Below are 44,349 nucleotides of genomic sequence, written 5' to 3'. Positions count from 1 at the left end.
CAGGCAAAAAAAAGCCCCGCATTCAGCGAGGCTCTTTTCCGGTGCATCAGCAATCAGCTGCCTTTGACAGCCTTACCGTCAACGGTGCCATCCTGCAGCATGATGTTGTATTCCTTGCCGTCAGTCTCGACCTGACGCAGGGCAACCAGGATGCCGCCCTGGTCCTTGGCAAACCACATCTGTGTGATGCGCTTGCTCTGCGACGGGTCGCGCACGCGCTCGACCTTGATCGCGTCGATCGAACCGACCTTGGTCTGGACCTTTTCCGAGCCGATCACGCGGAAGTCGTAGGTATCGGTATCAGTACCCTCAACCACGCGGTAGCTCATGCTCTTCTTGCCGGCGGCAACATCGCGTTGCAGAGCAAGCTGGTAGGTGGACTTGTCGAGCATGCCGCTTTCGAGAGTGACATTGACCGGGTCTTTGTTTTCAAAGCCGGTGACTTTTTTAGCGCTCTGGTCGAAGTCCAGGTTGATCTTCTTCGCCTTGCCCAGGCCGCCGCGTTCGAAGCTGTAGCTCTTGGGTTGCAGGGTGTCCTTGTCGAACAGGATCACGCTGGTTTCGGTCAAGCTGGCAATCATCATCGAGGCCTTGAAATTCAAGGTCCAGGTACCGTCGCCATTCTTGCTCAGGCTGCGTTCAGCCGAACCGCTCATGGGCAGTTGTTTCCAGTCGGCGGTGTAGCTGACGGAGAAGGGGTGAAGGTCTGCCGCTTGTACGGCAGGCAAAGCGAACAGCGCAAAAGCGAAAAGCAGGGCGCGACGCATAAAATCTCCTAGGTTCGAATCAAGTGGCCGCTGGCCGCGAGTAACTGGCCGTCCAATAATGCACCCTGGTCGCCAAGAATCAACCGTCCTTCGGCAAACCAGCGAACAGCCAGCGGGTAAATCCTGTGTTCCTGGGTATGAACCCGTTGCGCAAGCGTCTGCGCCGAGTCGCCTGACTCTACCGGAACCACTGCCTGTACGACCAGAGGCCCGCCATCGAGTTCCTCGGTCACAAAATGCACGCTGCAGCCATGCTCACTGTCGCCGGCGTCGAGGGCGCGCTGGTGGGTGTGCATGCCTTTGTACTTGGGCAGCAGGGAAGGGTGGATATTGAGCAGGCGCCCTTCGTAGTGCCGGACGAAATCTGCGCTGAGGATGCGCATGAAACCGGCAAGGACCACGAGTTTGGGGTTGAAGGCGTCGATCAGTTCGATCAAGGCGCTGTCGAAGGCCTCGCGACCGTCGAACGCCTTGTGATCCAGGGAGCGAGTATCGATACCCGCGTCACGGGCGCGTTGCAGACCGTAGGCGTCGCTGCGGTTGGAAATCACCGCAGCGATGCGCACCGGGCTGTCGCCGGTGCGCGTGCTGTCGATCAGGGCCTGCAAGTTACTGCCGGTGCCGGAAAGCAGCACCACGACATCACAGGTCTGGGGCATCAGTGAGCCTTGAGGTTCTTCAGTTCAACCTGGGCTGCGCCTTCGGCAGCAGTGGCGATCTGGCCAATCACCCAAGGTTGCTCGCCGGCTTCACGCAGCACGTTCAGTGCGGTTTCAACGTGTTCCTGCGCAACGCAGATCACCATGCCCACGCCGCAGTTGAGCACGCGGTGCATTTCGGTTTCGTTGACGTTGCCTTTTTCCTGCAGCCAATCGAAGACAGCCGGGCGCTGCCAGCTGGCCACGTCGACAATCGCCTGGGCGCCTTTTGGCAGTACGCGCGGGATGTTGTCCAGCAGGCCGCCACCGGTAATGTGGGCCATGGCCTTGACGGCGCCGGTGTCCTTGATCAGCTTGAGCAGTGGCTTGACGTAGATGCGGGTCGGCGCCATCAGCAGGTCGGTCAGTGGCTTGCCGTCGAGCTGGATGTTCTCGATGTCGGCGCCGGACACTTCGATGATCTTGCGGATCAGCGAGTAGCCGTTGGAGTGCGGGCCGGACGATGGCAGGGCGAGCAGGGCGTCACCAGCAGCTACTTTGGAGCCGTCGATGATCTCGGCTTTTTCCACCACACCGACACAGAAGCCGGCCAGGTCGTAGTCTTCGCCTTCGTACATGCCTGGCATTTCAGCGGTTTCACCGCCGACCAGGGAGCAACCCGACAGTTCGCAGCCAGCACCGATGCCGGTTACGACCTGGGTCGCGGTCTCGACATTGAGCTTGCCGGTGGCGTAGTAGTCGAGAAAGAACAGCGGCTCGGCGCCGCACACCACCAGGTCGTTGACGCACATGGCGACCAGATCGATGCCGATGCTGTCGTGCTTGTTCAGGTTCAGGGCCAGACGCAGCTTGGTGCCCACGCCGTCGGTGCCGGACACCAGTACAGGCTGCTTGTAGCCGGCCGGGATTTCGCAGAGGGCGCCAAAACCGCCCAGGCCACCCATGACTTCAGGGCGCGCAGTGCGCTTGGCGACGCTCTTGATGCGTTCGACCAATGCTTCACCGGCGTCGATGTCTACACCGGCGTCCTTGTAGCTCAGGGAGGGTTGCTTGCTCATGATCCAGGCCTTTAGGGGGGATTTCTGGGTAACGACCGGGCGGGCGGGGGCTTTTGGAAAGGGCCCTGCCGTTGACGGTCTGCGAAGGCGCGCGATTTTATCAGGCTTGAGGGGCAGCGGCCATCCTCGGGCCGACGGGCAGGGCATATGAGTTCAAAAAAATGCAAATCGGGCCGGTAATCGTGCGTATTAAGGTATAGCCTTGAGCTCGCTAGCGTTATGACAGTATGAAAACTTACCGGGACCTTGTGAATGTTTTACCGGTCGCTGTGTCACAGCCTTGCCAAACCGAGATCACGCGGTCTGTTCCAACCGCTAAATTTGTCGTTCGGGAATCTTCCATGCGTCTGTGTAAATTCTTCTTTGTAGGCTGCTTGTCGTTGGTCAGCCTGGCGAGTCATGCCGAAACCCTCAATGGCCTCTATCAAGTACTTGAACCGGTCAGCAGCCAGTCGCCCCAAGAGCGCGACCAGGCCACCCAGCGTGCCGTGCAGACCCTCGTGATCCGCCTGACCGGCGACGCCAAGGCCGCCGATGGCCCTGGCCTGGCAGCGATCCGCAAAGACCCGCAACAAATCATCAGCCAGTACGGCTACGACGCCGGCCCGCCGGAAAGCCTGCAAGTGGACTTCGACCCGGTCAGCACCGATCGCGCCTTGCGGGATGCGGGCCTGTCGATCTGGGGCAGCAACCGGCCGTCGATCCTGGGTTGGTGGCTGAACGATTCAACTGAAGGCAGCAGCCTGGTCGGCGATGGCCAGGCCGTTGCCCAGGCCCTGCGCCGAGCCGCGCAACACAGGGGTCTGCCGCTGCGCTTGCCGCTGGGAGACCTGGATGAACAGGTAGTCGCCACCGCGCCGAATCTTGAAAGCCCGGACGCCACGCCTTTGCGCGCAGCCTCCGAGCGTTACGGTGCCGATGCGTTGCTGGCAGTGCATGCGCGTCAGGAGGGTAGTCAGTGGCAGGCAAAATGGCGCTTGTGGCTGGGCGACAAGGCTGAGGAGGGTACCGCTCAAGGCGCTGACACTGCCGCGCTTGCCGACGCGGTATTGCTGGCGGTCAGCCAAAAGCTGGCGCCGCGCTTTGCGGTCAAGCCAGGGGTGAGCAGTGAGCAACTGCTTGAAGTGCAAGGCATGAACCTGGAGCGCTACGCCGCCCTGGGTCGTTTGCTGGAGCCCTTTGGCGGCCAGCCGCAGTGGGTGGATGGCAACCGGATTGTGTATCGCGTCAATGGCAGCGCCGAACAACTGCGCACCCAATTGAGCCTGGCCAAGCTGCAGGAAATTCCTGCTGGCGAAGCCCCGGCCCAGCCAGCCGTGATCGATGGCACGCAACCGGCTGTTGCACCTGAGCCCCAGGCGCAATTGCGTTTTCGTTGGTAAATAGTGTTCCTCCTTCTATATAGAAGAAGGGCGTAAAAAACAGATGGAGTGGTTTATGGCGGATACGCGTCGTTGGGTGTGGCTTGGCGGGATTGTCCTGCTGTGCGGTTTTGTGTTCTTGCTGCATTCGATCCTGACGCCGTTCCTGGTGGCGCTACTGCTCGCCTATCTGTTCGATCCCGTAGTGGATCGCCTGGAAAAAGTCGGCATGTCGCGCACCTGGGGCGTGATCACGGTGTTTGCGCTGTTCACGTTGATCATCACGGCGCTGGTGTTGATATTGGTGCCGATGTTGGCCAAGCAGCTGTTTCGCCTCTATGAGCTGGCGCCGCAGATGCTCGACTGGTTGCAGCACACGGCAATGCCGTGGGCCCAGTCCAAGTTCGGGCTGGCCGATGGCTTCTGGAAGTTCGACAAGGTCAAGGCAGCTATCAGCGAGCATATGGACAAGACCACCGATATCGTCACGGTGGTGCTCAGCCAGGCGACTGCGTCGAGCCTGGCGCTGATCGGCTGGTTGACCAACCTGGTGCTGATCCCGGTGGTGGCGTTCTACCTGCTGCGAGACTGGGACATCATGATGGCCAAGATCCGCAGTCTGCTGCCTCGTGACCGCGAAGAGCGTGTTGTTTCCCTGGCAGCGGAGTGTCATGAGGTATTGGGTGCGTTCGTGCGTGGCCAGTTGCTGGTGATGCTGGCCCTGGGGGTGATTTACGCTGCTGGCCTGATGGCGATCGGCCTGGAGCTGGGGCTGTTGATCGGCTTGATCGCGGGCCTGGCTGCCATCGTGCCGTACATGGGCTTTGTGATCGGCATCGGTGCGGCGCTGGTGGCCGGGCTGTTCCAGTTCGGCGGCGACCTGTACCCGATGCTGGGGATTGTCGCAGTGTTCATGGTGGGCCAGGCCTTGGAAGGCATGGTGCTGACGCCACTGCTGGTGGGCGATCGGATCGGCCTGCACCCGGTGGCAGTGATCTTTGCGATTTTGGCGGGTGGCGAGCTGTTCGGCTTTACCGGCATCCTGTTGGCGCTGCCGGTGGCGGCGGTGATCATGGTGTTGGTGCGCCATGTGCACGACCTGTACAAGGATTCGGACGTGTATACCGGGGTGGATGAGCCCGAGTTGTAATCGCGGTGTCACAAACCCGGCCCTGGCCGGGTTTGTTGTTTCTGGCGCCGGGGTGCGTCAAATAAACTGCGTAAAACCCCCGGGTTAACGCAAACCTTTGATTTTGCTTGTGGTCTGCTGCATTGTGCGCCCGGCGCCACGGGTATAAACTTTGCAAACTTTACATAGAGGCCACTAACGGTTCGATGGGAGCCGTTCAGTCAGCATGAAACCGATTCAGCTGCCCCTAGGTGTGCGTCTGCGTGATGACGCTACCTTTATCAATTACTACCCAGGCGCCAATGCCGCTGCACTCGGCTATGTGGAGCGGCTTTGCGAAGCCGACGCCGGGTGGACTGAAAGCCTGATCTATCTGTGGGGCAAGCATGGCGTGGGGCGTACCCACCTGCTGCAGGCCGCATGCCTGCGTTTCGAGCAGACGGGCGAGCCGGCGGTCTACCTGCCCTTGGCCGAATTGATGGACCGCGGGATCGGCATCTTCGATAACCTTGAGCAATATGAACTGGTGTGTCTCGACGACCTGCAGGCAGTGGCCGGCAAGCCGGAGTGGGAAGAGGCGCTGTTTCATCTGTTCAACCGCCTGCGCGACAGCGGCCGGCGTTTGCTGATCGCCGCGTCCACCTCACCGCGTGAACTGCCGGTGAAGCTGGCTGACCTCAAGTCGCGCCTGACCCTGGCGTTGATCTTCCAGATGCGCCCATTATCCGATGAGGACAAGCTGCGTGCGCTGCAACTGCGCGCTTCCCGTCGTGGCCTGCACCTGACCGACGAAGTCGGGCACTTTATCCTCACCCGTGGCACCCGCAGCATGAGCGCGCTGTTCGATTTGCTTGAGCAACTCGACCAGGCTTCCTTGCAGGCACAAAGAAAATTGACGATCCCTTTCCTGAAAGAAACCTTGGGCTGGTAAGGTCTTGATTTTCCGTGTAACGGCATTTTCAAGGCGTCAGAAAACCTGCGTTTGAGCCCGAAGGGCTACGCAACTCAAGCGAGAAATGGAATCACGGCTTAGATGGCATAGTCGAAACGATAAGTCACATAGATCGCGATTGAATTTGCAAATCGATGTGATAGAGGGCATAGTCTCGGCTTCTTTACACATCAGCCACGGTCGTGCCCATGCTAAATCGCTTCGCACCCCTCGTGCCTCTCGCACTCGTTACCCTGTTGTTTGGTTGCGCCTCCCACCCTCAGCAGGTGGCAGAACAGCAAAAACCACAGGTTCAAAATCAGGCAAAGTTCGTTGCTGCACAGTCTGCTTCTGTTTATGAAGAAGAGGTGGCAACCGAAAAAGAACTCGCCGAGTTCTCTGACAGCAAGCCTTACCAACTGCCTCTTCTGGCCGACAGCATCCTTGAGCGCGGCATGTCCTTGATCGGTACCCGTTACCGTTTCGGCGGCACCTCGGAAGCCGGTTTTGATTGCAGTGGGTTCATTGGCTACCTGTTTCGTGAAGAAGCTGGCATGAATCTGCCGCGCTCTACGCGCGAGATGATCAACGTGAATGCACCGTTGGTCGCGCGAAACAACCTCAAGCCCGGTGATCTGCTTTTCTTTAGTACCAGTGGTCGCGGTCGTGTCAGCCACGCCGGTATCTACCTGGGCGATAACCAGTTTATTCACTCCAGCAGCCGCCGCAGTGGTGGTGTTCGGGTCGATAACCTCGGTGACAGCTACTGGAGCAAAACCTTCATCGAAGCCAAACGTGCACTCGCCATGGCTCCGACTACGGTTACCGCTAGTAAGTAAAGTTAAAGTGATACTTGAAGTTTGACGTGTAAGCGCTAGAATCCCTGGACATTGTTGTCATCCGTTCGCGCGAGCTTTGCTTGCGCGTTCTGGTTTTCAACGTTCGGCAGCGAAAGCCGCATCCAGACCAGGATTGTTCTGCACATGTCGACCTCGGCCCGCCTGATGCTTATTGTTTGCGCCGCGCTGCTCAGCGCCTGCGCCAGTCGTACACCGCCGCCCGCGCCCGTCGCGGTCAAGCCTAAGCCGGTGTTCAACTATGCCACCCAAAATTTCTCGCCTGCTGCCGAAGACGTGCTCTTTCGTGCGCTGGGCCTGGTCGGCACGCCATATCGCTGGGGCGGCAACACACCGGACTCGGGGTTCGATTGCAGTGGCTTGATCGGCTTTGTATTTCGCGACGCTGCCGGCATCTCATTGCCGCGCACCACCCGTGAATTGATCGTGATGCGTGCCCAGGACGTCAGCGAACAAAACCTGCAAACCGGCGATCTGCTGTTCTTCGCCACCGGTGGCGGTTCGCGGGTCAGCCATGCGGGCATCTATGTGGGCGAAGGGCGCTTCGTGCATGCACCGCAGACCGGCGGTACGGTGAAGCTGGATACGCTATCCAAAGCGTATTGGCAGAATGCCTACCTGAGTGCCAAGCGCGTGTTGCCAGGGAATCTGGCGCGTAACCCCTGAATCAATAAAACTCCAAAATATGGGAGCGGGCTTGCCCGCGAATGCAGTGTGTCAGTCAACGGCTTAGTTGGCTGGGCCACCGTAATCGCGGGCAAGCCCGCTCCCACATGGGTATGTGGTTATTTACTTAACAGCCGACACCCGCCAAACCTTATTGCCCACATCATCGGCCACCAGCAAATCACCCTGCTGATCTATCACCACGCCGCCCGGCCGGCCCATGGCTTTCTCATCGCTATCAAGAAACCCCGTCAGCACATCCACCGGTTGCCCTTTCGGCTGGCCCCCTTCGAAGGGGACGAAAATCACCTTATAGCCACTGTGCGGCTTGCGGTTCCAGGAACCATGCTGGCCGATAAATGCGCCATTACTGAAGGGGGCCGGCAGTTTGCTGCCCTCGGCGAAGGTCAACCCCAGCGAGGCAGTATGGGGGCCTACCGCATAGTCGGGAGCGATGGCCTTGGCGACCATGTCCAGGTTCTGCGGGGTCACACGCACATCTACATGCTGGCCGTAATAACTGAAAGGCCAGCCGTAGAAGCCGCCATCCTTGACCGAGGTGATGTAATCCGGCACCAGGTCACTGCCGATTTCATCGCGCTCGTTGACTGCCGTCCACAGCTTGCCGCTCTGGGGTTCCCAGGCCATGCCGTTGGGGTTGCGCAGGCCGGAGGCAAAAATGCGGTGTTGGCCGCTGGCGCGGTCGACTTCCCAAATGGCGGCGCGGCCCTGTTCGGCTTCCAGGCCGTTTTCGCCGACGTTGCTGTTGGAGCCGACGCTCACGTACAGCTTGCTGCCGTCCTGGCTGGCCACCACATTTTTGGTCCAGTGGTGGTTCAAGGGGCCACCGGGTAAATCCACCACCTTGGTGCCTGGGGAGGTGATTGCGGTTTCACCCGGCTGATAGGGGAAGCGCAGCAACTTATCCGAATCGGCCACATACAGGTCGTTGCCCACCAAGGTCATGCCAAACGGCGAATTGAGGTTCTCCAGGAACACCGTGCGAGTTTCTGCCACACCGTCATGGTCGGCATCGCGCAGCAAGGTAATACGGTTCGGGCTCGGCACGCCGGCGCCAGCGCGGTCCATGACTTTTTCCATCACCCAGCCGCGCACGCCTTTGGCATCGTCCGGCTTGGGCGGTGCATTGGTCTCGGCCACCAGCACGTCGCCGTTGGGCAGCACGTAGAGCCAGCGCGGGTGGTCCAGGCCTTCGGCGAATGCGGCCACTTGGGTGCCTGCGGCCGCGATTGGCTTGGCGCCTTCGGGCCAGCCGATGGCCGGGGCGATATTGACGGTGGGGATCAACGTCTTGTTCGGCTCCGGCAGCCGGGGCGAGGGCCCGGTGCCGTCGGCGACCTGCAGGGTCGAGCTTTCGCCGCACGCAGCGAGGCTACCGGCGAACATGATCAGTAGGGCAAGTCGGGTTTTAGGCATGGTTTTCTCCTTGATACCTGTAGGGGTAGAGAAGCACGAACGGCGGATGGTTCAAGTACAAGGCCAGCTTTAATTGACGCTCCACCCCCAACCCACTAACCTTCGCGGCTTGTTCCAGGTGCTCTGTGGCGCGCGCGTCGACAGAGTGAAACAGGGAAGCCGGTGAGTGAGCGCACTTGTACACAGTGCTGCCGCGATTCCGGCGCTGCCCCCGCAACGGTAAATGAGTCAAGACGGTGCTGTTTGCCACTGTGTCGCGTGCGATATGGGAAGGCGCGCCCTCGGCTGCTTGCTATCAAAAGCGCCACTCATGAGCCCGGAGACCGGCCTGAATCATCCAACAGCATCACGGTGGGCGATGCTTGGCTGTCTGTTGTTTCTTTTTCCTGCCCGCCGTTTTTGTCCAGCCCCAACGGAGAGCTGCCATGACTGATTCCCACGATCGCGACGAACGCCACCTGGCGCGCATGCTGCGCAAAAAAGCCGTGATTGACGAGCGCATCGCCAATTCCCCCAACGAGTGCGGCCTGCTGCTGGTGCTGACCGGCAACGGCAAAGGCAAGAGCAGTTCGGCGTTCGGCATGTTGGCCCGGGCCATGGGCCATGGCATGCAGTGCGGTGTGGTGCAGTTCATCAAGGGGCGTAACAGCACCGGCGAAGAATTGTTTTTTCGCCGCTTCCCCGAGCAGGTGCGCTTTCACGTGATGGGCGAAGGTTTCACCTGGGAAACCCAGGATCGCCAGCGCGATATCGCCGCTGCCGAAGCGGCTTGGGCAGTGTCCCGGGCCATGTTGAATGACCCTTCCATCGGCTTGGTGGTGCTGGATGAACTGAACATCGCCCTCAAGCACGGTTATCTTGACCTGGACCAGGTACTCAGCGACCTGCAAGCCCGCCCGCCCATGCAGCATGTGGTGGTCACCGGCCGTGGCGCCAAGCCTGAGCTGATCGAAATGGGCGACACCGTCACCGAAATGGGCATGCTCAAGCACGCGTTCCAGGCCGGTATCAAGGCACAGAAAGGCGTCGAACTTTGAATCAGCCCCGTCATTGCCCGGCCGTACTGATCGCCGCTCCGGCGTCCGGCCAGGGCAAAACCACGGTCACCGCCGCGTTGGCGCGTTTGCACCGCAACCTGGGGCGCAAGGTGCGCGTGTTCAAATGCGGGCCGGACTTTCTCGACCCGATGATCCACGAGCGTGCCAGTGGCGCGCCGGTGTACCAGTTGGACATGTGGATGGTGGGCGAGCAGGAAAGCCGCCGCCTGCTCTGGGAGGCCGCGGGGGAGGCCGACCTGATCCTCATCGAAGGCGTGATGGGCCTGTTCGACGGCACGCCTTCCAGCGCTGACTTGGCGCGGCACTTCGGTGTACCGGTGCTGGGCGTGATCGATGGCACGGCTATGGCCCAGACGTTCGGCGCCCTGGCCCTGGGGCTGGCGCGCTATCAGCCCGACCTGCCATTCGCCGGCGTGCTGGCCAATCGCGTCGGCACCCTGCGCCATGCGCAATTGCTTGAAGGCAGCCTCACTGAGGGCTTGCGTTGGTACGGTGCATTGTCCCGCGAGACCGGCATCGAACTGCCCAGCCGCCACCTGGGCCTGGTGCAAGCCAGCGAACTGAATGACCTTGATATACGCCTGGATGCCGCCGCCCAGGCGTTGGGCAGCAGTTGCGAAGTGGCCCTGCCGCCGCCGGTGACCTTTGCCGCGCCGCACGTGATCGAAACCGAACCCTTGCTGGCCGGTGTGCGGATTGCCGTGGCCCGTGACGAAGCCTTTGCTTTTACTTACGGCGCCAGCCTGGATCTGTTGCGGGCAATGGGCGCGGAGCTGAAGTTCTTCTCACCGATCCATGATCGCCAATTGCCTGAAGCGGACAGCCTCTATTTGCCCGGCGGGTATCCGGAACTGCACCACCAGGCATTGTCGGCCAATACCTCGATGCTGGACGCCATTCGTGCTCATCACGCCGCTGGCAAACCGCTGCTCGCCGAATGCGGTGGCATGCTCTATCTGCTCGACTCGTTGACCAATGTGGAGGGTGAGCGCGCCGAACTGGTTGGCTTGTTGCAAGGCGATGCGGTGATGCAGAAGAAACTCGCGGCCCTGGCGCTGCAAAGCGTCGAGCTGCCGGAGGGGACCTTGCGTGGGCATACCTATCACCATTCCCTGACCAGTACCGAATGGGCGCCGATTGCCCGTGGCCTGAGCCCTAACGGCGGGCGCGGTGCCGAAGCGGTTTACCGACAGGGTCGTTTGACCGCCTCCTATGTGCACTTTTATTTTCCGTCGAATCCTGGCGCGGTGGCCGCGTTGTTTGCGCCCGACCTTGAGACCGCTATCGCAGGCAAGCCAGCTCCCACAGTTGACCCAGTTGCAAACCAATCCAATGTGGGAGCGGGCTTGCTCGCGAAGAGGCCATGACTGACAACGCATTCCCCCAAGCCGACCGCGAAGCCGTCTACCGCGCCATCGCCGAACGCCGCGACATGCGCCACTTCCGCGGTGGCAGCGTCGCGCCTGAACTGCTGCAGCGCCTGCTCCACGCTGCGCACCAGGCGCCCAGCGTCGGCCTGATGCAGCCGTGGCGTTTTATCCGCATCAGCGATCGCTCGTTGCGCAGCCAGATTCAACAGTTGGTAGAAGAAGAGCGCGTACGCACCGCCGAAGCATTGGGCGAGCGCTCCGATGCGTTCATGAAGCTCAAGGTCGAAGGCATCAACGATTGTGCGGAGGTATTGGTCGCTGCCTTGATGGACGATCGCGAGCGCCACATCTTCGGGCGCCGCACCCTGCCGGAAATGGACATGGCCTCGCTCTCCTGCGCCATCCAGAACCTGTGGCTGGCGGCGCGCGTGGAAGGGTTGGGCATGGGCTGGGTTTCGCTGTTCGACCCCCAGGCCCTGGCCGAGTTGCTGGGTTTGCCACCCGGCGCAAAACCCCTTGCAGTGTTGTGCCTGGGGCCGGTGGCCGAGTTTTACCCGGCACCGATGTTGCAGCTTGAAGGCTGGGCCGATCCGCGACCGCTGAGTGACATGCTGTATGAAAACACGTGGGGAGTGAGTCAATGAGTGTGGCCTTGCTGTGTGTGGCTGCGGTGGCGCTGGATGCGCTGCTCGGTGAGCCCAGGCGCTGGCATCCGCTGGTGGCGTTTGGCAATTTCGCCGGGCGCATCGAGCAACGTTTCAATACTGGCGGGCGTGGCTGGCGCAGCCATGGTGTGACCGCGTGGTTTATTGCGGTGGTGCCGCTGACCCTGCTGGCCACGGCGTTGTCGTGGGCGCCTTATATCGGCTGGCTGCTGGAGATCCTGGCGTTGTACTGCGCCCTGGGCATGCGCAGCCTGGGCGAGCACGTGATACCAGTGGCCCAGGCCCTGCGCCGTGATGACCTGGACGAGGCGCGTACACGTGTGAGTTACCTAGTCAGCCGTCAGACCAGTGAACTGGACCGTACTGAAGTGGCCCGCGCAGCCACCGAATCGGTGCTGGAGAACGGCAGCGATGCGGTATTCGCCGCGTTGTTCTGGTTTGTGGTGGCCGGTGTGCCGGGCGTGGTGCTCTATCGTCTGAGCAACACCCTGGACGCCATGTGGGGCTATCGCAATGAGCGCTTTGAGCGCTTCGGTTGGGCAGCCGCCAGGATCGATGATGTGCTCAACTATATTCCTGCGCGCTTGGTGGCTTTAACCTACGCGTTATTGGGTAAAACCCGCCTGGCGCTCAAATGCTGGCGCACTCAGGGCCCGACTTGGGACAGCCCCAACGCCGGCCCGGTGATGGCGGCAGGGGCCGGTGCCTTGGGTGTGGAGCTCGGCGGCGCGGCGATTTATCACGGCGAGGTGCATCAGCGCCCGCCATTGGGCGAAGGCCCGCCGGCCGACGCCGATTCCATTGATCGCGGCTGGCAACTGGTGCAGCGCGGCGTATGGCTGTGGCTGCTGGTCCTGTGCGTGGGGGCGCAAATCTATGCTTGAACATGGTGGTCGGCTGCGTAAGGCCGCGATTGAGTACGGCATTGCCGAAGCGGATTGGCTCGACCTGTCCAGCGGCCTGGCGCCCTGGCCGTGGCCGATTCCCGAGATTCCCTTGCGTGCCTGGGCGCGCTTGCCGGAAACCGATGACGGCTTGGAGAAGGCTGCCAGCGAGTACTACGGCGCCGGCCCATTGCTGCCGGTGCCGGGCTCTCAGGCCGCGATCCAACTGCTGCCGCGCTTGCGTCGTTCCGGCAAGGTCGGCGTGCTTTCGCCCTGTTACGCCGAACACGCCGAAGCCTGGCGCCGCGCCGGTTATGTGGTGCGCGAAGTGCAGGAGCAGGAAGTCGACTTCTTTCTCGACAGCCTCGACGTGCTGGTCGTGGTCAACCCCAACAACCCCACGGGCTTGAGCCTGAGCCCGCAACGCCTGCTGGACTGGCATGCGCGGTTGGCCCAGCGCGGTGGCTGGCTGGTGGTGGACGAGGCGTTCATTGACGTGACCCCGGACTTGAGCCTGGCCAGCCATGCCGATCAGGTCGGCTTGATCGTACTGCGCTCATTCGGCAAGTTCTTCGGCTTGGCCGGCGTGCGCCTGGGCTTTGTGCTGGCCGAGCGCAAGTTGCTCAAGCTGTTGGCCGAACAGGTCGGGCCCTGGGCCGTCAGTGGGCCGACGCGGGTGTTGGGCCAAGTGTGCCTGCGCGACACCGACGGGCATGCGCGCCAGCGCAGTCGTTGCATCGCAGCCGGCCAGCGTCTGTTCGAGTTGCTTGAGCGCCGTGGGCTTCAACCGCACGGCGGCTGCGCATTGTTCCAGTGGTTGATTACCCCCCACGCTGAACGGCTGTACGAATTCATGGCCCAACGCGGCATCCTGCTGCGCCTGTTCGTGCACAACAGCAGCGTGCGCTTGGGCCTGCCCGACACCGAAGCCGACTGGCTGCGCCTTGATGAAGCCCTGGCCGCCTACAAGGACGCCACATGACCACGTTGATGGTGCAGGGCACCACCTCCGACGCCGGTAAAAGCACCCTGGTGACTGCGCTGTGTCGCTGGCTGGTACGCCAGGGTGTCGCGGTGGCGCCGTTCAAGCCGCAGAACATGGCGCTCAACAGCGCGGTGACCGCCGAAGGCGGCGAGATCGGCCGCGCCCAGGCGGTGCAGGCCCAGGCTGCCAACCTGGCGCCCCATACCGACATGAACCCGGTATTGCTCAAGCCCAACAGCGACACCGGCTCCCAAGTGATCATCCATGGCCGTGCGGTCACCAGCATGAATGCCGTGGCCTATCACGACTACAAAGCCATTGCGATGCAAGCGGTGCTGGCCTCCCACGCGCGTTTGAGCCAGGCCTACCCGGTGGTGATGGTCGAAGGCGCGGGCTCACCGGCCGAGATCAACCTGCGCGCCAATGACATTGCCAACATGGGCTTCGCCGAGGCGGTGGACTGCCCGGTGCTGTTGATCGCGGACATCAACCGCGGCGGCGTGTTTGCCCATCTGGTTGGCACCCTGGAGCTGCTGTCGCCCAGTGAACAGGCGCGGGTCAAGGGCTTCATCATCAACCGTTTTCGCGGCGATATCGCGTTGCTGCAACCAGGGCTGGACTGGCTCGAAGCGCGCACCGGCAAACCGGTCGTCGGCGTGCTGCCCTACGTGATGGACCTGCACCTGGAGGCGGAAGACGGCATCGACCAGCGCCAGATCGACAAGGCCGCCCAGGTGCTCAAGGTGGTGGTGCCGGTGCTGCCGCGCATCAGCAACCATACCGACTTCGACCCGCTGCGCTTGCACCCCCAGGTGGACTTGCAGTTCGTCGGGCCGGGCCAGGCGATACCTGCCGCTGACCTGATCATCCTGCCGGGCTCGAAAAGCGTGCGCAGTGACTTGGCCTATCTGCGTGCCAATGGCTGGGACACCGCCGTGGCGCGGCATCTGCGTTATGGCGGCAAGGTACTGGGGATCTGCGGCGGCTTGCAGATGCTCGGCGAGCAGGTCCATGACCCGCTGGGTCTGGAAGGGCTCGCGGGCTCCAGTGCCGGCCTTGGGTTGCTGGCGTTCAGCACCACCCTGGAACAAGAGAAACAACTGCGCAATGTGCGTGGGCGTCTGGTATTGGAAGATGCCGACGTCAGCGGTTATGAAATCCATGCGGGGGTGACCTGCGGCGCTGCCTTGGCAAGCGCTGCGGTCCTGCTGGACGATGGCCGCAGCGATGGCGCGCAGAGCCCTGATGGGCAAATTCTAGGCACCTACCTGCACGGCCTATTCGAGACCCCGGCTGCGTGCAGCGCGTTGCTGCGTTGGGCCGGGTTGCAGGATGTGCAAGAGGTGGATTATCACGGCTTGCGCGAGCGCGATATCGAGCGGTTGGCGGACTTGGTGGAGCACCACTTGGACACCGATTTGTTGCGCAAGCTATGTGGGATCTGACGGTGTTCACACCATCCAACTCTGGGAGCTGGCTTGCCTGCGATAGCCATGTGTATCTACACAACGCTGTAGTGCTCAACGGTAACCACGATGCGAAGCGAGCCGCCCTTGATCTTGATCTGCTTTTGATCTTGATCTTAGGCGGCCCCCCAAATCACTGGCGGATTACGGGCACACCGAGCCTGGGCGAGGTGCCGAGTGGTGGGGCAAGAGCGTTTTGCTTACTTTTGCGCTTTTCAAAAGTGAGCCGCTGTAAAAGCGGAACCCTAAGTGGCCGTTACCGCAGAAATGGATATGTACACGGTCCAACTGTGTTGACTGTCAGGCCGTCTTCGCAGGCAAGCCAGCTCCCACATTTGGGTCGCGGTGCGTCAGCTGGATCAGCGTCGGCTGTCAGGCCGTCACGGGAGCAAGCTCCCTCGCCACATCATTTGCCAGGGGCCTTTGCATGTATCAATTGATCCTCGGCGGTGCCCGTTCGGGTAAGAGCCGCCTGGCCGAAAAGCTTGCCGCAGAGAGCGGGCTTGCCGTCATTTATATCGCCACCAGCCAACCGCTCGACAGTGAGATGAGCGAGCGCGTCGCGCTGCACCGCCAGCGTCGTCCCGACCATTGGGGCCTGGTTGAAGAGCCCATCGACCTGGCGCGTGTGCTACAGGAAAACGCCGCCACTGATCGCTGCCTGCTGGTGGATTGCCTGACCTTATGGCTCACCAATCTTCTGATGCTCGAAGACCCGGCTCGCCTTGCATCCGAGCGTGATCAACTGTTGCAAACCCTGGCCTCGCTGCCGGGGGAGATCATTTTTGTCAGCAACGAGACCGGTCTGGGTGTCGTGCCGCTGGGCGAGTTGACTCGCCGTTATGTGGATGAAGCCGGTTGGCTGCATCAAGCCTTGGCCGAGCAATGTCAGCGCGTTGTGCTGACGGTTGCCGGCCTGCCCCTGACTTTGAAAGGTACTGCGTTATGACCGATTCCTGGTGGCTCAACCCCTGCAAGGCGGTGGATACCACGGCCCACGAACAGGCGCTGGCGCGTCAGCAGCAGTTGACCAAGCCCGCCGGTTCCCTCGGCCAGTTGGAGGCCCTGGCGGTGCGGCTGGCGGGTTTGCAGGGCCAGGTCAAACCGACGGTAGATCACCTGTGGATCGCGATTTTTGCCGGCGATCACGGTGTGGTCGCTGAAGGCGTGTCGGCATTTCCCCAAGAGGTCACCGGGCAGATGCTGCAAAACTTCGTCACCGGTGGCGCGGCGATCAGCGTGTTGGCGCGGCAACTGCAAGCGCAATTGGAGGTGATTGACCTCGGCACGGTCACGCCGTCCCTGGATTTGCCCGGCGTTCGTCACCTGAATATCGGTGCGGGCACGGCTAATTTCGTGCATGGCCCGGCGATGACCCAAGCCCAAGGGCAGTTGGCCTTGCAAGCTGGACGAGACAGCGCACGCCGTGCCCTGGAAAGCGGCGCGCAACTCTTTATCGGCGGTGAGATGGGCATCGGCAATACCACTGCCGCCAGTGCCTTGGCCTGCGCATTGCTGGATTGCCAGGTCACTGACCTCACAGGCCCTGGCACCGGTTTGAATGCCGCAGGGGTCAGCCACAAGGTCGCGGTCATCGAGCGCGCCCTGGGGTTGCACGCCGGTCAGCGCAGCGATGCGTTGCAAACCCTGTTCAATCTCGGCGGTTTTGAAATTGCTGCCTTGGTTGGCGCCTACCTGGCCTGCGCCCAGGAAGGCATCGTGGTGCTGGTGGATGGGTTCATCTGCAGCGTGGCCGCGCTGGTGGCGGTGCGCTTGAACCCGGCGTGCCGCGAATGGTTGGTGTTCGGCCATCGGGGTGCCGAGCCGGGCCATCGCCATGTGCTGCACAGCCTCGATGCGCAACCGTTGCTGGAACTGGGCCTGCGCCTGGGCGAAGGCAGCGGCGCGGCGTTGGCGGTGCCTTTGTTGCGCCTGGCGTGTGCGCTGCACGGGCAGATGGCGACCTTCGCCGAAGCCGCCGTGGCGGACCGCCCCGCATGACCTTGCGCCTGGACCTGCTGCGTCACGGCGAAACCGAACTGGGCGGAGGCCTGCGTGGCAGCCTGGACGATGCGCTGACCGCCAACGGCTGGCGGCAGATGCGCGACGCAGTGGTGGGGCAGGGGCCGTGGGATCGGCTGATCAGCTCACCGCTGCAACGCTGCGCTCTGTTCGCCCAGGAGTTGGGGGCACAGCTCGATGTGCCGGTGACTCTGGAGGCCGATCTGCAAGAGCTGCACTTCGGCGCGTGGGAAGGGCAGAGTGCGGCCGCGTTGATGGACACCGATGCCCAAGGGCTGGGCTTGTTCTGGGCCAACCCCTATGAATTCACGCCGCCGGAAGGCGAGCCGGTCATCCAGTTTTCCGCGCGCGTGCTTGGCGCTGTCAGGCGGCTGCATCAGGCCTGTGCTGGCCAGCGCGTGCTGTTGATCAGCCATGGCGGTGTAATGCGCCTGCTGCTGGCCCAGGCGCGAGGGTTGCCCCGTGAGCAACTGCTGAATGTCGAAGTGGGCCACGGTGCCCTGTTCGGCCTGCAGGTTGCGGCCGATGGCGTGTTGAAGGAAGGGCGCTGATGATGCTGCCGTTCTGGATCGCCCTGCAATTTCTCAGCAGCCTGCCCATTCGCTTGCCGGGTATGCCGCAGCCTCAAGAGCTGGGCCGTTCGTTGCTGTTTTATCCGCTGGTAGGGTTGCTGTTCGGCGTGCTGTTATGGGGCCTCAACCAGGTGTTGCAGGGTACCCCGTTGCTGTTGCACGCCGCGTTGCTGCTCACCGCCTGGGTGCTGCTCAGCGGTGGCCTGCACCTGGACGGGCTGGCCGACAGCGCCGATGCCTGGTTGGGCGGTTTTGGCGACCGGGAGCGCACCCTCAGCATCATGAAAGACCCGCGCAGCGGCCCGATTGCGGTGGTCACCCTGGGGCTGGTGCTGCTGCTCAAGTTCAGCGCGTTGGTGGCGTTGATCGAACAACACAATGGCGCCGCCTTGATCCTGGCGCCTTTGATCGGACGTGCTTCGATGCTGGCGCTGTTTCTCACCACGCGCTATGTGCGGGCGGGCGGATTGGGCCAGGCACTGTCAGATCATCTGCCGCGAATTGTCGGCCAACAGGTGCTGATCCTCAGCGGGTTGGCCTGCATCCTGATCGGTGGTTTCAGCGGCGGCATCGCGGTGTTGCTGGCGGCCCTGTGTTTCGTGTGGCTGCGCCAGTTGATGGTCAAGCGTCTGGGCGGTACCACGGGCGACACTGCTGGCGCACTGCTGGAGCTGCTTGAAGTCGCGGTGCTGGTCGGGCTGGCGTTGTAACGCTTTCTTGCAATTGGTTAACTCCGGGTATATACACGCTCTATGCTTGCCTCCCAATGTTTATGCACCAACCTGCGACGTGCCGCCCGTGGCGTCAGCAGGCACTACGACGGCGCTCTCGACGGCTTCGGGATCAACGTTGCCCAGTATTCTCTGTTGTGCAACCTGCAGCGTCTCGACCAGCCGAGCATTTCCAGCCTGGCGGACGCCATGGGCTTGGATCGCAGCACCCTGGGGCGCAACCTGCGCGTCCTGGAAGGTGAAGGGCTGGTGCAGTTGGTGGAGGGCGACGATTTGCGCAACCGCCTGGTGGTGTTGACTGACGCCGGCCATGAACGGCTAGGCGCTGCGTTGCCGGCGTGGGAAGCAGCGCAGCAGAAACTGATTGATAAGCTCGGTGCCGAAAAGCGCGAAATGTTGTTGGCCTTGCTGGATGAACTCGCCTGAACGGCGGTTTGTTCGACTATAAGCGGGTATATACCCGCGAACGGAGAATAAGAAATGACCTCGATGTGGCGCACCAGTGGTTGGGTCCTTTTAGGCAGTGCGCTGATCCTGGCGTTGTCCTTGGGCGTACGGCATGGCTTTGGCCTGTTCCTGGCGCCGATGAGCAGCGAATTCGGTTGGGGGCGTGAAACCTTTGCCTTTGCCATCGCCTTGCAGAACCTGATCTGGGGCTTGGCGCAGCCATTTACCGGGGCCTTGGCCGACCGTTTCGGCGCGACCAAGGCGGTGTTTGTCGGCGGGGTGTTGTACGCCGTCGGCCTGGTGCTGATGGGCATGTCCGACTCTGCCTGGTCGCTGTCGTTGAGCGCAGGTTTGCTGATTGGTATTGGCCTGTCCGGCACCTCGTTCTCGGTGATTCTCGGCGTGGTTGGCCGCGCCGTAGCGCCGGAAAAACGCAGCATGGCCATGGGCATTGCCAGCGCCGCCGGCTCGTTCGGCCAGTTCGCCATGGTGCCCGGCACCCTGGGCCTGATTGGCTGGCTCGGCTGGTCGGCCGCCTTGCTGGCGCTGGGCTTGATGGTGGCGCTGATCCTGCCGCTGGTCGCCATGCTCAAGGACCGGCCGCTGGCGGTCACGGTAGGCCAGCAAACCCTGGGCGAAGCGCTGAAAGAGGCCTGCTCCCACTCCGGCTTCTGGCTGCTGTCCTTCGGCTTTTTTGTGTGCGGTTTCCAAGTAGTGTTCATCGGTGTGCACTTGCCGGCATACCTGGTCGACCAGCACCTGCCGGCCACGGTGGGCACCACGGTGCTGGCCTTGATTGGCCTGTTCAACGTATTTGGCACCTACACGGCGGGTTGGCTCGGTGGCCGCATGTCCAAGCCGCGTCTGCTCACCGGCTTGTACCTGTTGCGGGCGGTAGTGATTGTGTTGTTCCTGTGGGCGCCGGTCACCGAGGTCACGGCGTATCTGTTTGGCATGGCGATGGGATTCTTGTGGCTGTCCACGGTGCCGCTGACCAATGGCACCGTTGCGACCCTGTTTGGGGTGCGCAACCTCTCGATGCTCGGCGGGATTGTGTTCCTGTTCCACCAGCTTGGCTCGTTCCTCGGCGGGTGGCTGGGCGGGGTGGTCTATGATCGAACCGGTAGCTACGATTTGATCTGGCAGGTGGCAATTTTACTCAGCCTGCTCGCCGCCGCGCTGAATTGGCCGGTGCGTGAGCGGCCGGTGGCACGTATTCAGGCGCAGATGGAGGCGGCATGAGCATGACAGCGCGTCTTATGCTGGTGGCTGTGGGGATGGTGTTATTGCTGCTGGCCTGGTGGGGCTGGCATCAGGGCGGCCTGGCATTGATGCAACTGGGCATGGCGATCTGCTAAGTTGTGGGTCTGAACTGACTCAAGGACTTTTGACATGCAGATGCGCTGGCTCGCTGTACCCGTCCTGATGGCTATTGGCAGCGTGGCGATGGCCGCCAGTTGCCCACCGTTGCTTGCGGGCCAATTGCCCAAGCTGCGGGCCAAGGAATCCATCGACCTGTGCCAGCAATTCGCTGGCAAGCCCTTGGTGATCGTTAACACAGCGAGCTTCTGCGGCTTTGCCCCACAGTTTAAAGGTCTGGAAGCGTTATATCAGCGCTACAAGGGCCAGGGCCTGGAAGTGATCGGCGTGCCGTCCGATGACTTCAAACAGGAAGCCAAGACCGGGGAAGAAACCGCCAAGGTCTGCTACGTGAACTATGGCGTGACCTTCACCATGACCGAGCCGCAGAAGGTCAAGGGGCCGGATGCGGTGCACCTGTTCAAGGTGCTTGCACAGCAGGCCGACGCGGCGCCGAAGTGGAATTTCTACAAGTATGTGGTGGATCGCCAAGGCAATGTGGTTGCCAGTTTTTCCAGCCTGACCAAGCCGGACAGTCCGGAGCTGATCAAGGCGGTGGAACAGGCATTGGCTTCCAAACCCTGACCGCCAGCCAAACAAAAGCCCCGCCTCCTTCACAGGAGAGCGGGGCTTTTTTATACGACTGCGGTTAGAACTTGTAGGTCATGCCCAAGCCGAAACCGTTGGCGCTGTTTTCATACTTGGCGTTGTAGCTGGCCAATTGGTTGGAGCGTGAAATCTTGACGTCCTCTTCCTTCAGGTAGGAGTAGGCCAGGTCGATGGTCATGTTATCCATGACCTGGTAGCCCAGGCCCAGGCTGAAGATAGTACGGTCGCCGGTCGGGATGCGCGGTGAGCGATCCGTGTTGTTGGTAGGCGACTGGTCGAATGTCAGGCCGGTACGCAGTACCACTTGCTTGGTGAGCTGGTACGAAGTACCCACGGCGTAGGCCCAGGTGTCGTGCCAGTTCTGGTCTTCCTTGATTGTGCTGACCAGGCCTGGGGCAAGCGCGCCGCCAGTAGCGCCGCTGACGCCTTCGTTCTTGACGGTGATGTCTTTGAGGCGGCTCCAGCGTGTCCAGGTTGCACCGGCGTAGAGTTTCCACGCGTCGGTCAGGTCTTGAGTGACGGACAGGTCGTAGGACTCAGGTGTGTCGATTTTCAGCGAGGCGTCATAGCGGTTGCTGCGCAGGAACGGCGAGGTCGCGGTCGGTGCGGTGACTTCGGTGTGGCCGTCCAGCTTGTAGCTGACCTTGGAGTGGTAGGTCAGGCCGACACGGGTGGTATCGGTGGCCTGGACCAGTACGCCGATGTTGAAGCCCAGCGCGGTGTCGTCACCCTTGATCTTGATATTGGTGTCTGGCGCGCGAGGGTTCAGCGTCAGGTCCGATTCCAGGGTGCCGGCGATGCGGTTGATGGTCGGGCCAAAACCCACGGAAACGCGGTCGTTGAAGGCGTAGCTGACAGTCGGTTGCAAGGTGATGACTTTCACTTCGCTCTTGCTGCCAAAGCCACGGCCCTGGAAGCCGCTTTCGTAGTCGGTCACCAGGCCGAACGGCGCATAGACGCCGAAGCCGACAGCCCACTGGTCGTTAAGTTTATTGGTGTAGAAACCGAAAGGCACGGCGGTGAAAGGCACCATATCGCCTTTGTTGCTGCCAGCGGAGCGGCCGCTGACATTGCTGATATCGGTGGAGGCATCAATGGCTGCAACGCCACCGGTGATCTGTTGGCCTTCCAGACGTGCCATACCGGCAGGGTTACCGAACACAGTACTCGCATCATCGGCAGAAGAAGAGCGACCTGCGAAACCGGTACCCATCCCGCTCACGCTCTGTTCGTTGAGCGCAAAGCCGCTGGCGAACAGTTGGGAGGATGCCATGGCAACGGCGAGGCTAAGTGTGGTCTTGAGCATTACTTTTTTCATTATTAGAACTCCGTGTGATCACCGCTGCGGAAAGTATCAATAAATTTCACATCGCGCTATAGGCTGTAATGCGGGAGATAGAGCGTTTTTGTAGGACAATCAGACCAAAATCGCCGTTTTTTGGCGAATCTTGCAATTTGCCCGGTCAGCAAGCTGCCTGTTTCATTGGGATTACACAGGTTTGCCAGGCTTGGGTGAAATCTCGCAGGCGGCCCTGAGGGTGGAATATTTCTTTCCAGATACGCGCCATGGCCAGTACATCGCCGGGCGCGGGCAGGGCAGGACGATGTTGTTCCACCAGCAACCAGGCGATCGCGGTGGCGTAGCGCAGGTTTACCGTCAGCTCCAACTGGGGCGCGCTGAGGAACGCATGTTGGCTGGCCAGCCCGCGCACCAGGCTGGCGCGTTCCGGGTCCAGCGCCAGGTAGTTATCCCAGAGGGCGCGGTGGCGTGGTTCGGTGATGCTATAGAGGCCATGGCCGCGGCGGTCATGCAGCGCCGAGCCCAGTTCTGACTGGCTGGCGGCAATGCCCAGCAGCAGGGATTCGGCTGTCGAGCTGTGGCGGCCGAGGTACATCAGCGTCGGCCTGATCACATAACGACACAATTCACTGGCGGCAATACCCATACGAGCCTCAGTCCTTGCAAAGAGTGGACGAGCCTGAGAGGGGGGGGCTTGGCAGCGGTGAATCGGATCTCAGGCCCGTCGTAAGCGGATCACGCCGCTTGAGTTGAAGTGTAGTGTCATATTCACGATGTAAAGGACTGTTTTTAAAACATCTTCTGCAACTGGTTATAACGTTTATATCCATTTGTACTTAGCCCGGCGAACTCAGGGCCAAATTCCAGGCAATAAAAAACCCTGTTATTCAAACAGGGTTTTTGAGGTTTCAGCGACGCGGGTCGATCAGGCAGTCAGTGCCTGACGGGTACGATCGATCACGGCCTGCAGCGGTTCTGCGCTGGAGTATTGATCGGGGTACAGGCGTTCGCTGTGACGAGCGATGCCGTGTTCGTTGACCAGGGTGAAGCTGAAGCAGCCTTTGCGAGCGGCCATGATCAGGCAGTTCATTGGGGCAAAAGCGTTGGTGAGGGTGCGAATGGCATCCTGAGTGTGGATTTGAGCGTTCATATTATTGGTGTTCCTACAAATGACACGGATAAGAACCGTGCAACGTTAAAACGTTCCAGTAACGCTGATCACCATTGATCAAACGAAGAACCCGACTGGAACAAAGCAGCCAGTTTGAAGCGCAATTAAATTTGGCGCGCTTGGGCTGGCAGGTAGGTACTTAGGAGGGCAGGCAACACAACAAGGGCAAAGGTTCTGGGCCCAGGGTGGAGATCCTGATCAATTTGCAGGTTGGTTCGGTCAGAGTATTGGAACTTCGCGCCACCCTTTGCTTGTTCAAAGGCAGTGTCGTCGCAAGGAATACCTGGAAACCATCGAGGTGGCCGATCCCATGTGGTTCAGGGGACGTGTTCGACCAGAATTGACTTTCAGCTTGGTACTAACGCCGCGGATAGTAACGGATTGAAACAGGGAAGGGAAGGCCGATTGCAAAAAAACTTCGTTCAGCCGCCGAGTAACTCGCAATAGACCAGCACGGTCATGGATGCGGCCAAGGCACAGCCCAGACCGTAGGCGGCGAGCGTCAGCCGCAAGGACTGGCCGGTCTCGATCATGCGGATCACATCGCCCATGTCGTTAATTCTGCCATCACTGAGTTCGATGCACAGAATCACGGCGGTAAAGGCGGCCGATAGCAGGATAGCAATAGCAAACAGTGCGCCGTCCGGCGAGGGGAGCGCGGCATTGATCCCAAGCGAGGTCGCGCAGATGGCCAGCAGCAGCCCGGCGAATAACAGAATTCCTTTCATCGGCCCTACTGGTTTGCATTGGCGGTGGCGCAGTGTGGCGAGCCGAGGCAGATTTGAAAAGCCCTCGGGTTTGCGCGCTTAGTAACATGTTTAACCGGTGTTGAATCAAAAAACGCCGACGATATAACCAGCCGATCGGGACTTGTGCACATTTGTGGCCAAGGGTGTAACCCTGCTGCCACGGGTGTGCAAGTGCGCCCATTTGCCTGTAATCAAAATTTAAGTCAATGAAAAATCTCGCTTTTTTTTATTGGTGAAAAAATCGTCAGTTTGACCGCGGCCCCCGTTCCATGGGGCTTTGCGCCTGTTCAAGGGGGGTTGTCCACTGAGTTATCCACAGCTTCTGTGGATTGTCCCGAGCGCTTGCTCTAGGACGGGCGTGCACGGTTTTTTCAGCTTTACCTGTACGAAAAAAAGAGTAGAGTGGCGCGCCTTCCGTTCTGCCCCACAGTACTTTATGAAGTTTCGCTCAGTATCACCTTCTGTTACCGACACGCCCCAAACTGTTACCGCGCCCAAGCGTTTTTCCTTGAAGGTTGCTTTGTGGCTGCTCGACAGCCCGCGCCTGGGGCAGAGCAACAATATCAAGCATCTCGCCGGACGCTTGCTCAAGCAGCCCGCCCGCGAAGGCGTGGTGGCCGCTCAGAGCCGTCTTGGCCAACTGATGTGCCGCGAGTGCGGAAATGCCCGTGACCGGCGCATCGGCCACGATTTGTTGCGTTCGGCTGCTCGCGCCGGCGACCGTCGCGCCCAGCGCGAACTGGGGCAGGTCGAAGACTGAGCTGTCCTCCGGCCTTAGGCTTGGTTACCCTTGATCTTTTTCGGTGATGGCAGAAATGGCTATGGTGTTTGACTGGACCAGTATCGCCTTGGGTCTTGTGGGCGCAGCCGTGCCGCTACTGGCGCTGTGCTGGCAACTCCAGCGGCGCCTGACCGCACGCACCACCGGCTGGGAGTTGCTGGAGGAGCGCCTGGCGACCGCACAACTGGCCCAGGAAGGGCTCGCCGCGCAACTGGACGCCAGTCGCGATGAGATCAGTGACCTCAGCCAGGCCAATGCCGCCAAACAAGCCGAGCTGGCGGCGCTGCGCCGTGAAGTCGAGCTGTTGCAGATCGACCGCGATAACGCCCGCGATGCCGCGCACGCCTGGAACCTCGACCGTAGCGCCAAGGAAACCGAACTGCGTCGCCTCGACGCCTTGGCCGCGGCCCTGAGCGCCGAATTGCGTGAGCAGCAAGAGAGTCATCAGCAACGCCTCACCGACCTGCAAGGCTCACGAGACGAACTGCGTGCGCAATTTGCCGAGCTGGCCGGCAAGATCTTCGACGAGCGTGAGCAACGCTTCGCCCAAACCAGTCAGGAGCGCCTGGGCCAACTTCTGGACCCGCTCAAGGAACGTATCCAGTCCTTCGAGAAGCGTGTCGAAGAAAGCTATCAGAACGAAGCCCGTGAGCGCTTTTCCCTCGCCAAAGAGCTTGAGCGCCTACAGCAATTGAACCTGCGTCTGTCGGACGAAGCCACTAACCTGACCCGCGCTCTCAAGGGCCAGAAAACCCAGGGTAACTGGGGTGAGCTGATTCTTGAACGAGTGCTGGAACACGCGGGCCTGGAGAAGGGCCGTGAGTACCAAACCCAGGTCAGCCTCAAAGGCCCGGATGGCGAGCGTTTCCAGCCCGATGTGCTGATCATGTTGCCGGGCGACAAGCAGGTGGTGGTCGACTCCAAGGTCAGCTTGACCGCCTATCAACAGTACGTGGCGGCGGATGACGAGGTGATTGGCCAGGCCGCGTTGAAGCAACACGTGCTGTCCCTGCGTAATCATGTCAAAGGCTTGGCCGGCAAGGACTACAAGCGCCTGGAGGGTTTGCACAGCCTGGATTTCGTCCTGCTGTTCGTACCGATCGAGGCTGCCTTTTCTGCGGCATTGCAGGCCGAGCCCAACCTGTTCCAGGAAGCCTTCGACCGCCATATCGTAATCGTCAGTCCCACGACCTTGCTCGCCACCCTGCGCGTGATCGACAGCCTGTGGAAGCAGGAGCGCCAGAGCCAGAACGCGCGGGAAATTGCCGAGCGTGCCGGCTGGCTGTATGACAAGTTCGTGCTGTTTATCCAGGACCTGGACGAAGTGGGCAACCGGCTACAACAGTTGGACAAGGCCTACAGCGCGGCGCGCAACAAGCTGACGGATGGGCGTGGGAACCTGGTCAGCCGTACCGAGCAGCTAAGGTTGCTCGGCGCCCGCGCCAGTAAGAGCTTGCCGGCGGATCTGCTGGAGCGGGCGATGACCGATTCGGATGGCGTGGCGCATCTCCCGGAATAATAGATAGGGGTCTAAATTGCTCCCACAAATAGCTCGAATACAGCCCCGTTACAGGGGCAAATGCCTGCTCAACAGCGCCCGCAACGCCGCCGGCTTCACCGGTTTGGCCAAGTAATCCAACCCCGCCCCGTGCACCTCGGCCACCATCTCCGGTCGCCCATCGGCACTGATCACCACACCGGGAATCGGCTCGGCCAGTTGCGCACGCAGCCAGCCCATCAACTCGGTACCGGTTTCGCCGTGGTCCAGGTGGTAATCCACCAACGCCAGTTGCGGGCGGATACCGTCGGCCAGCAGTGCCGCGCATTCGGCCTGGTTGGCGGCCGTCCAGACTTCACAGCCCCAGCGCGTTAGCAGGCTGCGCATGCCGATCAGGATGCTGTCTTCGTTATCCACGCATAGCACCCGTGCGTCACTCAAGGGCAGGCCGGTTTCTGTGGGCGGCTTGGGTTGCACGCTGGCCTGGTTGCGGGCCAGCGGCACGCACACGCTGAAGACGCTGCCTTTGCCCGGCCAGGAGCGCACGCTCAGGCGATGGCCCAGCACGCGGCACAGACCGTCGGCAATCGCCAGGCCCAGGCCCAGGCCCTTTTCGGCACGGGTCTGGTGGCTGTCCAGGCGCTTGAACTCTTCGAAGATCACCTTTTGTTTATCCGGCGCAATGCCAGGGCCGCGGTCCCAGACCTCCAGGCAGAGTTCGCCCTTGCGGCGACGTACGCCTAGCAGCACCGGGCCGTCGGCATAACGGAAGGCATTGGTCAGAAAGTTCTGCAAAATTCGCCGTAAAAGTTTGATATCGCTGTCGACCCGCAAACGGCTGCCGCGCCAGCGGAAGCGCAAGTGTTGATCCTGGGCCAGCGCCTTGAATTCTGCACCCAGGGTGTCGAACAGCTCGTTGAGGACAAAGGGTTGGCGTTGTGGGTTGATCTTGCCGTTTTCCAGGCGCGAAATATCCAGCAAATCACTGATCAAGTCTTCAGCCGAGCGCAGCGAGCTGTCCAGGTGCTGCACCAATTGCCGTGCCTCACTGGACAGGCCATCGGTCTGGTGGGAGAGGGCGGCGGAAAACAGCCGCGCAGCGTTCAGCGGTTGCATCAGGTCATGGCTCACGGCCGCCAGGAACCGCGTCTTCGACTGGCTGGCGGATTCGGCCACGCCCTTGGCGTCGGTGAGGGCCACGTTCAGTTGCGAGAGTTCATGGGTGCGCTCGGTCACCCGCTGCTCCAGGCCCTCGTTGGCTTCGGTCAGTGCTTGTTCGGCTTCGCGGAAGGCGGTGATGTCGGTGAAGCTCATGACAAACCCGCCGCCGGGCATCGGGTTGCCGATCAACTCGATCACCCGGCCATTGGGGAACAAGCGCTCGGAGGTGTGCGCACGCCCCTGGCGCATCCAGTGCAGGCGACGCGCCACGTGCACTTGCGCTTCGCCAGGGCCACACAGGCCGCGCTCGGCGTTGTAGCGAATGATGTCTGCAATGGGCCGGCCGACGCTGATCAAGCCGTCCGGGTAGTTGAACAGTTCCAGGTAACGCCGGTTCCAGGCCACCAGCTTGAGCGACTGGTCCACCACGCTGATGCCCTGGGTGATGTTCTCGATGGCGCCTTGCAGTAGGGCGCGGTTGAACTGCAGCACTTCCGAGGCTTCGTCGGCGATACGGACCACGTCCTCCAGTTGCATTTCCCGCCCTTCGATTGCCGCTTTCACCACCGCCCGCGTCGAGGAGGCCCCGAGTACGCCGGCCAGCAAGCGTTCGGTGTGGGCGATCCAATCGTTATCGGCATTCTGGTTGGGGTTGAAGCCTTTGCCTTGGCGGTAGGCGAAGCGAATAAAGCTCTGCTGGGCCCGTTCTTCCCCGACGAAGCGTGCCGCGAGGCTGAGCAGGTCGCTGATCTGCACCGACAGCATGGAGCGCGCACTCGCACGCTGGTTGATTTCCTGGCCGATAAAACGGCCTGCCTGCCAGTGCTCGGAAACCCGTGTGCGCGACAGCATCGACACCCACACGAAGAGGGTGAAATTACCCGCCAGGGAGAACACGGTGCCCAAGGTCAGCGACGTGACCGACAGCCCGAACGGGTGGGAATGCATCCAGGTCAGGCCGGGGAAAAGGCTGAGCGACCAGCCCAGACTTTTCGCCGTCACTGGCAAGACCAAGGTGTAGAACCACAGGAAGGTACCGGCGGCCAAACCGGCAAACACCCCACGCCGGTTGGCCTGCTTCCAATAGAGTGCACCGAGCATCGCTGGGGCCAGTTGGGTCACAGCGGCAAAGGCGATCTGGCCGATGGTCGCCAGGCTGGCAGTGGAGCCCAGCAAGCGGTAGCTCACGTACGCCAGCAGCAGGATGATCACAATGCTCACCCGGCGAACCGACAGCATCCAGTGGCGAAAGACTTCGAATGGCCGCTCGGCGCTGGATCGGCGCAACAGCCACGGCAGCAGCATATCGTTGGAGACCATCGTCGACAGTGCAATGCTCGCCACGATCACCATGCCAGTGGCCGCTGATGCACCGCCAATGAATGCCAGCACGGCGAGGGCAGGATGGGCCTCGGCCATTGGCAGGCTGATCACATAGGAGTCCGGCAGCACTGAGCTGGGCAACAGCATCTTGCCGCCCAAGGCGATGGGCACCACGAACAGTGCCGCGAGGATCAAATAAGCCGGGAACACCCACTTGGCCAGGCGCAAATCCTGGGGGTCGATGTTCTCCACCACCGTCACATGAAATTGTCGCGGCAGGCAGATGATCGCCATCATGGCGACGCCGGTCTGTACCACCATCGAAGGCCAGTTGATGGTCTCTTTCCAGTATTCCTCCAGGCGCGGGGCGAGCATGGCCTGGCTGAACAAATCGCCGAAACCGTCGTACAAGCCGTAGGTGACAAACGCACCGACGGCGAGAAAAGCGAACAGCTTGACCAGCGACTCAAACGCAATCGCCAGCACCATGCCGCGGTGGTGTTCGGTGGCGTCGAGGTTGCGTGTGCCGAACACGATGGTAAACAGCGCCAGCACCAGCGACACGATCAAGGCCGTGTCCTGGGCGCGGGTGCCGGTGGTGTCGGGGCCGGCGCCGATCAGCAGGTTCACGCCCAGTACGATGCCTTTGAGCTGCAGCGCGATATAGGGCAGCACGCCCACCAGGCAAATAAGTGCCACCACCACCGCCAGGGACTGGGACTTGCCGTAGCGGGCAGCGATAAAGTCGGCGATGGAGGTAATGTTTTCCTGCTTGCTGATCAGGATCATCTTCTGCAGCACCCAGGGTGCCAGCACCAGCAACAGCACAGGTCCCAGGTAGATCGGCAAGAATGCCCACAGTTGTTCGGCGGCTTGGCCTACGGCGCCGAAGAAGGTCCAACTGGTGCAGTACACCGCCAGTGACAGGCTATACACCCAGGCACGCACGCGCGGTGGCAGCGGCGCATGGCGGCGGTCACCGTAAAAGGCGATGGCAAACATAGTGGCCATATAGGCCAGGGCAACGGCGGCGATCAGCCCGCTGGACAGCGTCATGGTAACTCCGAGCATAAGAACACCCGGGCATTCCAGGCCCGGTTGGACAGTCTCGCATGATGCCTGGTGTTAGTCAGTGTCGACCAAGGTCGTGTGGGATCGAATGTCGCAGGTGGCGCTCAGCGTGGCGGCAGGGTTTTCTGGCGCAGGATGTAGATCGTCACCAGCACCGCACTGGTCAGCATAAAGCCCTGTGCCCATGGCAGCGGCACCAGGTAGCAGGAAATCGAGATGCTCAACCACATCAAGCCAATGGCGTAGACCTTGCCTTTGAGCGGGATGCCATTGCCGTCCAGGTAATCGCGCACCCAGGGCCCCAGGCGCGGGTGTTCCACCAGCCAGTGGTAGAAGCGCGGGGAGCTGCGAGCGAAACAGGCGGCGGCGAGTAACAGGAAGGGCGTGGTCGGCAGCACAGGTAGGAAAATGCCGATGACTCCCAGCGCTACGCTTAGCCAGCCGATGGCCAGCAGCGCGTAGCGCAGGAGCAGTGGACGGTTGCCCATGGGTGCCACGGGCAAGCCACTCAGTGGTGACGTGGCTTGAGGATCGCCGGTTTTTCGTCAGGCGCGTTGCACAGCAGGTACAGCGCGGTGAGGGCTTCCGGGATCTGCACGATCATGTCGTCCATCAGGTTGGCGTCGGCGGCGATGTCGGAGAACTCTGCTTCCTCTTCGAACAGACCCGAACCGACCATGATCGGCAGCAGCATTTCGCTGACTTCTTCTTCGGCGGTTTCGAACCAGGCGGCTTCGCGCAGGAACACGCCTTCCATGAAGCCGATGCACCAGCCGCGCAGGTCGGAGTCATCAGGGTCGTCGCCCAGGTCCAGCTCGCACGGCAGCTCGAACTCTTCGTCGGAGGCCAGTTGGCGGGCGATGTGGGCCTTGAGGGCGACCAGGGTGGATTCGATTTCTGCGCGCTGGGCGTCGTCGCTGTAGTGAGGCTCTTCAGCGAACAGCGCGTCGATCCATTCACGGTCCGGAACGGGGTCGGAGCAGATCGACAGGGCGGTCAGGTAGCCGTGGGCGGCCACGTAGTCCAGCGCCTCGTCATGCAGCTCATCGGCGTCGAGGAAGGCTTGCAGGCGGGTTAGTTGCTCAGCGAAGGACATTGAAGGGCTACCTTGGGAATAAACGATGCTGAATTCTAGGCTTTCTTGAGCGCCCAGGCCAGCCGCACGGCATATTTGCCCGGTTTTAGCCTGGTGCGTCTATTCGTCAGTCGCGCCCTTTGGTGGATAACGCTCGGGTATACTGCCGCGTTTTGTGATGCCCCTACAGGCCCAGCGCCAATCCGGGAAAACTTCGCTTACGGATTATTTTTCGTGAACGGGGATTTTTTCGGCCAGCCTGTATAGAGGGATTTCGGCACCATTTTGGAGTTTTACATGCTCGAGCAGGCTCAACGCGTCCTCAAGGACATCTTCGGCTACGACAGTTTTCGTGGCCGCCAGGGTGCGATCATTGAGCGCGTGGCCAGTGGCGGCGATGCCCTGGTACTGATGCCTACCGGTGGCGGCAAGTCGCTGTGCTTCCAGGTGCCGGCGCTGTTGCGCAATGGCCTGGCCGTGGTGGTGTCGCCGCTGATTGCGTTGATGGACGATCAGGTCGCCACCCTTGAAGAACTCGGTGTCGCCGCCGCGTCGTTGAACTCCACCCTCAGCGCCGAGCAGCAGCGCGACCTGGCCGCACGCATCAAACGTGGCGAGGTGAAAATGCTCTACCTGGCGCCGGAGCGCCTGGTGCAGCCACGCATGCTGGCTTTTTTGCAGAGCCTGGAAATCGCCCTGTTCGCCATTGACGAAGCCCACTGTGTGTCGCAATGGGGTCACGATTTCCGTCGCGAATACCTGCAGCTTGGCCAATTGGCCGAACTGTTTCCCGATGTGCCGCGTATCGCGCTGACCGCCACCGCCGACAAGCGGACCCGCGAAGAGATCGTCGAGCGCCTGCATTTGCAGAACGCCGAGCGCTTCCTGTCGAGTTTTGACCGGCCCAATATTTTCTACCGCATCGTGCCCAAGGAGCAGCCACGTAAGCAGTTGCTGGCGTTCCTGTCCGAGCGGCGCAGTGACGCGGGCATCGTGTACTGCCTGTCGCGCAAGAAAGTCGACGAGGTCGCGGCGTTCCTCTGTGAACAAGGCTACCCGGCACTGCCTTACCATGCCGGCCTGCCCAATGAAACGCGATCAGCGCACCAGAAACGCTTCCTGAACGAGGAAGGCCTGATCATGGTGGCAACCATCGCCTTTGGCATGGGCATCGACAAATCCAACGTGCGTTTCGTGGCGCACATGGACCTGCCCAAGTCCCTTGAGGCCTATTACCAGGAAACCGGGCGTGCCGGCCGCGATGGCCTGCCGGCGGATGCCTGGATGGTCTACGGACTGCAAGACGTGGTGATGCTCAAGCAGATGCTGCAGAACTCCGAGGGCGACGAGCGCCACAAACGCCTGGAACAGCACAAGCTCGATGCCATGCTCTCGTTGTGCGAAGAGACCCGCTGCCGCCGCCAGACCCTGCTGGCGTATTTCGACGAAGACATGCCTGAACCCTGCGGCCACTGCGATAACTGCATCGACGGCGTACAAACCTGGGACGCCACCGAGCCGGCGCGCCAGGCGTTGTCGACGATCTATCGCACCGGCCAGCGTTATGGTGTGGGCCATCTGGTGGACGTACTGCTGGGCAAGGACAATGAAAAAATCCGCAGCTTCGGCCACGAGAAACTCTCGGTGTACGGTGTCGGCAAAGCTCGCGCCGAAGGTGAGTGGCGTTCGCTGTTTCGCCAGATGGTTGCCCGTGGGCTGGTCGACATCGATATCGAAGGCTACGGCGGGCTGCGCCTGAATGACAGTTGCCGGCCCTTGCTCAAGGGCGAAGTGAGCCTGGAACTGCGCCGTGACCTCAAGCCGCAGACCACCGCCAAAAGCAGCAGTACTAGCCAGGCCAGCCAACTGGTGCGGGGTGAAGAACGCGAACAGTGGGAAGCCTTGCGCACCCTGCGGCGCAAACTGGCGCAGGAGCACAGCGTGCCACCCTACGTTATCTTTCCCGACTCCACCTTGCTGGAGATGCTCCGCGAGCAGCCCACCACCATGGCCGAGATGGCCCGGGTCAGCGGTGTGGGCGCGCGTAAACTGGAACGCTACGGCCAGGCCTTCCTGGAAGTGCTCGGCGGCCAGGCCGAAGCGCCGAAGGAAATCGCCGATATTCGCCACGAACTGATCAGCCTGGCCCGCGCCGGCATGACCCCGATCCAGATCGCCGGCCAGCTGCAATGCTCGGAAAAAAACGTATACACCTTGCTCGCCGAAGCCATCGGCAAGCAGCAATTGTCCCTGGAGCAGGCCCTTGATTTGCCTGAGGATTTGCTCGGTGAAATCCAGGACGCTTTTCTCGATGGAGAAGGCGAATTGCCAGCTGTCACGGAGATTGCGCCGTTATTTACCGGGCGTGTTCCGGAAGGCGTTTTGTACTGCGTGCGTGCTGCTTTGCAGTCGGAATTCGAAATTTAGTGTGCCAATTACGACAATGTAACGAATCAGTACATAGCGGGCCTTGCCTACTGACAGGGCTCATGCTTAGCTGACTAATAATTAGCCATACTTTATTTTCAGTCTTAAACATGAGTTTTTTATGCCGTTAACCGATCAACACCGTTTTGGCATGCAGTTGGCGCAAATGTCCCGAGGTTGGCGCGCCGAACTGGATCGCCGGCTGGCGGGGCTGGGCTTGTCCCAGGCGCGCTGGCTGGTGCTGCTGCACCTGGCCCGTTTTGTCGAAGCACCCACCCAGCGTGAATTGGCCCAGAGTGTCGGCGTAGAAGGGCCCACCCTGGCCCGTCTGCTCGATAGCCTGGAAGGCCAGGGCCTGGTGCAACGCCAAGCCGTGGTGGAAGACCGCCGCGCCAAACGTATTCTGCTGTGCGATACCGCCCAACCGCTGATCGACCAGATCGAAACCATCGCCACGGCGTTGCGCCATGAGTTGTTCGTGGGCGTGAATGAGGAAGACCTGCGGGTGTGCATGCGGGTGCATGAGCACATCCTGGCGAACCTGGAAAAGTCCTGATCTAAATAATGTGGGAGCTGGCTTGCCTGCGATGACGGACATTCAGTCAAGGGATTAGCTGGCTGACGCACCGCTATCGCAGGCAAGCCAGCTCCCACATTGGGTTTAGTGTTCGGCTTCTTAGAACGTCTGGCCCAGGTTCAAGTACACCGCTTTCTGATTATCATCATTGAACCCATAGCTGAAATTCAGCGGCCCCAAGGGTGTATCAAACCCCAGGAAAATACTCGCCGCGTTGATATAGCCGCTGTCGAACTCGTTATCGTTGTTCCACGCCCGACCCCGTTCCAGGGATGCACCTAGGTACAACGGGAAGTCCAGTGGCAGGTAAGAGCGCGGGGTGAGCCTGCGGTAGTACACCGCGCGCATCAAGCTGATGTTCTGCCCCGAAATCGCATCCTGGCGGAAGCCTGATAATTGCCGTGCGCCTCCTAGCAGGAAGCTGGAAATCACCACATCCGAATCGTCCAGGGTGCGCCCATAGCGGCCGCCCAGTATCAGGGTGTCCGGGCCGTGGCTCATGGCCTTGTCCAGCTTGAATTCCCACTGGCGGTAGCGCTGGTCCGAGCCCAGGCCAGGTTCGAACTCGCGAAAGGCCAGGCCGATGTCTTCGCCGCTGTGGGGGAAGTACACGTTGTCCAGGGAGTCGAAGGAATATTTGAGTTCATAGAAGCCTTCGCTGAAGCTCACGCTTGGCAGATCGCGGTCGCCAATGCGCACGTCCGCCTTGCCCCAGGCTTCGCCCACGCCAAAGCGGATCTCGCCGCTGTTGCCGATCTGCCGGCCCACGTTCAAACCGAAGCCATAGCGTTCCAGGCGGTATTCGGAGATGGGGTCGTTATCCAGGATCAGCTCGACGTTCTGCGCCTCGGCCCTGATGTAGGGGGCCACAAAGTAACGTGAGCCGGTGTCCATGGGTTGGTAGAACTCGCTGTAGAGCTCCTGCCGATCACCGATCTGCACCCGTGTGAGCCATTCCGCGCCGAGGCGGTTGATGCCGTTCACGCGGTAACTGGCGCCGAGGTTGAAGGCGCTGTCGCCGCGCATGTCGTCCGAGAGGTTCAAGCCCAGGCGCAGGTAGTCGGTGCCGCTGCGCTTGCCGCGTGCGCTGATCACCAGGGTGTTGTCCTGGCCTTTTTTTACCACGCGGTATTGCACCTGCTCGAAGTAATCGAGGCCGTACAGGGTGCCCATGTCTGATTGCAGGCGGCCCAGGTTCAACGGTTCTCCCAGCCCCTGGCGAATGTAATAGCGGATGACGTCATCACTGACCTTGGAGTCGTTCTCCACCTGGATTGCGGTGATTACCGGGGTGCGTTCGCCCGGTGTGCGGGCGGCTATCAGGTCGGCGTCGATGGGTTCGGCAGGGCGCAGGTGTGCCAGGCGTACGTCGAGGGCACGGGTGGCGCGGTAGCCGGCATCGATCATGTCCTTGGCGCGGCCAAAGTCGGTGACGCCATAAGCGGCCAGCGGCGGTTGGATCAACACGTCCTTGGGGTTCAGGGCCTTGAGTTGTTCCTCGGAGTTACGCCGGGTCATCAGGGTGATGGACTGGTTGAGCACGTCCACCACGGTGGCCAGTTGTTTGCGCGAGCGCAGCGGGGTGCCGATGTCGACCACGATAGCAATATCGACGCCCATCTCCCGCGCCACATCCAACGGGATGTTGTCGGTCATACCGCCGTCCACCAGCAGGCGGCCATCCAGCTCCACCGGGGCGAACACCGCGGGAATCGACATGCTGGCGCGTATCACCTGGGGCAGGTGGCCTTTGCTGAAGACTACTTTTTCGCCGGTGGTGATGTCGGTAGCCACGGCGCGAAAGGGGATCGGCAGCTTGTCGAAATTACGCGTGTTGCTGCTGTGGGCGAACATGCTTTCCAGCAGCAACGCCAGGTTCTGGCCCTGGATCACGCCCAGCGGCAGGCCGAGGCTGCCATCGTCGCGAAAACTGAGTTTTTGTTTGACCAGGAAATCCCGGTCGTCCTGTTTGCGCCGAAACGGTACATCTTCACGCGGTGGCGCGTCGGACAGGGCCTGCTGCCAGTCGATCCCCAGCGCCAACTTCTCCAGCTCGTCAATTTTGTAGCCCGACGCATACAACCCGCCAATCACCGCGCCCATACTGGTGCCGGCAATCGCATCGATATGAATACCTTGCTCTTCAAGCGCCTTGAGCACGCCGATATGCGCCAGGCCACGGGCAGCGCCGCCGGACAGCACCAGGCCGATTTTCGGGCGGGGGGCTTCTACCGCGTCGGCAAGTAGGGGGACAAGGCACAGGAACAGGCAAGACAGCAGGCGGCGCATCATCAATCTCGTGGCTGGGCGACAAAGGCCGCTATTATAGCCACCCGATTCGCTGAGCCTGTTACGCCAGGAGCCGCTTAATGATGTCTGCATGCAAACCCGAGATCGTGATCACCTATTGCACCCAGTGCCAGTGGTTGCTGCGCGCCGCGTGGCTGGCCCAGGAGCTACTCAGCACCTTTGCCGATGACTTGGGGCGCGTGGCACTGGAACCAGCCACCGGCGGGGCCTTTCGCATTACCTGCGATGGCGTGCAGATTTGGGAGCGCAAGGCCGATGGCGGTTTTCCCGAGGCCAAGGTGCTCAAGCAGCGAGTGCGCGACCAGATCGACCCGCAGCGCGACCTCGGGCATAACGACCGTACCGTCTGAAGTCAGGCCGGCGCCGGTTGCTTGGCCTGGCTGGCGCTGCCCATCAGGCCGGAGAGCACGATGGCGACGATGATCAAGGCGCCGCCCAGCAGCATGCGCAGGGTCGGGGTTTCGGCAAACAACAGCCAGGCCACGGTGATGCCGTAGACCGGTTCCATCGCAAACACCACCGACGCGGTGCGCGCCTTGATCACCGCAAGGCTGGCGACAAACAGGCTGTGGGCCAGGCCGGTACAAAACACCCCCAGCAGCCCGATCCACAGCCAATCTATCCCTCGCACATCCGCCAACCCCGGCGCGGCCACGGGCAGCAGGAGCGCGGCGACCACGACGTTCTGGCACAGCGCGGCCTGTACCGCAGGAATGCGCCCGGAACTGGCGCGATTATTCAGCGACAACAACGAGAACAACAGGCCCGAGACGATGCCCCATAGCAGGCCGCCCGTGGCTTCGCTGGCGAGATTGAAATCCGGGGTCACAAGCACCAGGCCAACGGTGACCAGCACCACCAGCAGCACTTCATTGGCCCGAATACGCTCGCGGAAAATCAGCCCCTCAAGGATCACCGTAAAGGCCGGAAAGGCGGTGAACCCCAGGGTCGCCACAGCCACACCCGCGACTTTGACGGCGATAAAGAACGTCACCCAATGGGCAGCCAACAACACGCCGCTGACCAGCAGCCGGCGCCAGTCACGCATCTCCAGTTTTTTCCAGGGAGCGTTGCTGGCAAAGCGCGCAAAGACCGCCAGTGCCAGCACGGCAAACGCCGCCCGGCCAAATACGATGATGGCGGGGGAGGCCGCCGCCAGCTTGCCGAACACGCCGGTGAGGCCAAACATCAATGCGCCGATATGCAGGGCGCCAAGGGCTGAGCGGGGAGTCATTGCGATCCTTGATCCAACAGGGGGTGACAGCCTCGCAGTCTAGAGGGTTGGAGAATGGGCGTCTGTCGCGGGTGGGGTGATTTTTAGCGCAAGACTCTTGCTAGCCCGCTCGACGCAATGCACCGGGCGAGGCGCCAAACGCCCGAAGCATGGCCGCGCAAAATGCACTTTGCGAGGCGTAACCGACGCGCTCGGCAATCTCGCCGATGGGCAGGGAGGTTTCGCGTAAAAGCCTAAGCGCCATGTGCAAGCGACGACTGCGTAGATAGTCCATCGGCGTTTGCCCGCACTCCGCCATAAACCGTGCATGCAGGCGCGGCACGGACAAATCGGCAATCCGTGCCAGGTCGGCCACCTGGAGCGGACGCGCCGCATGGCGCTCGATATGGCTATTGAACGCGGCATAAGGCAGACGCCGGCCAGGCAGCGGTTGGGCCTGAGGGTGGTTGAGGCTGGCCAGTAACAACACGGCGCCTTGCTGGACGATCAGTGGGTCGTGCACCGGGCTCTGTGCCAGCCACTGCACCAACTGGTGTTGCCGGGCATCCAACGCGAGGCGCGCGGGTTGGTCGAGCAAGCGGCGGCTGGCGTCGGCATGTTCGCCCAAGGATTGCACCACCCAGTGCTCAGTCGGCACATCCAGCACCAGGCAGCGGCTGCCATCGCGGCTGATACAGGCATGATGGGTGGAGAAGGGCAGCACCATCACGCTGCTTTCGCGCACCTGGCTGCCACGGCCATCGACTTCCAGGTCCAGGTGCCCGGACAGGCCGAACACCAACTGCGCATGGTCATGGCTGTGGGCAATGGGCGCTTCGAGGTAGTGGCGTAGCGTGAGGGTCGGGCTCATCGCGGTCTCCAGGGCGGCAAGCTGTCAGTCTACAACGCTTGGCGAGCGACGGGCGCTGTCATCAGACTGACGCACGCTTGTCATGGACTATTAATCGCCAAGGCGCAAGCTCGCCAAAACAGCGTCGAGGGATGCCCATGACCCGTGCCGAGTTCACCAAGCCCAGCCGCAAGCAACGGGTGCGAACCCTGTGGATTTCCGACGTGCACCTGGGCACTCGGGATTGCCAGGCCGAACACCTGTCGCACTTTCTCAAGGGCTACCATGCCGACAAGGTCTACCTGGTCGGTGACATCATCGACGGTTGGAAACTGCGCGGTGGCATGTATTGGCCCCAGGCTCACACCAACGTGATCCGCCGCTTGCTGACCATGGCCAAACGTGGCACCGAGGTGATCTATGTCACCGGCAACCATGACGAGTTCCTGCGTCGCTATTCCAAGCTGATCCTGGGCAATATCCAATTGGTCGATGAGGCTGTACACGTCACCGCCGATGGCCGCCACTTGCTGGTGATTCATGGCGACCAGTTTGATGTGATCACGCGCTATCACCGCTGGCTCGCCTTCCTCGGCGACTCGGCCTACGAATTCACCCTGACGCTGAACCGCTGGCTGAACCACTGGCGTGCGCGGTATGGCTACGGTTATTGGTCGCTGTCGGCGTACCTGAAACACAAGGTCAAGACGGCAGTGAGTTTTATCAGCGATTTCGAAGAGGCGATTGCCCACGAGGTGACCAAGCGGGAATTGCACGGGGTGGTGTGCGGGCATATTCACCATGCCGAGATTCGCAAGGTGGGCGAGGTGGATTACCTCAACTGCGGGGATTGGGTGGAGTCGTGCACGGCCTTGATCGAGCACTGGGATGGGCATATCGAGTTGTATCGGTTGGCGGATGCGCAGGCCAAAGAGGCACTGCTAAAGGCCGAAATGGTCGCTGGCTGAACCTGTGGCGAGGGAGCTTGCTCCCGTGACGGCCTGACAGCCGACGCTGATCTACCTGACACCCCACGATTCAAATGTGGGAGCGGGCTTGCCCGCGATGGCGGCGGGCCAGGCAATTAATCTGCAACTGAACCACCGCCATCGCAGGCAAGCCAGCTCCCACACGTAATCCTGTTGCTTCAGTTGGAAACGTCGGCGATGGCTTGAGCCAGCAACGTCAAGCGCGTTGCATCAACACCGGCCACGTTAGCCCGCCCCGAACTGACCATATACACACTGTGCTTTTCGCGCAGTTGCTTGACCTGCTCGGCACTCAAGCCGGTATAGGAAAACATCCCACGCTGCGTGCCGATATGTGCGAATTTCTCGGCCAGGCCATGGGGCGCAAGCGCTTCCACCAATCCTGCGCGCAGATGGGCGATCCGCGAACGCATGGCCTCGACTTCCTCGCTCCACTGCTTTTTCAGCTGTGCATCACCGAGGATGGTCGCCACCACGGCGGCGCCATGATCCGGCGGTGTCGACCACAGGTTGCGAGCGATATTCGCCAGTTGGCTGCGTACATCGGTGAGCTTTTCGGCATCCGCCGCACAGACGATCAATGCACCCACGCGGTCGCGATACAGGCCGAAGTTCTTCGAGCAGGAGCTGGTGATCAGCACTTCCGGCAGCTCGGCGGCAAACAGGCGCACCGCCCAGGCATCCTGTTCCAGGCCATCGCCAAAGCCCTGGTAGGCGAAGTCGATCAGCGGCAGCAACTGGCGTTCACGCACGATCTGCAAGACCTGGCGCCAGTCATCCTGGGACAGATCAAAGCCGGTCGGGTTATGGCAGCACGCGTGCAGCAATACCACGTCGCCCTTGGGCACGCTGGACAGGGTTGCCAGCATTGCCGTCACATCCAGGCGGTTGTCGCTGCCCACGTAAGGGTAATGACTGACCTTGAGCCCGGCTTTGGCAAAAATGGTTTCGTGGATCGGCCAGGTCGGGTTGCTCAGCCACACGCCACGGCCCGGCAGGCTGTGGGCGATAAAGTCGGCACTCAAGCGCAGGGCGCCGGTGCCGCCTGGGGTTTGCGTGGCGCCAGCGCGGCGGTCACGCAGCAAGGCCGAGTCGGCGCCGAGCACCAGTTGGCTGATCAGGCTGCCGAACGCTGCATCGCCATGCCCACCGATATAGGTCTTGGTCACTTGGGTGTCGACCAGGCGCTGTTCCGCCAGCTTCACCGAGTGGGGAATCGGCGTCAGGCCTTGCTCGTCCTTATAGACACCTACGCCCAGGTCGAACTTGTTCGGGTTGGCGTCCTGGGTATACAGGTCCATCAACCCGAGAATCGGGTCGCCGGGCACGCGGTCGATGGCATCGAAATGCATTACTTGCGGCCCTCGGCAGTCTTGGCCACTTCGTCGGTGCGCGCGGCCATGATGAAGTCGTTGCGGTGCAGGCCCTTGATGGAGTGGCTCCACCAGGTCACGGTGACTTTGCCCCACTCGGTGAGCAGGCCAGGGTGATGGCCTTCGGCTTCGGAAATTTCACCCATGGCGTTGGTGAAAGCCAGGGCGAATTTGAAGTTCTTGAACAGGAAAACCTTTTCCAACTGCATCACGCCGTCGCGCACTTCGATGTTCCAGTCAGGGATCTGCTTGATCAGCACCGGCAGTTCTTCATCGCTGACTTGCGGGGCATCGGCGCGGCAGGCTTCGCAGTGGGCTTGGTTCAAGGTGGTCATGGAAGGTGTCCTGAATTCGAATGATTGAAGGTCAGTGGCGTTACCCTAAAGCAACGCGGGGCCAGGGAACAGACTCACCTGGCCTTAAAACGTGAGGTTCACGCGGCTTTGGGTTTGGGCGGAAATTTCGGTGCGTGCAGACCCAACTGCATGCCGCGCTCGACCATGCCCATGATGTCTTCCTGCGCCACGTCGAACAGGCGCTTGAGCTCGGGCAAGACGAAGTACAGCGGTTGCAGGATGTCGATGCGATAGGGGGTGCGCATCGCTTCCAGCGGGTCGAAGGCCTGGTGCTCGGGCTCGTCCGACAGGCAATACACACTTTCTTTAGGCGACGACAAAATGCCGCCACCGTAGATACGCCGGCCCTGAGGCGTGTCCACCAGGCCGAACTCGATGGTCATCCAGTACAGGCGCGCCAGGTACACCCGTTGCTCCTTGGTGGCCGCCAGGCCGAGCTTGCCGTAGGTGTGGGTGAATTCAGCGAACCAGGGGTTGGTTAGCAGCGGGCAGTGGCCAAAGATCTCGTGAAAAATATCCGGCTCTTGCAGGTAGTCCAGTTCTTCACGGGTGCGGATAAAGGTCGCCACCGGAAACTGCTTGCTGGCCAGCAATTCAAAGAAGGTCTGGAAGGGAATCAGCGCCGGCACGCGGGCGACTTGCCAACCGGTGGTGTCGGCCAGCACCTTGTTGATCTCGCCCAGTTGGGGGATGCGGTCCAGGGGCAGGCCGAGCTTGTCGATGCCGTCCAGGTATTCCTGGCAGGCGCGGCCCTCAATCACCTTCAACTGACGAGTGATCAGGGTATTCCACACCGCGTGTTCTTCTGGCGGGTAGTGGATAAAACCTTGCGCATCGGGCTCGCGGGCCACGTACTGCGTCTGCTTCATACGGCTCTCCTGCTAGGCATTCGTTCTTGTTATGTCCTGGGATGCCTCTATTGATAACCGGATAGGCGCAGGATTCCATCAGCCTTTAGCCAATGCGTGTAGGAAAAATTACCGATATTCGTAAAGAATTCGTTACGATAGGCTCGCTTCTCGCAGCTATGGGCTGGGAATAGCTGCCGTACTGTCACATAATCTTGACGACTATCTGCGCCTAGCGACAAAAAGAGGCGGCGCCTACTTCTTTTTCGAGTTTTTCCATGCGTATCAAAGTGCACTGCCAGAACCGCATCGGCATCCTGCGGGACATCCTCAACCTGCTGGTGGAGTACGGCGTCAACGTCGCCAAGGGCGAAGTCGGCGGTGAGCATGGCAATGCCATCTACCTGTTCTGCCCCAACCTGGTGAACATGCAATTCCAGGCGTTGCGCCCGCAGTTCGAGGCGATTGCCGGAGTGTTCGGGGTCAAGCGGGTAGGGCTGATGCCCAGCGAGCGGCGGCATATGGAACTCAATGCGTTGCTCGGTGCCCTGGAATTCCCGGTGCTGTCCATTGATATGGGCGGCTCCATCGTGGCCGCCAACCGGGCGGCGGCGCAGTTGCTTGGCGTGCGGGTAGATGAAGTGCCGGGGATTCCCCTGTCGCGTTATGCCGAGGATTTTGACCTGCCGGAACTGGTGCGCGCCAGCAAGTCGCGAATCAATGGCCTGCGGGTCAAGGTCAAGGGCGACGTATTTCTGGCGGATATCGCGCCGCTGCAATCCTCCGAGCACGACGACAGCGAAGCCATGGCCGGCGCCGTGCTCACCCTGCACCGTGCCGACCGTGTCGGTGAGCGTATCTATAACGTGCGCAAGCAAGAGCTGCGCGGTTTCGACAGCATCTTCCAAAGCTCCAAGGTCATGGCCGCAGTGGTGCGTGAAGCGCGGCGCATGGCGCCGCTGGATGCGCCGCTATTAATAGAAGGCGAAACCGGCACCGGCAAGGAGCTATTGGCCCGGGCCTGCCACTTGGCCAGCCCGCGGGGGCAGTCGCCGTTGATGGCGCTCAACTGCGCGGGGTTGCCCGAGTCGATGGCCGAGACTGAACTGTTTGGCTATGGTCCCGGCGCATTTGAAGGGGCGCGGGCGGAAGGTAAATTGGGCCTGCTTGAGCTGACGGCGGGCGGTACCTTGTTTCTCGACGGCGTGGGAGAAATGAGCGCGCGCTTGCAGGTCAAGCTGCTGCGCTTTTTGCAGGATGGTTGTTTTCGCCGGGTGGGCAGTGATGAAGAGGTGTACCTGGACGTGCGGGTGATCTGCGCGACCCAGGTAGATTTGTCGGAACTCTGCGCCCGGGGTGAGTTTCGTCAGGACCTTTATCACCGGCTGAATGTGCTGTCGTTGCATATCCCGCCGTTGCGCGAATGCCTGGATGGCCTCGCGCCGTTGGTCGAGCACTTTCTCGACCAGGCCAGCCGGCAGATCGGTTGCCCACTGCCCAGGCTGGCCCCTGCGGCCATGGACAAACTCAGCCACTACCACTGGCCAGGCAACGTGCGGCAACTGGAAAACGTGCTGTTCCAGGCGGTGTCGTTGTGCGAAGGCGGCACGGTCAAGGTTGAGCATATTCGCTTGCCCGATTACGGCGTGCGTCAGCCGCTGGGTGATTTTTCCCTGGAGGGGAGCCTGGAGGATATCGTCGGGCGCTTTGAGAAGGCGGTGTTGGAAAGCCTGTACGCCGAACACCCGAGCAGCCGCCAGTTAGGCAAGCGTCTGGGAGTTTCCCACACCACCATTGCCAACAAGCTGCGTGATTACGAAGTGCTCAAGGCCGATCGCAGTTAAAACGGTGGGAGCTGGCTTGCCTGCTATAGCGGATTGTCAGTTGGCATATCAGTGCCTGCCCAACCGCTATCGCAGGCAAGCCAGCTCCCACATTGGTTGGGTGTTGCCCACGCAATCAGCGCCCGGCCTCAATCCCCTGTGGGAGTGGGCTTGCCCGCGAAGGCGGCGTGTCAGTCAATGATTCTGTCGCTGAACTAACGCTATCGCAGGTAAGCCAGCTCCCACATTGGTTGGGTATTGCCCCCGCAATCAGCGCCCGGCCTCAATCCCCTGTGGGAGCGGGCTTGCCCGCGAAGGCGGCGGGTCAGTCAATGATTCTGTCGCTGAACTAACACTATCGCAGGCAAGCCAGCTCCCACATTGGTTGGGTATTGCCCCCGCAATCAGCGCCCGGCCTCAA

At 61.2% G+C, this 44,349-nt stretch carries 42 protein-coding genes and 1 riboswitch; of the genes, 25 read left to right on the top strand and 17 right to left on the bottom strand.

Translation table 11 applies throughout. The features are described 5' to 3' along the window. Nucleotides 1-53 precede the first annotated feature (53 nt). The 3 genes from AC4PS6_RS21465 to purM are packed head-to-tail and all read right to left on the bottom strand — an operon-like array spanning nucleotide 54 to nucleotide 2,484. Nucleotides 54-767: a DUF3108 domain-containing protein gene (locus AC4PS6_RS21465; protein ID WP_014719399.1), complete on the bottom strand. Its 714-nt coding sequence runs from the start codon at nucleotides 765-767 to the stop codon at nucleotides 54-56. Between the two features lie 8 nt (nucleotides 768-775). Continuing rightward, complete coding sequence (gene purN, locus AC4PS6_RS21460; protein WP_003193061.1) at nucleotides 776-1,426, bottom strand: phosphoribosylglycinamide formyltransferase; 651 nt, start codon at nucleotides 1,424-1,426, stop codon at nucleotides 776-778. Beyond that, nucleotides 1,426-2,484: a phosphoribosylformylglycinamidine cyclo-ligase gene (purM, locus tag AC4PS6_RS21455; protein ID WP_014719398.1), complete on the bottom strand. Its 1,059-nt coding sequence runs from the start codon at nucleotides 2,482-2,484 to the stop codon at nucleotides 1,426-1,428. Before purM ends, purN begins: the two co-directional genes overlap by 1 nt. A gap of 341 nt (nucleotides 2,485-2,825) precedes the next feature. Between purM and AC4PS6_RS21450 the strand changes: the two genes are divergently transcribed. From AC4PS6_RS21450 to AC4PS6_RS21430, 5 genes are all read left to right on the top strand, one after another. After that, complete coding sequence (locus AC4PS6_RS21450; RefSeq protein ID WP_198716151.1) at nucleotides 2,826-3,866, top strand: DUF2066 domain-containing protein; 1,041 nt, start codon at nucleotides 2,826-2,828, stop codon at nucleotides 3,864-3,866. Nucleotides 3,867-3,921: 55 nt separating this feature from the next. Further along, on the top strand, nucleotides 3,922-4,995 hold the full coding sequence (locus tag AC4PS6_RS21445; protein ID WP_014719396.1) for an AI-2E family transporter: 1,074 nt from the start codon (nucleotides 3,922-3,924) through the stop codon (nucleotides 4,993-4,995). Between the two features lie 205 nt (nucleotides 4,996-5,200). After that, on the top strand, nucleotides 5,201-5,905 hold the full coding sequence (hda, locus tag AC4PS6_RS21440; protein ID WP_014719395.1) for a DnaA regulatory inactivator Hda: 705 nt from the start codon (nucleotides 5,201-5,203) through the stop codon (nucleotides 5,903-5,905). Between the two features lie 209 nt (nucleotides 5,906-6,114). Then, nucleotides 6,115-6,744 carry a C40 family peptidase gene (locus AC4PS6_RS21435; RefSeq protein ID WP_003193051.1) on the top strand — a complete coding sequence of 210 codons (630 nt, stop codon included), beginning with the start codon at nucleotides 6,115-6,117 and terminating at the stop codon, nucleotides 6,742-6,744. 144 nt (nucleotides 6,745-6,888) lie between these two features. Then, nucleotides 6,889-7,428, top strand: coding sequence for a C40 family peptidase (locus tag AC4PS6_RS21430; protein ID WP_003193049.1), 540 nt, complete (start codon nucleotides 6,889-6,891; stop codon nucleotides 7,426-7,428). 123 nt (nucleotides 7,429-7,551) lie between these two features. Here AC4PS6_RS21430 and AC4PS6_RS21425 read toward each other — a convergent pair whose 3' ends face one another. After that, entirely contained in the window at nucleotides 7,552-8,865 is a 1,314-nt protein-coding gene (locus AC4PS6_RS21425; RefSeq protein WP_492180986.1) for a PQQ-dependent sugar dehydrogenase, read from the bottom strand. A gap of 99 nt (nucleotides 8,866-8,964) precedes the next feature. Further along, a riboswitch (cobalamin riboswitch) is annotated at nucleotides 8,965-9,211 on the top strand. Nucleotides 9,212-9,290: 79 nt separating this feature from the next. On the opposite strand from AC4PS6_RS21425, the gene cobO reads away from it, so the two are divergent. The 13 genes from cobO to AC4PS6_RS21360 all read left to right on the top strand — a co-directional run bounded on the left by cobO (nucleotide 9,291) and on the right by AC4PS6_RS21360 (nucleotide 21,009). After that, entirely contained in the window at nucleotides 9,291-9,902 is a 612-nt protein-coding gene (gene cobO / locus AC4PS6_RS21420) for a cob(I)yrinic acid a,c-diamide adenosyltransferase (RefSeq protein WP_073845497.1), read from the top strand. Beyond that, complete coding sequence (locus AC4PS6_RS21415; protein WP_032903124.1) at nucleotides 9,899-11,290, top strand: cobyrinic acid a,c-diamide synthase CobB; 1,392 nt, start codon at nucleotides 9,899-9,901, stop codon at nucleotides 11,288-11,290. The genes cobO and AC4PS6_RS21415 overlap by 4 nt, the downstream gene beginning before the upstream one ends. Next, nucleotides 11,287-11,937 (top strand): 5,6-dimethylbenzimidazole synthase, encoded by a 651-nt coding sequence (gene bluB / locus AC4PS6_RS21410; RefSeq protein ID WP_014719391.1) that lies wholly within the window; start codon nucleotides 11,287-11,289, stop codon nucleotides 11,935-11,937. Before AC4PS6_RS21415 ends, bluB begins: the two co-directional genes overlap by 4 nt. Next, nucleotides 11,934-12,842: an adenosylcobinamide-phosphate synthase CbiB gene (gene cbiB, locus AC4PS6_RS21405; protein ID WP_014719390.1), complete on the top strand. Its 909-nt coding sequence runs from the start codon at nucleotides 11,934-11,936 to the stop codon at nucleotides 12,840-12,842. Before bluB ends, cbiB begins: the two co-directional genes overlap by 4 nt. Continuing rightward, a complete protein-coding gene (cobD, locus tag AC4PS6_RS21400) occupies nucleotides 12,835-13,824 on the top strand; it encodes a threonine-phosphate decarboxylase CobD (RefSeq protein ID WP_020302677.1) in 990 nt (329 codons plus the stop codon). The genes cbiB and cobD overlap by 8 nt, the downstream gene beginning before the upstream one ends. Then, the gene (locus AC4PS6_RS21395; protein ID WP_072433686.1) at nucleotides 13,821-15,272 is read left to right on the top strand and encodes a cobyric acid synthase; all 1,452 of its coding nucleotides are present in this window, start codon (nucleotides 13,821-13,823) and stop codon (nucleotides 15,270-15,272) included. The genes cobD and AC4PS6_RS21395 overlap by 4 nt, the downstream gene beginning before the upstream one ends. A gap of 448 nt (nucleotides 15,273-15,720) precedes the next feature. Further along, a complete protein-coding gene (cobU, locus tag AC4PS6_RS21390) occupies nucleotides 15,721-16,242 on the top strand; it encodes a bifunctional adenosylcobinamide kinase/adenosylcobinamide-phosphate guanylyltransferase (RefSeq protein ID WP_103452150.1) in 522 nt (173 codons plus the stop codon). Next, nucleotides 16,239-17,294, top strand: a complete 1,056-nt coding sequence (gene cobT, locus AC4PS6_RS21385; RefSeq protein ID WP_106111351.1) for a nicotinate-nucleotide--dimethylbenzimidazole phosphoribosyltransferase — start codon at nucleotides 16,239-16,241, stop codon at nucleotides 17,292-17,294. The genes cobU and cobT overlap by 4 nt, the downstream gene beginning before the upstream one ends. Beyond that, on the top strand, nucleotides 17,291-17,866 hold the full coding sequence (cobC, locus tag AC4PS6_RS21380; protein ID WP_336826942.1) for an alpha-ribazole phosphatase family protein: 576 nt from the start codon (nucleotides 17,291-17,293) through the stop codon (nucleotides 17,864-17,866). The genes cobT and cobC overlap by 4 nt, the downstream gene beginning before the upstream one ends. Before the next feature lie 2 nt (nucleotides 17,867-17,868). Continuing rightward, nucleotides 17,869-18,597 carry an adenosylcobinamide-GDP ribazoletransferase gene (locus tag AC4PS6_RS21375; RefSeq protein WP_038452232.1) on the top strand — a complete coding sequence of 243 codons (729 nt, stop codon included), beginning with the start codon at nucleotides 17,869-17,871 and terminating at the stop codon, nucleotides 18,595-18,597. Between the two features lie 42 nt (nucleotides 18,598-18,639). Beyond that, nucleotides 18,640-19,044, top strand: coding sequence for a MarR family winged helix-turn-helix transcriptional regulator (locus AC4PS6_RS21370; RefSeq protein WP_014719383.1), 405 nt, complete (start codon nucleotides 18,640-18,642; stop codon nucleotides 19,042-19,044). A 54-nt stretch (nucleotides 19,045-19,098) separates the two neighbouring features. Beyond that, the gene (locus tag AC4PS6_RS21365; RefSeq protein ID WP_014719382.1) at nucleotides 19,099-20,307 is read left to right on the top strand and encodes an MFS transporter; all 1,209 of its coding nucleotides are present in this window, start codon (nucleotides 19,099-19,101) and stop codon (nucleotides 20,305-20,307) included. 150 nt (nucleotides 20,308-20,457) lie between these two features. After that, complete coding sequence (locus AC4PS6_RS21360) at nucleotides 20,458-21,009, top strand: glutathione peroxidase (protein WP_014719380.1); 552 nt, start codon at nucleotides 20,458-20,460, stop codon at nucleotides 21,007-21,009. A 64-nt stretch (nucleotides 21,010-21,073) separates the two neighbouring features. Here the strand turns inward: AC4PS6_RS21360 and AC4PS6_RS21355 are convergent, their stop codons facing one another. From AC4PS6_RS21355 to AC4PS6_RS21340, 4 genes are all read right to left on the bottom strand, one after another. Further along, nucleotides 21,074-22,351 (bottom strand): OmpP1/FadL family transporter, encoded by a 1,278-nt coding sequence (locus AC4PS6_RS21355; protein WP_003193026.1) that lies wholly within the window; start codon nucleotides 22,349-22,351, stop codon nucleotides 21,074-21,076. A gap of 145 nt (nucleotides 22,352-22,496) precedes the next feature. Beyond that, nucleotides 22,497-22,979 carry a hypothetical protein gene (locus AC4PS6_RS21350; protein ID WP_032903131.1) on the bottom strand — a complete coding sequence of 161 codons (483 nt, stop codon included), beginning with the start codon at nucleotides 22,977-22,979 and terminating at the stop codon, nucleotides 22,497-22,499. A 279-nt stretch (nucleotides 22,980-23,258) separates the two neighbouring features. Next, nucleotides 23,259-23,483, bottom strand: a complete 225-nt coding sequence (locus tag AC4PS6_RS21345; protein WP_003193022.1) for a hypothetical protein — start codon at nucleotides 23,481-23,483, stop codon at nucleotides 23,259-23,261. A gap of 443 nt (nucleotides 23,484-23,926) precedes the next feature. Then, entirely contained in the window at nucleotides 23,927-24,232 is a 306-nt protein-coding gene (locus AC4PS6_RS21340) for a hypothetical protein (RefSeq protein WP_014719378.1), read from the bottom strand. 457 nt (nucleotides 24,233-24,689) lie between these two features. On the opposite strand from AC4PS6_RS21340, the gene AC4PS6_RS21335 reads away from it, so the two are divergent. Together AC4PS6_RS21335 and AC4PS6_RS21330 are read left to right on the top strand one after the other, a co-directional pair. Continuing rightward, nucleotides 24,690-25,013 (top strand): SEL1-like repeat protein, encoded by a 324-nt coding sequence (locus AC4PS6_RS21335; RefSeq protein ID WP_014719377.1) that lies wholly within the window; start codon nucleotides 24,690-24,692, stop codon nucleotides 25,011-25,013. Nucleotides 25,014-25,188: 175 nt separating this feature from the next. Continuing rightward, nucleotides 25,189-26,553 carry a DNA recombination protein RmuC gene (locus AC4PS6_RS21330; protein ID WP_336826952.1) on the top strand — a complete coding sequence of 455 codons (1,365 nt, stop codon included), beginning with the start codon at nucleotides 25,189-25,191 and terminating at the stop codon, nucleotides 26,551-26,553. Nucleotides 26,554-26,601: 48 nt separating this feature from the next. On the opposite strand, the gene AC4PS6_RS21325 is transcribed toward AC4PS6_RS21330, so the two are convergent. The 3 genes from AC4PS6_RS21325 to AC4PS6_RS21315 form a co-directional block, all read right to left on the bottom strand. After that, nucleotides 26,602-30,072 (bottom strand): hybrid sensor histidine kinase/response regulator, encoded by a 3,471-nt coding sequence (locus tag AC4PS6_RS21325; RefSeq protein WP_336826943.1) that lies wholly within the window; start codon nucleotides 30,070-30,072, stop codon nucleotides 26,602-26,604. A 119-nt stretch (nucleotides 30,073-30,191) separates the two neighbouring features. Next, the gene (locus AC4PS6_RS21320) at nucleotides 30,192-30,575 is read right to left on the bottom strand and encodes a YbaN family protein (RefSeq protein ID WP_492180985.1); all 384 of its coding nucleotides are present in this window, start codon (nucleotides 30,573-30,575) and stop codon (nucleotides 30,192-30,194) included. 20 nt (nucleotides 30,576-30,595) lie between these two features. Then, on the bottom strand, nucleotides 30,596-31,183 hold the full coding sequence (locus AC4PS6_RS21315) for a UPF0149 family protein (RefSeq protein ID WP_003193011.1): 588 nt from the start codon (nucleotides 31,181-31,183) through the stop codon (nucleotides 30,596-30,598). A 276-nt stretch (nucleotides 31,184-31,459) separates the two neighbouring features. On the opposite strand from AC4PS6_RS21315, the gene recQ reads away from it, so the two are divergent. Together recQ and AC4PS6_RS21305 are read left to right on the top strand one after the other, a co-directional pair. Continuing rightward, on the top strand, nucleotides 31,460-33,589 hold the full coding sequence (recQ, locus tag AC4PS6_RS21310) for a DNA helicase RecQ (RefSeq protein WP_014719373.1): 2,130 nt from the start codon (nucleotides 31,460-31,462) through the stop codon (nucleotides 33,587-33,589). A 121-nt stretch (nucleotides 33,590-33,710) separates the two neighbouring features. Beyond that, nucleotides 33,711-34,145, top strand: a complete 435-nt coding sequence (locus tag AC4PS6_RS21305) for a MarR family transcriptional regulator (RefSeq protein ID WP_003193007.1) — start codon at nucleotides 33,711-33,713, stop codon at nucleotides 34,143-34,145. Nucleotides 34,146-34,265: 120 nt separating this feature from the next. Here AC4PS6_RS21305 and AC4PS6_RS21300 read toward each other — a convergent pair whose 3' ends face one another. Beyond that, nucleotides 34,266-36,455, bottom strand: a complete 2,190-nt coding sequence (locus tag AC4PS6_RS21300) for a patatin-like phospholipase family protein (RefSeq protein ID WP_032903134.1) — start codon at nucleotides 36,453-36,455, stop codon at nucleotides 34,266-34,268. Nucleotides 36,456-36,538: 83 nt separating this feature from the next. Between AC4PS6_RS21300 and AC4PS6_RS21295 the strand changes: the two genes are divergently transcribed. Further along, nucleotides 36,539-36,826 carry an Rdx family protein gene (locus AC4PS6_RS21295; protein ID WP_014719371.1) on the top strand — a complete coding sequence of 96 codons (288 nt, stop codon included), beginning with the start codon at nucleotides 36,539-36,541 and terminating at the stop codon, nucleotides 36,824-36,826. 2 nt (nucleotides 36,827-36,828) lie between these two features. On the opposite strand, the gene AC4PS6_RS21290 is transcribed toward AC4PS6_RS21295, so the two are convergent. Continuing rightward, nucleotides 36,829-37,710 (bottom strand): DMT family transporter, encoded by an 882-nt coding sequence (locus AC4PS6_RS21290; protein WP_034126769.1) that lies wholly within the window; start codon nucleotides 37,708-37,710, stop codon nucleotides 36,829-36,831. A gap of 100 nt (nucleotides 37,711-37,810) precedes the next feature. After that, nucleotides 37,811-38,560, bottom strand: a complete 750-nt coding sequence (locus AC4PS6_RS21285) for an AraC family transcriptional regulator (protein WP_103452155.1) — start codon at nucleotides 38,558-38,560, stop codon at nucleotides 37,811-37,813. Between the two features lie 137 nt (nucleotides 38,561-38,697). Between AC4PS6_RS21285 and AC4PS6_RS21280 the strand changes: the two genes are divergently transcribed. Beyond that, the gene (locus AC4PS6_RS21280) at nucleotides 38,698-39,507 is read left to right on the top strand and encodes a UDP-2,3-diacylglucosamine diphosphatase (RefSeq protein WP_014719368.1); all 810 of its coding nucleotides are present in this window, start codon (nucleotides 38,698-38,700) and stop codon (nucleotides 39,505-39,507) included. A gap of 179 nt (nucleotides 39,508-39,686) precedes the next feature. Here AC4PS6_RS21280 and AC4PS6_RS21275 read toward each other — a convergent pair whose 3' ends face one another. The 3 genes from AC4PS6_RS21275 to phhA all read right to left on the bottom strand — a co-directional run bounded on the left by AC4PS6_RS21275 (nucleotide 39,687) and on the right by phhA (nucleotide 42,126). Beyond that, the gene (locus AC4PS6_RS21275) at nucleotides 39,687-40,880 is read right to left on the bottom strand and encodes an amino acid aminotransferase (protein ID WP_019818405.1); all 1,194 of its coding nucleotides are present in this window, start codon (nucleotides 40,878-40,880) and stop codon (nucleotides 39,687-39,689) included. After that, a complete protein-coding gene (locus AC4PS6_RS21270) occupies nucleotides 40,880-41,236 on the bottom strand; it encodes a 4a-hydroxytetrahydrobiopterin dehydratase (RefSeq protein ID WP_003192995.1) in 357 nt (118 codons plus the stop codon). Before AC4PS6_RS21270 ends, AC4PS6_RS21275 begins: the two co-directional genes overlap by 1 nt. Nucleotides 41,237-41,334: 98 nt before the next feature. Further along, complete coding sequence (gene phhA / locus AC4PS6_RS21265; protein ID WP_014719366.1) at nucleotides 41,335-42,126, bottom strand: phenylalanine 4-monooxygenase; 792 nt, start codon at nucleotides 42,124-42,126, stop codon at nucleotides 41,335-41,337. 257 nt (nucleotides 42,127-42,383) lie between these two features. On the opposite strand from phhA, the gene AC4PS6_RS21260 reads away from it, so the two are divergent. Further along, entirely contained in the window at nucleotides 42,384-43,949 is a 1,566-nt protein-coding gene (locus AC4PS6_RS21260) for a sigma-54-dependent phenylalanine hydroxylase transcriptional regulator PhhR (protein WP_032903136.1), read from the top strand. Nucleotides 43,950-44,349: the final 400 nt, after the last annotated feature.

Source organism: Pseudomonas sp. DW-iso17 (assembly GCF_058725345.1).
The sequence above is the reverse complement of the archived record's forward strand: the minus strand, read 5'-3'. Positions and strand labels throughout refer to the sequence as shown.

Excerpts from the sequence above, each read along its gene's own strand:
- AC4PS6_RS21425 (WP_492180986.1), bottom strand. The coding sequence starts at position 8,865 with ATGCCTAAAACCCGACTTGCCCTACTGATCATGTTCGCCGGTAGCCTC.
- cobU (WP_103452150.1), top strand. The coding sequence starts at position 15,721 with ATGTATCAATTGATCCTCGGCGGTGCCCGTTCGGGTAAGAGCCGCCTG.
- AC4PS6_RS21290 (WP_034126769.1), bottom strand. The coding sequence starts at position 37,710 with ATGACTCCCCGCTCAGCCCTTGGCGCCCTGCATATCGGCGCATTGATG.
- AC4PS6_RS21430 (WP_003193049.1), top strand. The coding sequence starts at position 6,889 with ATGTCGACCTCGGCCCGCCTGATGCTTATTGTTTGCGCCGCGCTGCTC.
- AC4PS6_RS21365 (WP_014719382.1), top strand. The coding sequence starts at position 19,099 with ATGACCTCGATGTGGCGCACCAGTGGTTGGGTCCTTTTAGGCAGTGCG.
- AC4PS6_RS21445 (WP_014719396.1), top strand. The coding sequence starts at position 3,922 with ATGGCGGATACGCGTCGTTGGGTGTGGCTTGGCGGGATTGTCCTGCTG.
- AC4PS6_RS21295 (WP_014719371.1), top strand. The coding sequence starts at position 36,539 with ATGTCTGCATGCAAACCCGAGATCGTGATCACCTATTGCACCCAGTGC.
- phhA (WP_014719366.1), bottom strand. The coding sequence starts at position 42,126 with ATGAAGCAGACGCAGTACGTGGCCCGCGAGCCCGATGCGCAAGGTTTT.
- AC4PS6_RS21360 (WP_014719380.1), top strand. The coding sequence starts at position 20,458 with ATGCAGATGCGCTGGCTCGCTGTACCCGTCCTGATGGCTATTGGCAGC.
- AC4PS6_RS21350 (WP_032903131.1), bottom strand. The coding sequence starts at position 22,979 with ATGGGTATTGCCGCCAGTGAATTGTGTCGTTATGTGATCAGGCCGACG.
- AC4PS6_RS21280 (WP_014719368.1), top strand. The coding sequence starts at position 38,698 with ATGACCCGTGCCGAGTTCACCAAGCCCAGCCGCAAGCAACGGGTGCGA.
- purN (WP_003193061.1), bottom strand. The coding sequence starts at position 1,426 with ATGCCCCAGACCTGTGATGTCGTGGTGCTGCTTTCCGGCACCGGCAGT.
- AC4PS6_RS21340 (WP_014719378.1), bottom strand. The coding sequence starts at position 24,232 with ATGAAAGGAATTCTGTTATTCGCCGGGCTGCTGCTGGCCATCTGCGCG.
- AC4PS6_RS21325 (WP_336826943.1), bottom strand. The coding sequence starts at position 30,072 with ATGACGCTGTCCAGCGGGCTGATCGCCGCCGTTGCCCTGGCCTATATG.
- bluB (WP_014719391.1), top strand. The coding sequence starts at position 11,287 with ATGACTGACAACGCATTCCCCCAAGCCGACCGCGAAGCCGTCTACCGC.
- purM (WP_014719398.1), bottom strand. The coding sequence starts at position 2,484 with ATGAGCAAGCAACCCTCCCTGAGCTACAAGGACGCCGGTGTAGACATC.
- AC4PS6_RS21395 (WP_072433686.1), top strand. The coding sequence starts at position 13,821 with ATGACCACGTTGATGGTGCAGGGCACCACCTCCGACGCCGGTAAAAGC.
- AC4PS6_RS21335 (WP_014719377.1), top strand. The coding sequence starts at position 24,690 with ATGAAGTTTCGCTCAGTATCACCTTCTGTTACCGACACGCCCCAAACT.
- AC4PS6_RS21345 (WP_003193022.1), bottom strand. The coding sequence starts at position 23,483 with ATGAACGCTCAAATCCACACTCAGGATGCCATTCGCACCCTCACCAAC.
- AC4PS6_RS21300 (WP_032903134.1), bottom strand. The coding sequence starts at position 36,455 with ATGCGCCGCCTGCTGTCTTGCCTGTTCCTGTGCCTTGTCCCCCTACTT.
- AC4PS6_RS21320 (WP_492180985.1), bottom strand. The coding sequence starts at position 30,575 with ATGGGCAACCGTCCACTGCTCCTGCGCTACGCGCTGCTGGCCATCGGC.
- AC4PS6_RS21260 (WP_032903136.1), top strand. The coding sequence starts at position 42,384 with ATGCGTATCAAAGTGCACTGCCAGAACCGCATCGGCATCCTGCGGGAC.
- cobC (WP_336826942.1), top strand. The coding sequence starts at position 17,291 with ATGACCTTGCGCCTGGACCTGCTGCGTCACGGCGAAACCGAACTGGGC.
- AC4PS6_RS21285 (WP_103452155.1), bottom strand. The coding sequence starts at position 38,560 with ATGAGCCCGACCCTCACGCTACGCCACTACCTCGAAGCGCCCATTGCC.
- recQ (WP_014719373.1), top strand. The coding sequence starts at position 31,460 with ATGCTCGAGCAGGCTCAACGCGTCCTCAAGGACATCTTCGGCTACGAC.
- AC4PS6_RS21305 (WP_003193007.1), top strand. The coding sequence starts at position 33,711 with ATGCCGTTAACCGATCAACACCGTTTTGGCATGCAGTTGGCGCAAATG.
- cobD (WP_020302677.1), top strand. The coding sequence starts at position 12,835 with ATGCTTGAACATGGTGGTCGGCTGCGTAAGGCCGCGATTGAGTACGGC.
- cobO (WP_073845497.1), top strand. The coding sequence starts at position 9,291 with ATGACTGATTCCCACGATCGCGACGAACGCCACCTGGCGCGCATGCTG.
- AC4PS6_RS21315 (WP_003193011.1), bottom strand. The coding sequence starts at position 31,183 with ATGTCCTTCGCTGAGCAACTAACCCGCCTGCAAGCCTTCCTCGACGCC.
- AC4PS6_RS21465 (WP_014719399.1), bottom strand. The coding sequence starts at position 767 with ATGCGTCGCGCCCTGCTTTTCGCTTTTGCGCTGTTCGCTTTGCCTGCC.
- cobT (WP_106111351.1), top strand. The coding sequence starts at position 16,239 with ATGACCGATTCCTGGTGGCTCAACCCCTGCAAGGCGGTGGATACCACG.
- AC4PS6_RS21435 (WP_003193051.1), top strand. The coding sequence starts at position 6,115 with ATGCTAAATCGCTTCGCACCCCTCGTGCCTCTCGCACTCGTTACCCTG.
- AC4PS6_RS21375 (WP_038452232.1), top strand. The coding sequence starts at position 17,869 with ATGCTGCCGTTCTGGATCGCCCTGCAATTTCTCAGCAGCCTGCCCATT.
- hda (WP_014719395.1), top strand. The coding sequence starts at position 5,201 with ATGAAACCGATTCAGCTGCCCCTAGGTGTGCGTCTGCGTGATGACGCT.
- cbiB (WP_014719390.1), top strand. The coding sequence starts at position 11,934 with ATGAGTGTGGCCTTGCTGTGTGTGGCTGCGGTGGCGCTGGATGCGCTG.
- AC4PS6_RS21370 (WP_014719383.1), top strand. The coding sequence starts at position 18,640 with ATGCTTGCCTCCCAATGTTTATGCACCAACCTGCGACGTGCCGCCCGT.
- AC4PS6_RS21355 (WP_003193026.1), bottom strand. The coding sequence starts at position 22,351 with ATGAAAAAAGTAATGCTCAAGACCACACTTAGCCTCGCCGTTGCCATG.
- AC4PS6_RS21450 (WP_198716151.1), top strand. The coding sequence starts at position 2,826 with ATGCGTCTGTGTAAATTCTTCTTTGTAGGCTGCTTGTCGTTGGTCAGC.
- AC4PS6_RS21275 (WP_019818405.1), bottom strand. The coding sequence starts at position 40,880 with ATGCATTTCGATGCCATCGACCGCGTGCCCGGCGACCCGATTCTCGGG.
- AC4PS6_RS21270 (WP_003192995.1), bottom strand. The coding sequence starts at position 41,236 with ATGACCACCTTGAACCAAGCCCACTGCGAAGCCTGCCGCGCCGATGCC.